General features: G+C 66.4%; 49 protein-coding genes, 3 tRNA genes and 3 pseudogenes (1 of these 55 only partly in view). 25 read left to right on the forward strand and 30 right to left on the reverse strand.

The annotated features are described in order from the left end of the window. The first annotated feature begins 150 nt into the window (after positions 1–150). Both AC07NN_RS09205 and AC07NN_RS09210 read left to right on the forward strand, forming a co-directional pair. Positions 151–227 (forward strand) — tRNA-Asp (locus AC07NN_RS09205). A gap of 62 nt (positions 228–289) precedes the next feature. Further along, positions 290–1,303, forward strand: a complete 1,014-nt coding sequence (locus AC07NN_RS09210; protein ID WP_494640062.1) for an LLM class flavin-dependent oxidoreductase — start codon at positions 290–292, stop codon at positions 1,301–1,303. Here the strand turns inward: AC07NN_RS09210 and AC07NN_RS09215 are convergent. The 7 genes from AC07NN_RS09215 to clpX all read right to left on the reverse strand — a co-directional run bounded on the left by AC07NN_RS09215 (position 1,300) and on the right by clpX (position 8,459). Beyond that, positions 1,300–2,475 carry a glycosyltransferase family 4 protein gene (locus tag AC07NN_RS09215; protein ID WP_494640063.1) on the reverse strand — a complete coding sequence of 392 codons (1,176 nt, stop codon included), beginning with the start codon at positions 2,473–2,475 and terminating at the stop codon, positions 1,300–1,302. The genes AC07NN_RS09210 and AC07NN_RS09215 overlap by 4 nt on opposite strands. A 98-nt stretch (positions 2,476–2,573) precedes the next feature. Next, entirely contained in the window at positions 2,574–2,726 is a 153-nt protein-coding gene (locus AC07NN_RS09220; protein WP_494639810.1) for a type II toxin-antitoxin system antitoxin, read from the reverse strand. 61 nt (positions 2,727–2,787) lie between these two features. Then, complete coding sequence (locus AC07NN_RS09225) at positions 2,788–3,660, reverse strand: SPFH domain-containing protein (RefSeq protein ID WP_494639812.1); 873 nt, start codon at positions 3,658–3,660, stop codon at positions 2,788–2,790. A gap of 130 nt (positions 3,661–3,790) precedes the next feature. Further along, positions 3,791–3,865 (reverse strand) — tRNA-Val (locus tag AC07NN_RS09230). 110 nt (positions 3,866–3,975) lie between these two features. Beyond that, a complete protein-coding gene (locus AC07NN_RS09235; protein ID WP_494639814.1) occupies positions 3,976–4,254 on the reverse strand; it encodes an HU family DNA-binding protein in 279 nt (92 codons plus the stop codon). 143 nt (positions 4,255–4,397) lie between these two features. Further along, positions 4,398–6,797: an endopeptidase La gene (gene lon / locus AC07NN_RS09240; protein WP_494639816.1), complete on the reverse strand. Its 2,400-nt coding sequence runs from the start codon at positions 6,795–6,797 to the stop codon at positions 4,398–4,400. Positions 6,798–7,196: 399 nt separating this feature from the next. Beyond that, complete coding sequence (gene clpX, locus AC07NN_RS09245; protein ID WP_062099914.1) at positions 7,197–8,459, reverse strand: ATP-dependent Clp protease ATP-binding subunit ClpX; 1,263 nt, start codon at positions 8,457–8,459, stop codon at positions 7,197–7,199. 335 nt (positions 8,460–8,794) lie between these two features. Here clpX and AC07NN_RS09250 point away from each other — a divergent pair, with 335 nt between their 5' ends. After that, positions 8,795–9,469, forward strand: coding sequence for an HAD-IB family hydrolase (locus AC07NN_RS09250; RefSeq protein WP_494639818.1), 675 nt, complete (start codon positions 8,795–8,797; stop codon positions 9,467–9,469). An 82-nt stretch (positions 9,470–9,551) separates the two neighbouring features. Here AC07NN_RS09250 and AC07NN_RS09255 read toward each other — a convergent pair whose 3' ends face one another. From AC07NN_RS09255 to AC07NN_RS09280, 6 genes are all read right to left on the reverse strand, one after another. After that, a complete protein-coding gene (locus AC07NN_RS09255) occupies positions 9,552–10,181 on the reverse strand; it encodes an ATP-dependent Clp protease proteolytic subunit (protein WP_494639820.1) in 630 nt (209 codons plus the stop codon). A 196-nt stretch (positions 10,182–10,377) separates the two neighbouring features. Then, a complete protein-coding gene (gene tig / locus AC07NN_RS09260; protein ID WP_494639822.1) occupies positions 10,378–11,736 on the reverse strand; it encodes a trigger factor in 1,359 nt (452 codons plus the stop codon). 184 nt (positions 11,737–11,920) lie between these two features. Then, positions 11,921–12,005, reverse strand: a tRNA-Leu gene (locus AC07NN_RS09265). Between the two features lie 44 nt (positions 12,006–12,049). After that, positions 12,050–13,501: an NAD(P)H-hydrate dehydratase gene (locus AC07NN_RS09270; RefSeq protein ID WP_494639824.1), complete on the reverse strand. Its 1,452-nt coding sequence runs from the start codon at positions 13,499–13,501 to the stop codon at positions 12,050–12,052. A gap of 10 nt (positions 13,502–13,511) precedes the next feature. Next, positions 13,512–14,081: a histidine phosphatase family protein gene (locus tag AC07NN_RS09275; RefSeq protein ID WP_494639828.1), complete on the reverse strand. Its 570-nt coding sequence runs from the start codon at positions 14,079–14,081 to the stop codon at positions 13,512–13,514. A 5-nt stretch (positions 14,082–14,086) separates the two neighbouring features. Next, positions 14,087–15,637, reverse strand: a complete 1,551-nt coding sequence (locus AC07NN_RS09280) for an acetyl-CoA acetyltransferase (protein WP_494639830.1) — start codon at positions 15,635–15,637, stop codon at positions 14,087–14,089. A 235-nt stretch (positions 15,638–15,872) separates the two neighbouring features. Between AC07NN_RS09280 and AC07NN_RS09285 the strand changes: the two genes are divergently transcribed. The 3 genes from AC07NN_RS09285 (at position 15,873) to AC07NN_RS09295 (ending at position 20,151) form a co-directional block, all read left to right on the forward strand. Then, on the forward strand, positions 15,873–16,211 hold the full coding sequence (locus tag AC07NN_RS09285) for a P-II family nitrogen regulator (protein WP_047405922.1): 339 nt from the start codon (positions 15,873–15,875) through the stop codon (positions 16,209–16,211). A gap of 47 nt (positions 16,212–16,258) precedes the next feature. Beyond that, positions 16,259–17,668 (forward strand): type I glutamate--ammonia ligase, encoded by a 1,410-nt coding sequence (gene glnA / locus AC07NN_RS09290; RefSeq protein ID WP_494639832.1) that lies wholly within the window; start codon positions 16,259–16,261, stop codon positions 17,666–17,668. A gap of 302 nt (positions 17,669–17,970) precedes the next feature. Beyond that, entirely contained in the window at positions 17,971–20,151 is a 2,181-nt protein-coding gene (locus tag AC07NN_RS09295) for a TonB-dependent receptor (protein WP_494639834.1), read from the forward strand. 62 nt (positions 20,152–20,213) lie between these two features. Here the strand turns inward: AC07NN_RS09295 and AC07NN_RS09300 are convergent, their stop codons facing one another. Together AC07NN_RS09300 and AC07NN_RS09305 are read right to left on the reverse strand one after the other, a co-directional pair. Then, complete coding sequence (locus tag AC07NN_RS09300; RefSeq protein ID WP_494639836.1) at positions 20,214–20,606, reverse strand: putative quinol monooxygenase; 393 nt, start codon at positions 20,604–20,606, stop codon at positions 20,214–20,216. 57 nt (positions 20,607–20,663) lie between these two features. Next, on the reverse strand, positions 20,664–21,020 hold the full coding sequence (locus tag AC07NN_RS09305) for a Kazal-type serine protease inhibitor family protein (RefSeq protein WP_494639838.1): 357 nt from the start codon (positions 21,018–21,020) through the stop codon (positions 20,664–20,666). 162 nt (positions 21,021–21,182) lie between these two features. On the opposite strand from AC07NN_RS09305, the gene AC07NN_RS09310 reads away from it, so the two are divergent. The 3 genes from AC07NN_RS09310 (at position 21,183) to parE (ending at position 26,233) form a co-directional block, all read left to right on the forward strand. Beyond that, positions 21,183–22,667 carry an amidohydrolase gene (locus AC07NN_RS09310; protein WP_494639840.1) on the forward strand — a complete coding sequence of 495 codons (1,485 nt, stop codon included), beginning with the start codon at positions 21,183–21,185 and terminating at the stop codon, positions 22,665–22,667. After that, on the forward strand, positions 22,667–24,019 hold the full coding sequence (locus tag AC07NN_RS09315; protein ID WP_494639842.1) for an amidohydrolase family protein: 1,353 nt from the start codon (positions 22,667–22,669) through the stop codon (positions 24,017–24,019). Before AC07NN_RS09310 ends, AC07NN_RS09315 begins: the two co-directional genes overlap by 1 nt. A gap of 105 nt (positions 24,020–24,124) precedes the next feature. Beyond that, a complete protein-coding gene (gene parE, locus AC07NN_RS09320; RefSeq protein ID WP_494640066.1) occupies positions 24,125–26,233 on the forward strand; it encodes a DNA topoisomerase IV subunit B in 2,109 nt (702 codons plus the stop codon). A gap of 7 nt (positions 26,234–26,240) precedes the next feature. Here parE and AC07NN_RS09325 read toward each other — a convergent pair. Both AC07NN_RS09325 and AC07NN_RS09330 read right to left on the reverse strand, forming a co-directional pair. Then, positions 26,241–26,361, reverse strand: a pseudogene (locus tag AC07NN_RS09325) (NlpC/P60 family protein); the annotation flags it as partial. Between the two features lie 644 nt (positions 26,362–27,005). Then, complete coding sequence (locus tag AC07NN_RS09330; RefSeq protein ID WP_494639844.1) at positions 27,006–27,746, reverse strand: EcsC family protein; 741 nt, start codon at positions 27,744–27,746, stop codon at positions 27,006–27,008. Positions 27,747–27,878: 132 nt separating this feature from the next. On the opposite strand from AC07NN_RS09330, the gene AC07NN_RS09335 reads away from it, so the two are divergent. From AC07NN_RS09335 to AC07NN_RS09355, 5 genes are all read left to right on the forward strand, one after another. Continuing rightward, positions 27,879–29,108, forward strand: coding sequence for an AAA family ATPase (locus tag AC07NN_RS09335; protein ID WP_494639846.1), 1,230 nt, complete (start codon positions 27,879–27,881; stop codon positions 29,106–29,108). Next, entirely contained in the window at positions 29,109–29,711 is a 603-nt protein-coding gene (locus AC07NN_RS09340; protein WP_494639847.1) for a DUF4276 family protein, read from the forward strand. 114 nt (positions 29,712–29,825) lie between these two features. Further along, positions 29,826–30,521 (forward strand): DnaA regulatory inactivator HdaA, encoded by a 696-nt coding sequence (gene hdaA, locus AC07NN_RS09345; protein ID WP_494639849.1) that lies wholly within the window; start codon positions 29,826–29,828, stop codon positions 30,519–30,521. A gap of 362 nt (positions 30,522–30,883) precedes the next feature. Then, a complete protein-coding gene (locus AC07NN_RS09350; protein ID WP_494639851.1) occupies positions 30,884–33,109 on the forward strand; it encodes an RNA degradosome polyphosphate kinase in 2,226 nt (741 codons plus the stop codon). After that, a complete protein-coding gene (locus AC07NN_RS09355; protein WP_494639853.1) occupies positions 33,106–33,492 on the forward strand; it encodes a hypothetical protein in 387 nt (128 codons plus the stop codon). The genes AC07NN_RS09350 and AC07NN_RS09355 overlap by 4 nt, the downstream gene beginning before the upstream one ends. On the opposite strand, the pseudogene AC07NN_RS09360 reads toward AC07NN_RS09355, so the two are convergent. Then, positions 33,482–33,582, reverse strand: a pseudogene (locus AC07NN_RS09360) (hypothetical protein); the annotation flags it as partial. The gene AC07NN_RS09355 and the pseudogene AC07NN_RS09360 sit on opposite strands and share 11 nt — an antisense overlap. A gap of 12 nt (positions 33,583–33,594) precedes the next feature. Beyond that, the gene (locus tag AC07NN_RS09365) at positions 33,595–34,578 is read right to left on the reverse strand and encodes a phosphotransferase (RefSeq protein ID WP_494639855.1); all 984 of its coding nucleotides are present in this window, start codon (positions 34,576–34,578) and stop codon (positions 33,595–33,597) included. A 180-nt stretch (positions 34,579–34,758) separates the two neighbouring features. On the opposite strand from AC07NN_RS09365, the gene AC07NN_RS09370 reads away from it, so the two are divergent. The 3 genes from AC07NN_RS09370 (at position 34,759) to AC07NN_RS09380 (ending at position 37,351) form a co-directional block, all read left to right on the forward strand. Continuing rightward, positions 34,759–36,261, forward strand: coding sequence for a Ppx/GppA phosphatase family protein (locus AC07NN_RS09370; RefSeq protein WP_494639857.1), 1,503 nt, complete (start codon positions 34,759–34,761; stop codon positions 36,259–36,261). Between the two features lie 156 nt (positions 36,262–36,417). Then, positions 36,418–36,687 (forward strand): hypothetical protein, encoded by a 270-nt coding sequence (locus AC07NN_RS09375; protein ID WP_494639858.1) that lies wholly within the window; start codon positions 36,418–36,420, stop codon positions 36,685–36,687. 223 nt (positions 36,688–36,910) lie between these two features. Then, on the forward strand, positions 36,911–37,351 hold the full coding sequence (locus tag AC07NN_RS09380) for a hypothetical protein (protein WP_494639860.1): 441 nt from the start codon (positions 36,911–36,913) through the stop codon (positions 37,349–37,351). Here the strand turns inward: AC07NN_RS09380 and AC07NN_RS09385 are convergent. Next, positions 37,348–38,991 carry a response regulator gene (locus AC07NN_RS09385; RefSeq protein WP_494639862.1) on the reverse strand — a complete coding sequence of 548 codons (1,644 nt, stop codon included), beginning with the start codon at positions 38,989–38,991 and terminating at the stop codon, positions 37,348–37,350. The genes AC07NN_RS09380 and AC07NN_RS09385 overlap by 4 nt on opposite strands. A gap of 182 nt (positions 38,992–39,173) precedes the next feature. After that, positions 39,174–40,343 (reverse strand): ribonuclease D, encoded by a 1,170-nt coding sequence (gene rnd / locus AC07NN_RS09390; protein ID WP_494639864.1) that lies wholly within the window; start codon positions 40,341–40,343, stop codon positions 39,174–39,176. Between the two features lie 125 nt (positions 40,344–40,468). On the opposite strand from rnd, the gene purM reads away from it, so the two are divergent. The 4 genes and pseudogenes from purM (at position 40,469) to AC07NN_RS09410 (ending at position 42,909) form a co-directional block, all read left to right on the forward strand. Further along, the gene (gene purM / locus AC07NN_RS09395) at positions 40,469–41,494 is read left to right on the forward strand and encodes a phosphoribosylformylglycinamidine cyclo-ligase (protein WP_494639866.1); all 1,026 of its coding nucleotides are present in this window, start codon (positions 40,469–40,471) and stop codon (positions 41,492–41,494) included. A 3-nt stretch (positions 41,495–41,497) separates the two neighbouring features. Continuing rightward, positions 41,498–41,595 (forward strand): annotated as a pseudogene (locus tag AC07NN_RS09400) (hypothetical protein); the annotation flags it as partial. A gap of 18 nt (positions 41,596–41,613) precedes the next feature. After that, positions 41,614–42,207, forward strand: coding sequence for a phosphoribosylglycinamide formyltransferase (gene purN, locus AC07NN_RS09405; protein ID WP_494639868.1), 594 nt, complete (start codon positions 41,614–41,616; stop codon positions 42,205–42,207). Between the two features lie 81 nt (positions 42,208–42,288). Next, positions 42,289–42,909 carry a DedA family protein gene (locus AC07NN_RS09410; protein ID WP_494639870.1) on the forward strand — a complete coding sequence of 207 codons (621 nt, stop codon included), beginning with the start codon at positions 42,289–42,291 and terminating at the stop codon, positions 42,907–42,909. On the opposite strand, the gene AC07NN_RS09415 is transcribed toward AC07NN_RS09410, so the two are convergent. The 3 genes from AC07NN_RS09415 to ndk form a co-directional block, all read right to left on the reverse strand. Further along, entirely contained in the window at positions 42,906–44,474 is a 1,569-nt protein-coding gene (locus tag AC07NN_RS09415) for a tetratricopeptide repeat protein (protein WP_494639872.1), read from the reverse strand. The two genes, AC07NN_RS09410 and AC07NN_RS09415, sit on opposite strands and share 4 nt — an antisense overlap. 107 nt (positions 44,475–44,581) lie before the next feature. Continuing rightward, entirely contained in the window at positions 44,582–45,061 is a 480-nt protein-coding gene (locus AC07NN_RS09420; RefSeq protein WP_494639874.1) for a hypothetical protein, read from the reverse strand. A gap of 106 nt (positions 45,062–45,167) precedes the next feature. Next, positions 45,168–45,587 (reverse strand): nucleoside-diphosphate kinase, encoded by a 420-nt coding sequence (ndk, locus tag AC07NN_RS09425; RefSeq protein ID WP_494639876.1) that lies wholly within the window; start codon positions 45,585–45,587, stop codon positions 45,168–45,170. Positions 45,588–45,683: 96 nt separating this feature from the next. Here ndk and AC07NN_RS09430 point away from each other — a divergent pair, with 96 nt between their 5' ends. Both AC07NN_RS09430 and AC07NN_RS09435 read left to right on the forward strand, forming a co-directional pair. Then, positions 45,684–47,549 carry an ABC-F family ATP-binding cassette domain-containing protein gene (locus AC07NN_RS09430; RefSeq protein WP_494639878.1) on the forward strand — a complete coding sequence of 622 codons (1,866 nt, stop codon included), beginning with the start codon at positions 45,684–45,686 and terminating at the stop codon, positions 47,547–47,549. Between the two features lie 91 nt (positions 47,550–47,640). Next, on the forward strand, positions 47,641–48,039 hold the full coding sequence (locus tag AC07NN_RS09435) for a hypothetical protein (protein WP_494639880.1): 399 nt from the start codon (positions 47,641–47,643) through the stop codon (positions 48,037–48,039). On the opposite strand, the gene AC07NN_RS09440 is transcribed toward AC07NN_RS09435, so the two are convergent. Beyond that, entirely contained in the window at positions 48,036–48,944 is a 909-nt protein-coding gene (locus AC07NN_RS09440; RefSeq protein WP_494639882.1) for a LysR family transcriptional regulator, read from the reverse strand. The genes AC07NN_RS09435 and AC07NN_RS09440 overlap by 4 nt on opposite strands. A 134-nt stretch (positions 48,945–49,078) precedes the next feature. On the opposite strand from AC07NN_RS09440, the gene AC07NN_RS09445 reads away from it, so the two are divergent. Continuing rightward, positions 49,079–49,828: an SDR family oxidoreductase gene (locus tag AC07NN_RS09445; RefSeq protein WP_494639885.1), complete on the forward strand. Its 750-nt coding sequence runs from the start codon at positions 49,079–49,081 to the stop codon at positions 49,826–49,828. 120 nt (positions 49,829–49,948) lie between these two features. On the opposite strand, the gene AC07NN_RS09450 is transcribed toward AC07NN_RS09445, so the two are convergent. From AC07NN_RS09450 to AC07NN_RS09470, 5 genes are all read right to left on the reverse strand, one after another. Beyond that, positions 49,949–51,637: a cellulase family glycosylhydrolase gene (locus AC07NN_RS09450; protein ID WP_494639887.1), complete on the reverse strand. Its 1,689-nt coding sequence runs from the start codon at positions 51,635–51,637 to the stop codon at positions 49,949–49,951. Between the two features lie 87 nt (positions 51,638–51,724). Continuing rightward, entirely contained in the window at positions 51,725–54,190 is a 2,466-nt protein-coding gene (locus AC07NN_RS09455; protein ID WP_494639889.1) for an MASE1 domain-containing protein, read from the reverse strand. Positions 54,191–54,280: 90 nt separating this feature from the next. Next, on the reverse strand, positions 54,281–54,634 hold the full coding sequence (locus tag AC07NN_RS09460) for a peptidase inhibitor I78 (protein WP_494639891.1): 354 nt from the start codon (positions 54,632–54,634) through the stop codon (positions 54,281–54,283). Beyond that, complete coding sequence (locus AC07NN_RS09465; RefSeq protein ID WP_494639893.1) at positions 54,631–55,092, reverse strand: DNA polymerase III subunit chi; 462 nt, start codon at positions 55,090–55,092, stop codon at positions 54,631–54,633. The genes AC07NN_RS09460 and AC07NN_RS09465 overlap by 4 nt, the downstream gene beginning before the upstream one ends. Positions 55,093–55,096: 4 nt before the next feature. Further along, positions 55,097–56,578 carry a leucyl aminopeptidase gene (locus AC07NN_RS09470; RefSeq protein ID WP_494639895.1) on the reverse strand — a complete coding sequence of 494 codons (1,482 nt, stop codon included), beginning with the start codon at positions 56,576–56,578 and terminating at the stop codon, positions 55,097–55,099. Positions 56,579–56,803: 225 nt separating this feature from the next. Between AC07NN_RS09470 and lptF the strand changes: the two genes are divergently transcribed. Next, on the forward strand, positions 56,804–57,052 hold the beginning of the coding sequence (gene lptF / locus AC07NN_RS09475; protein ID WP_494639897.1) for an LPS export ABC transporter permease LptF. The gene runs 891 nt beyond the window's last position; only the first 249 of its 1,140 coding nucleotides appear in the window; it begins with the start codon at positions 56,804–56,806; its stop codon lies off the right edge, out of view.

Below are 57,052 nucleotides of genomic sequence, written 5' to 3' on the forward strand. Positions count from 1 at the left end.
CGGATGTAGCTCAGTTGGTTAGAGCGCCGGCCTGTCACGCCGGAGGTCGCGGGTTCGAGTCCCGTCATTCGCGCCACCCTTCTTTATGATAGGGTTGGAAGGCGCCCTCCCCTCGGTTTACGGACGACCGTCACGCTCCGGCGTAACGATGCGGATGTAGCTCAGTTGGTTAGAGCGCCGGCCTGTCACGCCGGAGGTCGCGGGTTCGAGTCCCGTCATTCGCGCCACCGTCCAGTGGTTTCCCCTCAAATCGAGAATAGCAGTCGCAACACCTTGTGTTGCTGTCTCGCTGCGCCATGTAGCGGACATGACCCGTCCTGCTTACCCGCCCTTCTCCGTCCTCGACCTCGCGCCCGTTCCGCAAGGCACGCCCGTGGGCCAGGCTCTCAACAACAGCCTGGATCTCGCGCGCCACGCCGAATCTCTCGGCTTCCATCGCTACTGGCTGGCCGAGCACCACAACATGCCGGGAATCGCCAGCGCCGCGACGGCCGTGGTGATCGGCCATGTGGCTGGCGGGACGTCCTCGATTCGGGTCGGTTCGGGCGGCGTGATGCTGCCCAATCACGCGCCCCTGATGATCGCCGAGCAGTTCGGGACGCTCAACGCCCTCTATCCGGGCCGCATCGACCTGGGCCTCGGTCGCGCGCCGGGCACGGATCAGGCCACGATGCGGGCCCTGCGCCGCTACGCCGGGGCGGTTGATTCGTTTGCCCAGGACGTCGTCGAGCTGCAGCACTGGTTCAAGCCGGCTGATCCGGACCAGAGCGTCCGCGCCGTGCCGGGCGAAGGCCAGAACGTGCCGATCTGGATGCTGGGCTCCTCGACCTGGGGCGCGCAGCTGGCCGCGGCGCTGGGCCTGCCCTACGCCTTCGCGGCGCACTTCGCCCCCGACGCCCTGCTGGACGCCCTCCTCCTCTATCGCCGGCACTTCAAGCCGTCCGAAACCTTGGACAAGCCGTACGCCATGGTCTGCATCGGCGTCTGCGCGGCGGATACCGACGAGGAGGCCATGCGCCTCTCCACCTCGACTCAGCAGCAGTTCCTGGCCCTGCGTCGCGGCCGTCCGGGCCTGCTGCCGCCGCCGGTCGACGATATTCGCGAACATGCCTCGCCGGCCGAGCTGGCGGGTCTGGACCACACCTTCCAGTATTCGGCGATCGGCTCGCCCGAGACCGTGAAGCGCAAGATCGACCGGATCCTGGAGATGACCCAGGCCGACGAGCTGATTGCAGCCTCGCAGATCTACGATCACACAGCCCGCAAGCGCAGCTACGAGATCTTGGCCGGCCTCAGAGCCTAGTGGTCGCGGAGTTGGGTCAGCGCGCCGAACGCGCGACGCCCGGTCAGTCCGCCATAGATGGCGCAGAGCTGGCTGAAGACGGCGTCCCAGCCGTGGCGCTCGACAGCGCGGCGCCGAGCAGCGGCCGAAACCAGCGCGAGGTCACGCGCGAACAGCGCCTCGATGGCCTCGGCGAAGGCCGCCGGTTCCGAGGCCGTGGCCAGTTGGCCGACTTCGTCATCGACGGATTCGGCCACGCCGCCGGCGGCGACGCCGACCACGGGCAGGCCACAGGCCATGGCCTCCAGGACGACCAGGCCGAACGGCTCGTTGTCGTTGGCGTGGACGAAGGCGTCGCAGCTGGCCAGCACGCCGGCCAGTTCAGCAGGATCGCGGACATAGTCCAGGCACAGCGCCCGGTCACTGACGGGCGCTCCGCCGCCCGCGCCGACGAACAGCAGCTTGTAGGGCGCGCCGAGCCGCTCGACCGCGCTGACCAGCACGTCCAGCTTCTTCTCCCGCGCGGGACGGCCGGCAAAGACCAGCAGCCGCTCGTCCGGCGAGACGCCCAGTCGGCGGCGCAGACCATCTCGATCGGCGCGCGACGGGTGGAAGAGCTCGGTATCGACGCCTAGCGGCAGGCCGATGGCGTTGTGGACGCCGGCCTCGACCAGACGGCTGGCGATGAAGCGGCTGGGCGCCACGGCCTGGTCGAACTGGCGATAGATCGCGGCCCAGCGTTTCTGAACCGGCTTCTCGGCCCACTCACCGATGTGCAGCGCGGCCAGCTTGCCAAGATCGGTGTGACAGAAGCCGACGACCGGCACGCCAAGGGCGTCGCCCGCCCTCAGGGCGGCGAGACCCGGCGTATAGGGATCGCCGGCCTCGATGATGTCGGGGCGCTGACGGATCAGGCGGTCCATCCAGGCTGCCTTGACGACGGGCCAGCGATAGCCTGCCCCGAACGGCAGCGGCGCCGCGTAAATGGAGACCCTCCCCTGCCCGTCGTAGGAATCGCGCGCGCCCGGCACCACCAGGGTGTGGCGGACCTCCGGGCGGTTGGCGGCGAGCCAGGCGCGCTTCGAGGACAGGTAACGACGAACCCCGCCCGAGCGCGGGGCGTAAAGCATGGTGGTGTCGACGAGACGGGTGACCTCGTCAGCCGGCGGATTGATCTCGACAAAACCGCGCAGGCCGGATGGCCGGGTCGATCTCGTGTCCGTCACGCCGATTCCTCATCGTTACAGCAGGCCCCCCATACGGCCCTTGAACGATAAAGCTTTTGCGACAGCTAGGGTTCCTCGCCGTTCCCGGACGATTTTAACCCAACGCCCCGTCGCGCCAGGGCCTCGCGCAGCAGGATTTCGACCTGAGCATTGACGCTTCGCAACTCGGCGCCGGCCAGCCGCTCGACAGCGGCAAGCACATCGGGGCGGACGCGCATCAGGAACGCGCGCCGTCCGCCTCGGTCGCCCTTTGGCGCTTCACTGGGATTCCCGGCCACGTCAGCCGTACAGCGTGCCGGTGTTGACGACAGGCTGAGCCTCGCGGTCGGCGCACAGCACCACAAGCAGGTTGGAGACCATCGCGGCCCGACGGTCGTCGTCCAGCTCGACCACGCCACGCTCGCTGAGCTGGCTCAGCGCGCTCTCGACCATGTCGACGGCGCCGGCCACGATCGTGCGGCGCGCGGCCAGCACGGCCTCGGCCTGCTGGCGCTTCAGCATCGAGCCGGCGATCTCTGGCGCATAGGCCAGGTGCATCAGATGGGCCTCGTCGATGGCGACGCCGGCCACGGCGCAACGCAGTTGCAGATCCTTCTGCAGGCGGTCGCCGACCTCCTCGGCATGAGCACGCAAGGTCGGTTCGCCCTCCTCGGCATGGTCGTAAGCGTAGTGCGAGGCGACCTCGCGCAGACCTGTTTCAATCTGGATGTGCACGAACTTGGCGTAGTCATCGACGTCGAACAGGGCTTGGGCCGAGTCCTGCACCCGCCAGACGATGTTGGCGGCGATCTCGATCGGGTTGCCGCGCTTGTCGTTCACCTTCAGCGTCTCGCTGGTCACGTTGCGGACGCGCAGGCTGATCTTCTTGCGGCCGTACCAGAACAGGATCCAGCGCAGGCCGGTCTTGCGATCGGTGCCGACATAGGTGCCGAACAGAGTGACCACGAAGGCTTCGTTGGGCTGAAGCGAATAGAAACCGCACGAGACCAGCAGGAACAGCAGGATCAGCGCGACGCCGATCAGGGGGATGTCCTGCGAGAACGCCCAGATCCCGCCGCCCAGCAGGAACGGCAGGGCCAGCAGCGGCAGGCCGCCGCCCATCCCGCCATGGGGACGTTCGGTGGTGCGATTGATCGTGTGGGTCTCGGACATGGCGCTCCTCCAGCGGTGCGATCAGAGTGATATCACTTTGATCGCAACTCGCAAGGTAGAGTTTGTGCATACGCCATCACGCTCCGGTGACGGTTCCGGAGCCCCTGCGATCAAACGGGAGGAGGAAGGATGGTGGGCAGTGAGGGGATCGAACCCCCGACCCTCTCGGTGTAAACGAGACGCTCTACCGCTGAGCTAACTGCCCTCTTGGGTCGGCGTGTCTAGCCGCACACGGCCGCTGCGCAAAGCGCAAAACGAAAAGGCGGACCGTCAGCCCCCTGACGCCCCGCCTTAGCTTAAGCTGAAAAAACTGATTTAGCCGTTGAGCGAAGACTTCAGGCCTTCGCCGACCTGGAAACGCGCGGTCTTCGATGCGGGACGGTTCACCGTCTCGCCGGTGCGCGGATTTCGGGCGGTGCCGGCGGCGCGGGTCACGGCCTTGAAGGTGCCGAAGCCGACCAGGCGAACGTCCTTGCCCGACTTAAGGGAGTCGGTGACGGCGTCGATGAAGGCTTCCAGAGCGTCCTTGGCCTGGTTCTTGTTGATGCCCGCCTTCTCGGCGATCGCCGTAACGAGTTCGGCTTTTGTGGTCATGTTTTTCTCCCAGCCTGAGCGGCGCCGCTTTTTCGCTTACGGGGCTTCGCTCGGCGGGGATTATGGCGGTTGAAAATGCCCCGTCAAACGCGAGTGGCGCGGGAATCTCCCGCGCCACATAAGTTATCGACGATTACTTGCGTCTAGTGGGTCAGGACGGCGTCGCTGTCACCCTCCTCTTTCTTCGCAGATGCAGCAATCGGCTCGTCGGCCTCGTTCCACTCGACCGGCGTCAGCGGGCCCGTGAGGCCGTGCTTGAGCACCTCGTCCATGGTCGAGACCGGGATGATCTCCAGGCCGTCCTTGACGCTCTGGGGCACATCCGCGAGGTCCTTCTCGTTCTCCTGCGGGATCAGCACAGTCTTCACGCCGGAGCGCAGAGCCGCCAGCAGCTTCTCCTTCAGGCCGCCGATGGCGGTGACCCGGCCGCGCAGGGTGATCTCGCCGGTCATGGCGATATCCTTGCGGATCGGGATGCCGGTCAGCACCGAGACGATGGCCAGACCCATGGCCGCGCCGGCGGACGGACCGTCCTTGGGCGTGGCGCCGTCCGGCACGTGGATGTGGACGTCGGTCTTCTCGAACACCGGCGGCTTGATGCCGAACTGCACCGAGCGCGAGCGGACGTAGCTGTTGGCCGCCGAGATCGACTCCTTCATCACGTCCTTGAGATTGCCGGTGATCGACATGCGACCCTTGCCCGGCATCTTCACGGCTTCGATGGTCAGGATATCGCCGCCGAACTCCGTCCAGGCCAGGCCGGTGACGATGCCGACCTGGTCGACTTCGTCGGTCTCGCCGTAACGGTACTTCTGGACGCCGGCGTACTTGGCCAGACGCGCATCGTCGATGGTGATCGTGGTCAGCTTCTCGCGCGCCAGGTCACGGACCGTCTTGCGGGCCAGGCCGCCTAGTTCCCGCTCCAGCGACCGCACGCCGGCTTCCCGGGTGTAGTAGCGGATCAGGTCGCGGATCGCCTTGTCCGGTACGATGAACTCGGCCGGCTTCAGGCCGTGGTCCTTCGACAGCTTCGGCAGGATGTGCCGCTTGGCGATCTCCAGCTTCTCATCCTCGGTGTAGCCGGGGATGCGGATGATCTCCATGCGGTCCAGCAGCGGCTGGGGCATGTTCAGGCTGTTGGCCGTCGTGACGAACATCACCTGCGACAGGTCGTAGTCGACCTCCAGGTAGTGGTCGCCGAAGGTCGAGTTCTGCGACGGATCGAGCACTTCCAGCAGCGCCGAGGCGGGGTCGCCGCGGTAGTCGCTGCCCATCTTGTCGATCTCGTCCAGCAGGACGAAGGCGTTCGTGGTCTTGGCCTTCTTCATCGACTGGATGACCTTGCCAGGCATCGAACCGATGTAGGTGCGGCGGTGACCGCGAATCTCGGCCTCGTCGCGCACGCCGCCGAGGCTCATGCGCACGAACTCGCGGCCGGTCGCCTTGGCCAGCGACTTGCCCAGCGAGGTCTTGCCGACGCCCGGAGGGCCGACGAGGCACAGGATCGGACCCTTCAGCGAATTGGTCCGGGCCTGAACGGCCAAGTACTCGAGGATCCGTTCCTTGACCTTCTCCAGACCGTAGTGGTCGGCGTCGAGGATTGTCTCGCTCTCGACCATGTCGATCTTCTTGGTCTTGGCCTTGCCCCACGGGATCGACAGCAGCCAGTCCAGATAGTTCCGGACCACGGTGCTCTCGGCCGACATCGGGCTCATGTTGCGCAGCTTCTTCAGCTCGCCCTCGGCCTTGGTGCGGGCTTCCTTGGAAAGCTTCGTCTTCTTGATGCGCTTTTCGAGATCGATGAGCTCGTCACGCGAGTCGTCCGGGTCGCCCAGCTCGCGCTGGATCGCCTTCATCTGTTCGTTCAGATAGTACTCGCGCTGGGTCTTCTCCATCTGGCGCTTCACGCGCGAGCGGATCTTCTTTTCGACCTGCAGGACCGAGATCTCGCCTTCCATCAGGGCGAAGACCTTCTCCAGGCGCTTCACGACGTCGAAGATTTCCAGCAGGTGCTGCTTGTCGCCGATCTTCACCGACAGGTGGGCGGCGATGCTGTCGGCCAGCTTGCCCGGCTCGGCGATCTGCGGGATCGACGCCAGGGCCTCCGGCGGCACCTTCTTGTTCAGCTTCACATAGTTTTCGAATTGCTCGACGACCGCGCGCGACAGCGCCTCGGCCTCGGGACCGGCGCCTTCGTCTTCGCTGACTTCACCGATCTGGGCTTCGTAGAACGATTCCTGGTCAGTGAACGACACGACGGCCGCGCGGCCCCTGCCCTCGACCAACACCTTCACGGTGCCGTCAGGCAGCTTCAGCAGTTGCAGCACGGTGGCCAGCACGCCGACGTCGAAGATGTCGCCCGGCGCCGGATCATCGTCGGCCGAGTTCTTCTGCGTCACCAGCAGGATCTGCTTGTCGCCGCGCATCACTTCCTCGAGGGCGCGCACGGATTTGTCGCGGCCTACGAAGAGCGGGACCACCATGTGCGGGAAAACAACGATGTCCCGCAGCGGCAAGACAGGAAGCGTACGTAGTTCGGACATGTTCTCAATACTCCCGGCCTGAAGCGCCACGCGGACGCTTGGCCATGCGGGCCGCCGTAACTTCAGACGATGCGCCTGAGTCGAACGGCCCGTCCGCCCGGGACTGGGCGAATGGTCGTTATTTATGTGGACGTTTTACAACACGGTTCAAGCGTACTCGCCCGACAGCGGCGACAGGTCGCGCGTCACCGGCCAAGCTGAAGGAGACATGCCCTTCAACGCCCAGCCTGGAGGCAAGTTCGACTAAACTCCCGTCCCAGCGCGACTTTTGCTCGCTCAAGCTGGGCGTGGCGCCGAAGCCGCACCGGTGGTCCAACGGGTTTACGAAACCGGGTTATCCACGAAAAAGGCGCGCCCTTGTTCAAAAGGCGCGCCTCAATTTCGTGGCGAAGCTGCGGTTTAGGCCGAAGCCGCCCCGCCCTTCTTCTCGGCGTAGATCAGCAGCGGCTGGGCCCGGCCTTCGACGACCTCGGCATTGACCACCACTTCCTCGACGCCCTCGTAGTTGGGCAGCTCGAACATGGTCTCCAGCAGGATGCCTTCCATGATCGACCGCAGGCCGCGGGCGCCGGTCTTGCGGGCGATGGCCTTCTTGGCGACGCCCGAAAGCGCGTCCTCGGTGAAGGTCAGGCCGATGTTCTCCATCTCGAACAGGCGCTGGTACTGCTTGACGAAGGCGTTCTTCGGCTCGGTCAGGATCTTGATCAGGGCGGTCTCGTCGAGATCCTCCAGGGTCGCGACCACCGGCAGACGACCGATGAATTCTGGGATCAGGCCGAAGCGCTGCAGATCGTCGGGCTCGACGTTCCGCAGGATCTCGCCCGTGCGTCGCTCTTCCGGATCGGTGACCTTGGCGCCGAAGCCGATCGACTTGGCCGCGCCGCGCGCCGAGATGATCTTCTCGAGCCCGGCGAACGCGCCGCCGCAGATGAACAGGATGTTCGTCGTGTCGACCTGCAGGAACTCCTGCTGCGGATGCTTGCGCCCGCCTTGCGGCGGCACGGAGGCGACGGTGCCTTCCATGATCTTCAGCAGGGCCTGCTGCACGCCTTCGCCCGACACGTCGCGGGTGATCGACGGATTGTCGGACTTGCGGCTGATCTTGTCGATTTCGTCGATGTAGACGATGCCGCGCTGAGCGCGCTCGACGTTGTAGTCGGCGGCTTGCAGCAACTTCAGCACGATGTTCTCGACGTCTTCGCCAACGTAACCGGCTTCAGTCAGCGTCGTGGCGTCGGCCATCGTGAAGGGCACGTCGATGATTCGGGCCAGCGTCTGGGCCAGCAGCGTCTTACCCGTACCAGTCGGACCGACCAGCAGGATGTTCGACTTGGCCAGTTCGACGTCGTTGTTCTTCGACGCGTGGTTCAGGCGCTTGTAGTGGTTGTGGACAGCAACCGCGAGGACCTTCTTGGCGTGACCTTGACCAATCACGTAGTCGTCCAGGACTTCGCAGATCTCGCGCGGCGTCGGGACGCCGTCCTTGGACTTCACGAAGGCGATCTTGTGCTCTTCGCGAATGATATCCATGCAGAGCTCGACGCATTCATCGCAAATGAACACCGTCGGTCCCGCGATGAGCTTGCGCACCTCGTGTTGGCTCTTTCCGCAGAAAGAACAGTACAGGGTGCTCTTGGTGTCGCCGCTCGCGGCTTTCGTCATGATCAGTTCTCACGCTATGGCGACTAACGGCTTACGCCGTCGACGCCCCTCCGAGCGCATCGCCGCCACCGAAGCAAGCAGGATATACGCCGGGAGTTGTCTAATCCTTGACATTCCCCGATCCGCGCCTGGTTCACAACCCTTTGCAGCTTGTTTCAAGCTCCAAACGCCCGAACCGGCCGGAACGTGTCATGGCCTCGTCATCTAAATTGGGCGATTGGCGCTCGGGCGCAAGCGTTAGGCGCCTTAGGCCTTACGGCGACCGGTGGAAGACCGTATTACCAAGTAAGGAATCGTAGGGTCGAGCGCGACGAGCGCGCTCAGTGGGAAGGTCGATGGCGAAGCGTACGTTGATGTCAAAAGGCTTGAGCGCCTCGCGCCCGATGACCGGCGACATGGGCGACGAGCCCGCCCTGGTCGCCTTCGATTTCGACGGCACCCTAACCGTCAAGGACAGCTTCAACGCGTTCCTGAAATGGCGCGCGGGTCCCGGTCGCTGGACGCGCGGCGTGCTGCGCCTGACCCCGTCCCTGATCGCCTACGTGTTCGATCGTAACCGTGGAAAACTCAAGGCCGCCGCGGTTCGCGAGTTCATGAAGGGCGCCACGGTCGAGCAGATCGAGAACGACGCCAGGACCTTCGCCCAGACCTTCGCCCCGTCGCTGCTGCGTCCCGACGCGGTCGCGGTCTGGCGCTCGTGGCGGGCCAAGGGCGCCAAGCTGGTGATTGTCACTGCCTCTCCCGAGATCACCGTCGCGCCGTTCGCCCGGGGCTTGGGCGCCGACATGCTGATCGGCACGCGCCTGATCACCAACGAGGACGGTCGCATTCTGGGCGGTCTCGACGGGAACAACTGCCGGGCCAAGGAAAAGGTGCTTCGGCTGCGCGAGGTGTTCGGCCCCGACATGCACCTGACGGCGGCCTATGGCGACACCTCGGGCGACACCGAAATGCTCGCGATCGCCGACGAGAAGGGCTACCGCGTCTTCCGGGGCAAGCCGCTGCACTGAGCGGATTTGCCGCAGGGTTCGAGACAAGGAAAAAGCCGCCGATCCGGAGATCGGCGGCTTTCTTGTTTTCCGTGCCGAAAGCTTACTCGGCGATGTCCGGGCCATCGCGGCTTTCGTTGATGTGGTCGATCAGACCCCAGGCCTTGGCTTCCTCGGCGCTCATGAAGTGGTCGCGGTCCAGCGTGCGCTCGACCTCTTCATAGGTGCGGCCGCAGTGCTTGACGTAGATTTCGTTCAGGCGACGCTTGGTCTTGATGATGTCCTCGGCGTGGCGCTCGATATCCGAGGCCTGGCCGCGGAAGCCGCCCGAGGGCTGGTGCACCATGATGCGCGAGTTCGGCAGGCTGATGCGCTGACCGGCGGCGCCGGCGCACAGCAGCAGGCTGCCCATCGAGGCGGCCATACCCATGCACACCGTCGAGACCGGGCTCTTGATGTATTGCATGGTGTCGTAGATCGCGAGACCGGCCGTCACCACGCCGCCCGGCGAGTTGATGTACATGGCGATCTCTTTCTTGGGGTTCTCCGACTCCAGGAACAGCAGCTGGGCGCAGATCAGGCTGGCCATGCCATCTTCGACGGGACCCGTCAGGAAGATGATCCGCTCCTTGAGCAGGCGCGAGAAGATGTCGAACGCGCGCTCACCGCGGCTGGTCTGCTCGACCACCATCGGAACCAGGTTCATGGCCGTCGCCATCGGATCGTACATCATTGGGGTTCGCCCTTTGTCGTGTGTCTCTGGCCTTCGCGGATCGGAGCGGCTCGAAAACGAATCAGCCCCCGCGCGCCGTCGCTATCGCATATCGCGTGGCGCTTAACAGGTTGCAAGGAGCCGGCGGTTTCGTTGCGATACGAAAAAGGCGCGGCCCTCGCGGACCGCGCCTTGATCGTTTCAGCCTCGGCTGGCCTTAGCCGCCGTAGCCTTCCGGCAGATCGTCGTCTTCCAGGAGCTCTTCCTTCGAGACTTCCTTTTCGTCGACCTTGGCCTTGCCGAAGATCAGGTCGACGACCTTGTCTTCGTAGATCGGCGCGCGCAGGGCGGCCTGCAGGTCGCTGCGCTGACGGTACATGTCGAACACCTGCTGGGCTTGCGCGCCGTACTGGCGAGCTTCGCGCATGATGGCGTCGGTCAGTTCCTGGTCGGTGACGACCACGTCGTTCTTGCGGCCGATTTCCGCCAGGACCAGGCCCAGACGCACGCGGCGCTCAGCGATCTTGCGATACTCGTCCTTCAGCGTGTCTTCCGACTTCTCGGCGTCTTCCGGCGGCAGGCCGCCACGGGCCTTGTCGGCCTCGACCTGTTGCCAGATGCCGGCGAACTCGGCGTCGACCATGCGCGGCGGCAGCGGGAAGTCGTGCTTGGTGTCCAGCACGTCCAGCAGGGCGCGCTTCAGCTTGAAGCGCGAGCTGTTGTCGTAGCGGCTGGCCAGGTTCGACTTCAGCAGCTCGGTCAAGGCGGCCAGATCCGACAGACCCAGGCGCTTGGCCAGCTCGTCGTCCGCCTTGCCGTCGACCGGGGCGCGGACTTCGGTGACCTTGGTGGCGAACTCGGCGGCCTTACCGGCCAGATCCTTGGCTTGGTACTCTTCCGGGAAGGTGACCTTCACGACGATCTCGTCGCCCGGCTTGGCGCCGACCAGTTGCTCTTCGAAGCCCGGGATGAATTGGCCCGAACCCAGGACCAGCTCAGCGCCTTCGGCCTTGCCGCCGGCGAACTCGACACCGTCGACGGTGCCGACGAAGTCGATCAGCAGTTGGTCGCCGTCCTTGGCCTTCAGGCTCTTGCCCGTGCGCGGCTCGTAGGTGCGGGCCTGCTTGGCCAGTTCGTCCAGCGACTCTTGAACTTCTTCGTCCGAGATCTTGTAGACCGGCTTGGTCAGTTCGATCGTGGTCGGGTCGATAGGCTCGAACTCCGGCATCACTTCGACGGCCAGTTCGAAGGCCAGGTCTTCGCCGCCGGCGATGACCTTTTCCATGTCCGAGGTCGGGTTCAGCTCGGGCTGACCGGCCGGACGCAGCTTGTTCTCCTCGAGGACCTTCGTGGTCGTCTCGTTCAGAGCCTGCTCGATGACTTCGCCCATCAGGCCCTTGCCATACAGGCGGCGAACGTGGGCCGTCGGCACCTTGCCCGGACGGAAACCCTTCACGTTCATCTGCGGGGCGACTTCGGCGATCCGCGCTTCCAGACGCGTAGCCAGTTCACTCGCGGGAACCGTAACGCCAAAAACGCGGCTGAGGCCTTCGCCCGACTTTTCAACGATCTGCATCGACATTCTTATTTCTCGGGTCCGGGGCGCCGGGCGCCCGAGCTCCGCCCTGGGGTCCAAAAGATCGACGCCGCCCGCGAGAGCCGGGGGCGGCGAAAGAGCGCCCTTATGTCACGACGTGCGCGAGCATCCAAGAGCACCGGCGATAAAACTCACGCGGGCCTTGAGGGCCCGATGAGAATGGTGGTGCGGATGAGAGGACTCGAACCTCCACGCCTCTCGGCGCCAGAACCTAAATCTGGTGCGTCTACCAGTTTCGCCACATCCGCGTGGGTCCGGCATTACGGACTTGAACTCCGGTGCGCAAGCCCGCTCAGCGCTTGGCGTACAGTTCGGCGAGCACCGCGGGCGCCAGGTCCGGCAAGTCCTCGGCGATCAGGCCTGGTCCATGGCGCGCGCCGCACTCGGCATGGATCCAGGCGCCGGCGCAGGCCGCCTCGAAGCTCTCCATGCCCTGGGCGACCAAGCCGCCGATGAAGCCTGCCAGCACGTCCCCCGAGCCCGCCGTGGCCAGCCAGGGCGTTCCGTTCAGCAACACCGCGGCGCGGCCATCCGGCGCGGCGACCACGGTGTCGGGACCTTTCAACAGCACGACCGCCCCTGCCCGCCTGGCCGCCTCGCGGGCAGCCGTGATGCGTTCGGGCGACCTGGCGAGCAGACCGGGGAAGATGCGCTCGAACTCGCCGGGATGCGGGGTCAAGACGTCGTCGCGGTCGAGGCAGGCGAACAGCGCCTCCGGATCGTGCCGGAAGCTGGAGAGGGCGTCGGCGTCGACGACCAGGGCCGCGCCGGTGCTGGCCAGGGCCTGGAGGTTGCGGGCGGTCGTCTCCCCCACGCCTGCGGCCGGGCCGATGATCACCGCGTCGGCCTCTTCGGCGGCGATGGCCAGGTCGGCCTCGGCCCCGAACGGCGCCAGCATGATCGCCTCGAGGTGAGCGGCGTTTGTCGCCAGAGCGCCCGGCGGCGACAGCACGGTCACCACGCCCGCGCCGATCCGCAAGGCTCCACGCGCCGAGAGCCTCGCCGCCCCGGTGCTCCACATCTCGCCGCTGATCACCTTCAGCCGACCACGCGTGTGCTTGTGGGCGTCCAGCGCCGGCCACGGAAACCGCCTACCCCACAGTTCGGGATCGTTCTCGAACAGGTCCGGCTCGCCGACCGAGAGCAAGCCGATGTCGGCCACGATGATCTCGCCGCACGCCTTGCGGCCCTCGATCAGCACGTGGGCCGGTTTGCGGCGGTGGAAGGTCACCGTCAGGTCGGCGCGGAACGCTGTATCGCCAAGCGGGCGGCCGGTGTCGCCATGGATCCCGGAGGGCGTGTCGACCGCGACCATGGTCAGCGCCCGATCCTGGCTCGCGCGCGCCAGACCCGCCACCGCGCCCTCGAGCGGACGCGCCAGACCGGCGCCGAACAACGCGTCTATATAGAGAGCGTCCTGAGTCGGCTCGGCCGACAGCGAGCGAACCTCGCCCTTCCAGCGCGACGCGGCCCAGCGGCAGGCGTCCGAAGACGGTGGATAGGCGGCCTCGACAACGACCTGCCAGCCATGCCGGCGCAGATGTCGCGCGGCGACATAGCCGTCACCGCCATTATCGCCAGGCCCACACCAGATCACGACCGGTCGGCGGCCATAGCGAGCGCGGACCGCTTGAGCCACCGCCTCACCGGCTCGCTCCATCAGGACCGGTGTAGACGTTCCCCTCGCCACGGCGGCGCGGTCGGCGGCCGACATCTGGACGACGGTCAGGATTTCTCGAACCACGCGGCGTTCCTCAAAGCACTTGGCTTTGAGCTTCGCGTCCTTTCTCCACCAGGATCAAGCGGTCGCCGTCGATGTCGAAGACCGTGCGCGAGCAGTGATCGGGGCGGAAGGCCATCACCTCGGCCTGCTTCGTCGCCACCGAGACCGCGCCGTTCAGCGCGACGAAGTGGCTGAACACCGCCGCGCCGGCATGCTCCCGCAAGGCGGCGGCCACACCCTGGGTCCAGTCGACATAGTTCAGGTCGCCCTCGATCTCGTCCCAGCGGCCGCCGAAGGCCTGGCGCAACCAGCCCGGCCGATCCTCGGCTAACAGCGCCGCCGGGGTCGGGATTTCGCCGACGCGGGGATCGATCACGATGTCCACGCCCAACGCATCCGCCAGCGGCTCGGCCGTCTCCCGGCAGCGTCGCAGCGGCGAGGACACCACCCGGCTCGGTCTCTGTTCCTTGGGCAGCGCCAAGACCTCCTTGGCGATCGCCAGGGCTTGCAGAAGGCCCGTGCCGTCCAGGCCCGGATCTTCGTCCGCATCGCCCCAAGTGGACGCCGGGCGACCGTGGCGGATGACATGCACTCTACTCATGACGCTCAATCCGGAATGAAGAGGTTTCGAACGCCGTCGGGGTGCGGGCCGACCGAGCCGGTCCGCCCGACACCCTCGCGGCTTTCGAGATCGCGCAGCACTTCGGGATCGTCCGGTGTCTGGGCGACGAAGCGACGGCCCTGGTCGTCACGACCGATGACGATTCCCATCCGCACGCCCTCGCGGCCGTGGACGACGGTGTAGGTCTCGATGGTCGCCCGCCCCTCCGGCTTCTCGACGATCTCGGGATGCGGCAGGGCGTCGATCTGGGCCTGGATCACCGACGGCGACTGGCGCTCCCATTTCCCCTCGAACGGCTTGGTCGAATAGATGCCGACCGACTGCTTGGTCAGGAACCAGCCATTGGCGGTCGAGAGACCATAGGCGCCCGGCCGCTCTCGGAGTTTGGCCACCATCTCGGCGATGGCGTGCAGGGCGTAGTTGTTCCCTGGCCCACCGAAATACGGCAACCCGCCAGTGATCGTCAGGCCGCGCGGATCGTCCAGCGCCAGCCCGATCTCCTCGGCCCCGACCCGCACGGCCGATGGGAAGCAGGAATAGAGGTCGATGACGCCGAGGTCCTCGACGCCTATCCCCGCCATCTCCAAGGCCCGCTCGCCGGTGAGGCGCATGGCGGGGCTGGAGTGGTAGTCCTGGCGTTCCAGCGGGTACCAGAGGTCCGACGCGTCGGCGCAGCCGTGCAGGAAGACCCATTTATCCTCGGGCACGCCCAGTTCGCGCGCCTTGCGGACGCTGGTGATCAGGACGGCGGCCGACTGGTCCACCTCCATGATGGCGTTCAGGTACTTCGGGTACGGATAGCCGACCATCCGATTACGATCGGTCACCGTGACCAGTTCCTCGGCCGATCGCTCGACCGGGAACCAGGCGTACGGATTGGCGGCGGCGACCTGGGTGAAGGGCGCGAAGAACGCGCCCAACTGCTTCTGGTGATCCTCGAGTGAGCGACCATCCCGCGCCCGCAGGGCGTTCTCGAACAACGGATAGGTGTTCACCGGATAGCCAAGGCCGTGCGCGCCCTCCTGCCGGGTCACGCCCGGACGCGGGTCGCCGATCCGCTGCGGCGTGCTGGTGATGTCGTCGCCCCAGCCCTCGAAGCCCAGGCCGCCCTTCATCCGCTTCATCAGCGAGCCGAGGAACTCGGCGCCGGTCACCAGGGCCAGTTCCGACTCACCCTGAGCGATCCGTTCGCAGACGACGTTGACCGCCTGCTGGGGACTGTTGCCGCCCGTCTCGGTGTAGATGCTCCAATGCGGTGCAGCCGACACCGCCCGCGCCAGGGAGGCCGGCGGGTTCGCAAGGCGCGGCAAAGGCAGCTTCGACAACCCTCCCGGCGCGTCGATGCTGAACGCCACGACCACCAAAGCGTCGAGATCGGCAAGAACCGACCCTTGCAGTCCGGCATCGAGAACCGCACGTTCCGCCGCAACTTTCAGCAATTCGAGCGGAGATGGTGAATTCGCCGCATCGCCTCGATACGTGAATTGGCCCGCGCCGATCAAAACCGGTGTGTCGTCGCGCACTTCCACCCCCATTCAAACGTTCGTTGGGCGTGATCGTAGGCGCCAAACGGCGCGTCGCAAGGCCATTTGACCGTCATTCTGGAAATGCACATTCTGGCGGCGCCAGGCGCCCAGAAATTGATCACATGCCTGGAAGTCAATCGTTCGGTCAGATTTGTCGCGGGCCTTCGCTTGCGACGCTCAAGGCGGCGTGATGGTTGCGCCTCAGTGAAGGCGGTTCGCCGCCACGGGCCCGAAAGTGGAACCGATGAAGAAGATCGAAGCCGTCATCAAGCCGTTCAAGCTGGATGAGGTGAAGGAGGCCCTGCAGGACATGGGCGTCCAGGGCATGACCGTGCTCGAAGCCAAGGGCTATGGCCGTCAGAAGGGCCACACCGAGCTGTATCGCGGCGCTGAGTACGTCGTGGACTTCCTCCCCAAGATCAAGGTGGAGGTGGTTGTCGAGGACAGCCAGCTGGAACCCGCGCTGGAAGCCATCACCCGCGCCGCCCGGACGGGCCGCATCGGCGACGGCAAGATTTTCGTCTCGGAGATCACGGAAGTGATCCGCATCCGAACCGGAGAAAACGGCCCGGCCGCCGTCTAGAGGCCGGATCGTCTAACACTAAAGATAGCCTACAAAGGGGATACGGAATGACTACCGCCAAGGATATCCTGAACCTGATCAAGGAAAAGGACGTCAAGTACGTCGACGTCCGCTTTACCGACGTGCGCGGTAAGCTGCAGCACGTCACGTTCGACATCGACCTGGTTGACGATGACTTCCTGAATGACGGCACGATGTTCGACGGTTCGTCGATCGCCGGCTGGAAGGCCATCAACGAGTCGGACATGAAGCTGCGTCCTGACCTGTCGAGCGCGATCATCGATCCGTTCTATCAGCAGACCACGCTGGCCCTGTTCTGCGACGTCGTGAACCCGGACGACGGCACCCCCTACAACCGCGACCCGCGCTCGATCGCCAAGGCCGCGCTGAACTTCGTCAAGTCGGCCGGCATCGGCGACACCGTCTACTTCGGCCCGGAAGCCGAGTTCTTCATCTTCGACGACGTGCGCTGGTCGACCGCTCCGCACGACACCGGCTACTCGTTCGACTCGACCGAACTGCCGGTCAACTCGAGCAAGGCCTATCCGGAAGGCAACATGGGCCATCGCCCGGGCCCCAAGGGCGGCTACTTCCCGGTCAACCCGGTCGACTCGGCTCAAGACCTGCGCGGCGAAATGCTGGCCGTCATGGGCGAGCTGGGCATGAAGCCGGAAAAGCACCACCACGAGGTGGCCCCGGCCCAGCACGAACTCGGCCTGAAGTTCGACACCATGGTCGTGATGGCCGACCGGATGCAGCTCTACAAGTACGTCATCCACAACGTCGCCGCCGCCTACGGCAAGACGGCCACCTTCATGGCCAAGCCGATGTTCGCCGACAACGGTTCGGGCATGCACGTTCACCAGTCGATCTGGGAAAACGGCAAGCCGCTGTTCGCCGGTGACAAGTACGCCGGCCTGTCGCAGGAATGCCTGTGGTACATCGGCGGCATCATCAAGCACGCCAAGGCCATCAACGCGTTCTCGAACTCGACGACGAACTCGTACAAGCGTCTGGTGCCCGGCTACGAAGCCCCGGTGAAGCTGGCCTACAGCTCGCGTAACCGTTCGGCCTCGATCCGCATCCCGCACGTCGATAGCCCGAAGGCCAAGCGTCTGGAAGCCCGCTTCCCCGATCCGATGGGTAACCCGTACCTGACGTTCGTCGCCCTGCTGATGGCCGGCCTGGACGGCATCATCAACAAGATCGATCCGGGCGCTCCGGCCGACAAGAACCTCTATGACCTGCCGCCCCGCGAGCAGAAGAAGATCCCGGAAGTCTGCGGCTCGCTGCGCGAAGCCCTGGAAAGCCTGGACAAGGACCGCGCCTTCCTGAAGGCCGGCGGCGTCATGGACGACGATTTCATCGACAGCTACATCGAGCTGAAGATGGAAGAAGTGATGCGTCTGCAACTGCACCCGCACCCGGTCGAGTTCGAGATGTACTACAAGTGCTAATCGCTTAAGCGGCTAGACAATGACGAGGGCCGGAGAGCGATCTCCGGCCCTCTTTCGTTGCACCGCACAAGAACAGTGGCGGCGATGACTGGGAATGACTTATTACTTACGGGCAGCGACTGAACAAAATTGTCGCAACTTCGCAACATAAGCGACGCAATCGCGCGAATTGAGCAAAAACCGCGTGGTCCGCGATATCCCCGAGGGCGAGACTTGGCCTATCGCAGCGCAAACGGAATCGCCGCCAACGCCTCTGCTCAATCTGGCGACGCGGCGTCTCAAGATCATCACAGGATCTCTCCATGCCCCATGCCAACCGCACCCTTCGTCGCGCCCTGACGGTCTCCTGCGGCCTGACCGCCCTCGCCTCGGCCCTGGCTATCGCCCCGGCGGCCTTTGCCCAGGACACCAAGGTCGGCGAAGTGATCATCACGGCGCAGAAGCGCAGTGAAAACCTGCAAGACGTCCCGGTCTCGGTCGCCGCCATCGGCGGTGAGCGCCTGCAAGCCACCTTCGCCGCCGGCGACGACATCCTGGCCCTGTCGGCCAAGGCGCCCGGCCTCTACGCCGAGTCCTCGAACGGCCGCGTCGCCCCACGCTTCTACATCCGCGGCCTGGGTAACGCCGACTTCGACCTGGCCGCTTCGCAGCCCGTGTCGATCATCCAGGACGAAGTCGTCCTCGAGAACGTCGTGCTGAAGAGCTCGCCGCTCTATGACCTCGACCACGTCGAAGTCCTGCGCGGCCCGCAAGGCACCCTGTTCGGCCGCAACACCACGGCCGGCATCGTCAAGTTCGACACCATCAAGCCGTCGGAAGTCGAGAAGGGTCGCGCCTCGGCCTCGTACGGCAGCTTCAACACCTTCACGTTCGACGCCGGCATGGGCGGCCCGCTGGTGGAAGGCAAGGTCGCGGCTCGCGCCTCGGTCCTGTTCCAGCATCGCAACGACTGGATCGACAACAGCTTCACCAATAAGAAGAACGCCCTGGGCGGCTTCAGCGAGCGCGCGGCGCGCCTGCAGCTGCTGTTCACGCCGACCGAGAAGCTGGAAGCGCTGCTCAACGTCCACGGCCGCGACCTCAGCGGCACGGCGGCCGTCTTCCGCGCCAACGTGCTGACCAAGGGCTCGAACGCGCTCAATGGCAACTACGATCGCGATACGGTCGCCTACAGCAACACCGCCAACAATCCGCAGAAGTACAAGGGCTACGGCGCATCGGCCAATGTCAGCTACGACTTGGGCGTCGCCAAGCTGACCTCGATCACCGCCTATGAGAACACCCACGGCTACAGCCTGGGCGACATCGACGGCGGCAACCCGACCGGCCCGGGCTTCATCCCGTTCCAGTCGGACACCCAGGACGGCATCAAGAACCTGTTCCAGTGGACGCAGGAAGTCCGCCTGGCCAGCAACACCGACGGTCCTCTGACCTGGCAGGTCGGCGGCTTCTACTTCGACACGAAGTACGACATCCAGACGAACCCGTTCTTCATGCCGGCCACCACGCTGCGCCAGAAGAACAAGGCCTGGGCCGTGTTCGGCCAGGCCTCGTACAAGGTCAGCGACCAGCTGACCCTGACGGGCGGCCTGCGCTACACCGACGACGACAAGGACATGAACGTCGTGTCGGGCCCGAACAAGGCGCCCTCGGTGTCGGTGTCGGACTCGCAGGTCAGCTGGGACCTGTCGGCGTTCTACGCCGTCAGCGAGGGCGTCAGCGTCTACGCCAAGGTCGCTTCGGGCTTCCGTGGTCCGTCGATCCAGGGCCGCGACATCGCCTTCGGCTCGCCGGCCTCGGCCGCGAAGTCGGAAACGATCATGTCGTACGAACTGGGCCTGAAGAGCGAGCTGATGGACCGCCGCGTCCGTCTGAACGGCGCGGTCTTCGCCTACACCATCGATGACCCGCAGTTCAGCGCGGTTGGCGGCGGCAGCAACTCCAACCGCCTGATCAACGCCAAGAAGGGCGAGGCCTACGGTCTGGAACTGGACAGCGAGTTCGTGATCACCCCCGAGTTCGTCGTCACGGCCGGCTACAGCTACGCCCACACGAAGATCAAGGACAGCGCGCTGGCCGTCGCCGCCTGCGCGGCCTGCACGGTCACCGACAAGCTGAACGCCACCGGCCAGGCCCTCGTGAACGGCAACCCGTTCCCGAACGCGCCGAAGTACACTTTCGACTTCACGGCCCGCTACGCCTATCCGATCGGCGCCGGCGAGCTGTTCGCCTTTACCGACTGGAAGGTCCAGGGCTACACGAACCTGTTCCTGTACCAGTCGAAGGAGTTCTACTCGAAGAACGACTTCGAAGGCGGCCTGAAGCTGGGCTACGCCCATAAGGAAGGCGGCTGGGAAGTCGCGGCCTTTGCTCGCAACATCACCAACGAGAGCAACATCAAGGGCGCGATCGACTTCAACAACCTGACCGCCTTCGTCAACGAACCGCGCGTCATCGGCGTCTCGATCGACGCCCACTTCTAAGGCCGGAAGGCCTGGATAGACGGGAAAGGCCGTGGAGCGATCCGCGGCCTTTTTCTTTGGTTCTAGACCTTCAGGCCGTGGCCGCTGACCGGGATGGTCTCGAAGTGCTGCGGAAAGCCGGCGATGATCGGCCGGGCCTTGGCGATGGCCGCTTGCACGGCCGGCAGCTTCAGCGAGGCTGCGTGCGCCTCCTTGTCGGTCCAGACCTCGGTGATCCAGATCGCGTCGGCATTGGCGGGGTCCTTGGCGATGACGTAGCTGAGGCAGCCGGGCATATCATCCGTCCCCTCCCCCAGGATCGCCAGCAGGTCGTCGCGCTTGCCCGGCGCGGCCAGCATCTGTCCGATCAGTCCGTACATGGGTGTCTTCTCCTGGGCGCTGGCGGCGGGTGCGAAGGCGGCGATGGCCAAGCCGCTCGCCAGGACGTCGCGCCGCGCGATCATGGTGTCGGTCATGGGGAGATCCCTTCGAGACGCACCTTGGCAGGAGGCGCGTCCGATCGTGTCAGCAGCCTAGCCAGCCTTGCATTCGCCCTGGGCCGCGACGCTGGCGCCCGCCCCCGACGCCTGGCAGGCATTGCCATAGGTCTTGCCGTCGCAGCCGCAGACCGGCTGATAGATCATCGGGCAGACCTGCGGCTTCTTCTTGCAGACCCCGGCAGCATCAGCGATGCGCTTGCAGGTCCTGGCCTCCATCTGGCAAGTCAGTCCGGCCTCGCACTGGAAGCCGGCGAAGCCGCCGCACATGCCGCCCTCGGCCACCGGCTGGCGCGGCGACGACGGCGGAGGCGTCTGCCCAGGCGCACTCGATCCCGGCGCACTGCACGTGGTCAGCAGGATGGCGGCGAGACAGGCGAGCAGGCGGCGCATGAACGACCTCCGATAGACAAGCTGACCTTCTGAACGCACGAGCCGCGCTCGCGGCGCCGCGCAACGAAATTGCGGACAAATGCGTCGAAGCCGCGCCGTTTAACTTGATAACGCGGTTCTTTTCGTCTGTCCTTCCGGCCTCTTCGAGAGTCGGGGTTTTTCATGATCAGATGGCGTAACGCGGCGACCGCCGTGAGCCTGCTCGCGCTGGGGCTTTCGGCCTGCGCGACGACCGGGACTTCCAGTCCCGCCAAGACGGCCGCCGCGCCGGCCCAGAAGGACGGCAAGCCCGCCGAAAAGGCCGAGGTGAAGCCGCTGCCCAAGGGTCTGGACGGCCAAGCTTCGTCGGGCTTCCCGTCGACCTACGCGCCGCTGCCCTCGCGCGCCACGGCCTTCGTCGGCGCCACGGTGCTGACAGCCACCGGCCAACAGATCGAGAACGGCGTGGTCTTCGTCTCGGAAGGCAAGATCACCTCGGTCGGCGGTCCCGAGACTCCGATCCCGGCCGACATCGCCGTGATCGACGCCAAGGGCAAGTGGATCACCCCCGGCATCATCGACGCCCACAGCCACCTGGGCGTCTATCCCTCGCCGGGCGTCTCGGCGCGCTCGGACGGCAACGAGGCCACCGACCCGAACACCGCCCAGGTCTGGTCCGAGCACTCGGTCTGGCCGCAGGATCCGGGCTTCAACCGGGCCCGCGCCGGTGGGATCACGACGCTTCAGATCCTTCCCGGTTCGGCCAACCTGTTCGGCGGCCGCTCGGTGACGCTGAAGAACGTGCCCTCGCTAACCATGCAAGGCATGAAGTTCCCGAACGCTCCCTACGGCCTGAAGATGGCCTGCGGCGAGAACCCCAAGCGCGTCTACGGCGGCAAGGGCCGCTCGCCCTCAACGGCGATGGGCAACGTCTTCGGCTACCGCAAGGCCTGGATCGACGCGGCCGACTACGCCCGTCGCTGGGACGACTTCCGCGCCAAGCAGCAAAAGGGCGAGAAGGCCGATGCGCCCAAGCGCGACCTGCAGCTGGAGACCCTGGCCGGCGTCCTGAAGGGCGACATCCTGGTGCAGAACCACTGCTATCGGGCCGACGAAGAAGCCGTGATGATCGATATCGCCAAGGAGTTTGGCTACAAGATCACGATGTTCCACCACGCGGTGGAGAGCTACAAGATCGCGCCCCTGCTGGCCAAGGAAGGCATCTGTTCGGCCACCTGGGCCTCGTGGACCGGGTTCAAGATGGAAAGCCTGGACGGCATCGACGCCAACGCCGCCATCCTGTGGAAGAACGGCGCCTGCGTCGTCATCCACTCCGACGACCCGATCATGACCCAGCGCTTGAACCAGGAAGCCGCCATCGCCATGACGGCCGGCAACAAGCTGGGCTACGGCATCACCCGGGCCGAGGCGATCAAGTGGATCACCGCCAACCCGGCCAAGGCCATGGGCATCGGCGACAAGACCGGCACCCTCGAGCCCGGCAAGGCCGCCGACCTGGTGGTCTGGAGCCGCGACCCATTCAGCGTCTACGCCCAGGCCGAGAAGGTCTTCATCGACGGCGCGCTGATCTATGACCGCCAGGACAAGCGCTTCCAGCCCAAGTCCGATTTCGAGCTCGGCCAACCCGGCCAGGGAGCGTTCAACTGATGATCCGGTCTCTGCTTCTCGCCAGCGCCGCCTGCGCGCTGGCCTTCCCCGCCGCGGCCGACACGATCGCCATCGTCAACGCCCGCATCGAGCCCGTCTCCAGCGCCGCGATCCCGAACGGGACGCTGGTGATCAAGGACGGCAAGATCGCCGCCGTCGGCGCCGGCGTCGCCGTCCCGGCCGGCGCTCGTGTCGTCGACGCCAAGGGTGGGGTCGTCACGCCCGGCCTGATCGCCCCGTCCTCGAACCTCGGCGCGTCCGAGGTCAGCGGCGTCCGCGAAACCCGTGACGACGGCACCGGCAGCCATCTCAGCGCCGCTTTCGACATCAGCTACGGCGTCAACCCGGCCTCGACCTTCATCCCGTTCGCTCGGGACGGCGGCATCACCAGCTCGGCCGTTGTGCCGGTGCTGTCCGGAACCGGTGGCGGCGCTCACGAGCATGCCGACGACGGCGTGGTCGAGGAGATGACCGCCGGCGCCGCCGGTGACGGTGACCCGCCGCTGTTCGGCGGCCAGGCGGCGTTCATCCGCCTGAAATCCGGCGCGACCGACATCGTCGAGGCCTCCAAGCTGGCCGTCACCGTCTCGCTGGGCGAGAGCGGCGCACGGGCGGCCGGCGGCTCTCGCGGCGCGGACCTGATCCTGATCCGCTCGGCCCTGGAGGACGCCCGCGCCTTCGCCAGCCGCCGCGCGGCCTTCGAGCAGGGCGCCACGCGGGACTTCGGCCTCTCGCGCCTAGACCTGGCGGCCCTGATCCCGGTCGTGCAGGGCAAGACGCCCCTGCTGATCCGCGTCTCCCGCGCCGCCGACATCCGCCAGGCCCTGAAGCTGGCGGCCGAGGAGAAGATCAAGGTCATCCTCGAAGGCGTCGAGGAAGGCTGGCTGGTCGCCGCGGAGATCGCCAAGGCCGGCGTGCCGGTCATCGTCGATCCGCAGGCCGACCTGCCCGACAGCTTCGAGGCCCTGGGCTCGCGCCTGGACAACGCCGCTCGCTTGAATGCCGCCGGGGTTTCGGTGGCGATCAATGGAGCGCGGGACTTCAACAACCTGCGCCAGGAGCGCCTCAACGCCGGCCTCGCGGTCGCCAACGGCCTGCCTTACGCGGCCGGCCTGGCCGCCGTGACCCTGACCCCGGCCAAGATCTGGGGCCAGGACGGCAAGATCGGCTCGCTGGACGTGGGCAAGATCGCCGACGTCGTGGTCTGGAACGGCGATCCGCTGGAGACGACCAGCTGGCCGCTGAACGTCTTCGTCGGCGGCGTCGAGCAGCCGAAGGACAGCCGCCAGAACCAGCTGCGGGACCGCTACGCGGCCACCGACGGCAGCGGTTACCCGCCGGCCTACCGCTAAGTTACCCGGTCCGCCCCCAGCCAAGCTGGGGGCGGATTTCTCTTTTCAGGGGAAGCCGGTGAGCCCATACGAGGCCCCCGCGTTCGAATCGCCTAAGACTCCCTCCTGATGTCCTCCGATAAGACCCCTTCCCTGTTCGACGACGACGCCCTGGCGCCCGTCCCCGCCGCGCCGTTCCAGGCCAGCGTGGAGCCGCACGTCGAACCGACGCCGCGTCCGATCCCGCCGCCCCCGCCGTCCAAGGCCGCCCCGCCCCCGGCGCCGGCCAAGGTCAGCGCGCCCGGCGAGTACTCGGCCGCCGACATCGAGGTGCTGGAAGGGCTGGAGCCCGTCCGCAAGCGCCCCGGCATGTACATCGGCGGCACCGACGAGAGGGCGCTGCACCATCTGTTCGCCGAAGTGCTCGACAACTCGATGGACGAGGCCGTGGCCGGCTTCGCCAAGACCATCGAGGTCAAGCTCGACGCCGACGGCTATCTGTCCGTGAAGGACGACGGTCGCGGCATGCCCGTGGACCCGCACCCGAAGTACCCCGGCAAGTCGGCGTTGGAGGTCATCATGACCGTCCTGCACGCCGGCGGTAAGTTCACCGGCAAGGCCTATGAGACCTCCGGCGGCCTGCACGGCGTCGGCGCCAGCGTCGTCAACGCCCTGTCCGAGCGCGTCGAGGTCACCGTCTGGCGCGACGGCTTCGAGCACCTGCAGGTCTTCTCGCGTGGCAAGCCGCTGGGTCCGATCGCGCAGGTCGCCCCGTCCCGCAAGAAGGGCACCATGGTGCGCTTCAAGCCCGACGACGAGATCTTCGGCGAGGGCGTCGGCTTCAAGCCGGCGCGCCTGTACCGCATGGCCCGCTCCAAGGCCTATCTGTTCCGCGGCGTGCAGATCAAATGGGCCTGCGATCCCTCGCGCATCCATGACCAGACCCCGGCCGAGGCGGTCTTCCACTTCCCCAACGGCCTGGCCGACTTCCTGGCCGAGCGGACCAAGGGCCTGACCACGATCACCCCCGAGAGCTTCTCGGGCCGCATCGAGCGCCAGGGCGAGGCCGGCGCCGTCGAGTGGGCCGTGACCTGGACGCCCCAGGGCTTCGGCGAGCACGACGGCTTCATGCAGTCGTACTGCAACACCGTCCCGACCCCCGAAGGCGGCACCCACGAGAGCGGCTTCCGCGCCGCCCTGACCCGGGGCCTCAAGGCATACGCCGAGCTGAAGGGCGAGAAGCGCGGGACGATCATCACCGCCGACGACGTCGTCGCCCAGGCCGGCGCCCTGATCTCGGTGTTCATCAAGAACCCGGAATTCCAGGGCCAGACCAAGGAAAAGCTCTCCACCTCCGAGGCCCAGCGCTTCGTGGAAGCCTCGTTGCGCGACCCGTTCGACCTGTGGCTCTCCTCCAGCCCGAAGACCGCCCAGGCCCTGCTGGAATTCGTCATCGAGCGGGCCGAGGAACGCCTCAAGCGCCGCAAGGACAAGGAAGTCACCCGGGCTTCCGCGACCCGCAAGCTGCGCCTGCCCGGCAAGCTGGCCGACTGCGCCGGCGGCGCGGTCGACGGCGCGGAGCTCTTCATCGTCGAAGGCGACTCGGCCGGCGGCTCCGCCAAGCAGGCCCGCGACCGCAAGTACCAGGCCATCCTGCCCCTGCGCGGCAAGATCCTGAACGTGGCCTCGGCCAGCGGCGAGAAGTTCACCGCCAACAAGGAACTGTCGGACCTGATGCTGGCCCTGGGGGCCCAGGGCGGGAACAAGTATCGCGAGGAAGACCTCCGCTACGACCGCATCATCATCATGACCGACGCCGACGTCGACGGCGCCCACATCGCGTCCCTGCTGATCACTTTCTTCTACCGGACCATGCCGGACGTGATCCGCCAGGGGCACCTGTACCTGGCCCTGCCGCCGCTCTATCGCATCGCCCACGGCGGCAAGAGCGAGTACGCCCGCGACGACGCCCACAAGGACGAGCTGCTGGCCACGGTGTTCAAGGGCAAGAAGCCCGAGATCGGCCGCTTCAAGGGCCTGGGCGAGATGATGGCCTCCCAGCTGAAGGAGACCACCATGGACCCGAAGAAGCGCACCCTGGCCCGCGTGACCCTGCCGCGCCACGAGGAGACCGTGGAAGAGCTGGTCGAGACCCTGATGGGCCGCAAGCCCGAGCTGCGGTTCCGGTTCATCCAGGAGAACGCCGAGTTCGCGACGGCGGATCTGGATTTGTAGGTCGAAAATCCTCCCCCCAGCGGGGGAGGTGTCGGCGCAGCCGACGGTGGGGGAAGAAGCCGGGCCAGGACAAGTTCCCCCTCCGGCGCTTCGCGCCACCTCCCCCGCTAGGGGGAGGATCTGGACACAGCTCCGCCACCTCACGCGGTCTCCCGCTGAAGGTCTGGAAAGGGACGCGGAGCGCCGGGCTGCGCCCGGAGTGTGTGAAGCAAATACCGTTTCGACGAAGCCAGACGCTCCGCGCAGCCGTTATCCGGTGAGCCCTCGACGCGCGGGGTTTTAACCCGCTTCCGAAAGAGGCCCCCGACGGGCGGGCCAGGGCGACGACCCCGGTCCCGGAATGCATGGGCGATTTCAGCCCATGCCTGCCGCGTTCGCCGAACCCTCGCCGCTAGCGCTTTGCCCCATGTTTCAGGGAACCCGCTTCTGGATCCGTCGCGAAGGCGAGCCTCTCTAAAGAGACCCGGCGAGCGCTTCCCGCTCGACCACCCCTGACAGCCGTCTCGATCGCCGGCCGGACGTCCCTTTCAAGCCATCAGGTGAGAAGAGGATACGGCAGGTTTTGTGGCGGGGGATAAGGCGCGGCGAACGCTCGTCTAACGCTCACCCTCTCCCCTGGGGAGAGGGCGGGGCCCATGCGCAGCATGGGAGGGTGAGGGACCAAGCCACTCACCGACAAAATCACGAAAAGTCAGGGGCTTGCGCGGACTCAGGACCGGCTTCGCCCATCCCCTCACCCTCCCGCGCCTACGGCGCGGGCCCCGCCCTCTCCCTACGGGAGAGGGTTCCCAACGCCCGTCCCCGTCGACGAATTGCCCCCCTGCTCCGCCCGCATCCGGTAGGCCATCACCGCCGTGTGCCCCAGTTTCTCCACCAGCCGCCAGTTGACGATCGCCCCCAGCGGCGCGCCGACCACGGGGATGAACTGGGCCAGTTTCGCCAGATCGATGTGGTCGCGGTACTGCTGCTGGAAGGCGCGCCAGTCGAAGTCGTCCAGATGCTGGGGATGCGGCCGCGCCTCCCAGTCCTCCAGGGCCGCGAACACCCCGGCCCGGTGCTGGCTGTCCGAAAAGGCCAGCTCGAAGACATGCAGGATGAACAGGCGCTCGGGCAGCTCGGTCCCGTCGTGGCCGAAGATCGCGGCGATCTCGAACAGCAGCTTGATCTTGAAGCTCATCAGCAGCGGGAAGTCGGCCGCCGCCAGCAGGAAGCCCCCGGCCCCGGTGATCCCGCCCTCGGCCGCCGCCGCCTTCTTCCAGCCGTCGATGGCCTTGGCCGCCCGCGCGCGGCGCTCGTCCGGGGTCAGGCCGTGAAGCGGTGACCCCGTCGCGAAGTCCGAGCCGACCAGCAGCGCCCGCGTCATCCCCTCGATGGCCGTGGTGATGGCGGCGTGGACCTTCTCGGGGATGATCCGGTTGATCCGCTGCTGGGTGGCGCGGGCGAGGTTGTTCAGCGGGCCTGGGGGCTTGGTGAGGTCAGCGCGCCAGGTGAGGAGGTCGGGGGAGAGGGGCAATTTGGACGATCACCGGTTGCAAGCGCACTCAATATGCATACGCTCTTCACTTCCGCACTTTAGGGCAGGGAGTTTCTGCTCTTAGCCTGCGTAATCGTCAATCGAATATATTGTGATTATCTGGAAAATACAATGATAACGCAAGCAACAATTTCACACTACAAAAGTCTCGCTGAGGCGAAATTAAGCTTTGGACCGCTAAATGTAATTGTTGGCTCAAATGGAGTTGGGAAAAGCAATATAGTTGACGCAATGTATTTTGTTAGAGATTGCATTGAAGAGGATATCGATACCGCTGTATTGAAAAGACACGGAATCGAAAGCATAAGACAGTGGTCAAAAACAAAACCATATCACATATCGATTGAAATTGAGTGCAAAAGAAATAGCGGATCGGGAAAATACAAACTTGTCCTCTCCTCCGCTAGAGGAACTTATCGAGTCGTTGAAGAATACGGAGAATGGTCCGGGGATCACCCCTTCGAAGAGGCTGACGACGAAGATAATGCAGAGGGAGAAATTAGCGACCCACCCCAAGTAACTGCTTGGTTTCATCGAAACGAAGACAGCATAATTCACCTTTATGCCCCAAATAATGAAAATCTCCTTCGTGGAAGGGATTCGATTTCTATTCCAGCAACGGAGCTCTTTATAACTACCATTGCTGGTCCTGTATTTTCAATGTTCAATTTAGTACTACAACCTCTCGCAATGGAGCTGAAATCGTTCATAGCCTATAGTATATACCCAAACACATTGAGAGAGCCTCGCGCGGTATCGCGGCAAGAGCGCTTATTGCCGGACGGATCAAATCTCGCGTCGATTTTGCGAAATATTAACTCTCATCACAGAAGAAACAAAGAGTTACTTATAGGTTCGATGCGCGTGATAATGCCATCGATCACCGACATTACAGTCAAATCAGCTGGAGGTTATTACGTTCCAGTTATAAGGGTAAAAGAACCGTCCGGCGAAATACATGAGTTTAACATGTCGCAAATATCAGACGGAACATTGAGAGCTCTTGGAATATTGACGGCATTTTACCAACCAAGCGCCCCAAATATTATTGCGATAGAAGAGCCTGAACAAATGATCCATCCAGGCATACTTCCAATAATAACTGAAGCTGCGGAAGAGTTTAGCCAGCCGACTCAAGATGGAATAAACAGAAGGCAGGTATTTATAACAACTCATAGCCCACCACTTCTTGATCTAGTGCCTCCAGATTCTATAATTTGGACTTCTTTTCAAAATGGCGTTACCTCATCCGGGCCAATTAGCGACCGCCAGCTTGAACTGATCAAACGGCAGCTATTTTCTGCCGGAGAAATTCTTACATCTGAAGGATTCTTTATTTAAATGAAGGTCGCTCTCATCGTCGAAGGGCCAGGCGACGTGGCGGCCATGCCGTGCTTGGTGGCAAAAACTGCAGAAGCCTTCGGAAGCGTTATATTTGCGCCAAACCCTATAAAGGCCGGCTGCATACAGCGACTGCTCAAAGCTGGAGAAATCGAGCGCTTTGTAGAGATGGCCGCCAGCCGCACCGACGTGGAAGCTATAATAATTGCAGTCGATCTCGACGATGGCTGTCCCGTTGAGGCAAGAAGCCAACTTCAGGCAAGAGTTGATGCAATTGCGGGTAAAATTGAACAGCCCATTGAAATCGTTCTACTGGTGAGAGAATACGAAAGCATATTTCTACACTGCATCGAACATCTAAAAGTATCATCTCCAGAATTTGGATGGAACGATGACGCACATGTTGACAACCCATACGCAAAACGAGATGCAAAGGGCGTAATAAACTCACTAATGACAAAACACTACAAGGAAATGACAGACCAATTGGTCTTAACTCAAAAAATGGATATAAAGGACGCCTACAAGAAGAGCCGATCACTTCGCCGACTGGCGAAGGCCGTGACGCAGTGTGACTATGAACTTCTGGAATCGGCGCTTTAGCCATCCACACCCCTCACAGCCCTATCCCCACTATCCCCAGCCCCGCCGCCTCGCCCTCCCCGGCCGACGCGCCTATATGCTTGACCACGAGTTCACCACGCCGGGCCCTTGGGATTGTCGACCCAGTTCAGACTGCCGCTGACCGCCGCGCCGACCTATGGCCGGGACGACTTCGCCGTCTCCCCCGCCAATGGCGAGGCCATGGCGCGGCTGGACGCCTGGCCGGCCTGGCCTGAGGGGCGACTGGCCCTGGTCGGACCATCCGGCAGCGGCAAGACCCACCTGGGCCGCGCCTGGGCCCGCGCCCACGACGCGATCGTCATCGAGGCGGCCGATCCTGACGCGCCGCCGGTCGACCTGTCGGCCCTGCGCGGCAAGCCGGTGCTGGTGGAAGACGCCGACCGGAGATCGGACAGCGGTCCGCTCAACGATGAGGCGCTGTTCCACATCCTCAACATGGCCGGGGTCGACGGCGGGACCGTGCTGCTGACCGGCCGCGTCGCGCCGCTGGCCTGGGAGACCTCGGTCCCCGACCTGCGCTCGCGGCTGAACGCCCTGTCGGCGGCCCTGATCGACGAGCCCGACGACGTGGTGCTGGAGGCGGTGCTGCGGCGGGCCTTCGCGCAGCGGCTGCTGAAGCCCGATCCGGACCTCTATCCCTACCTCGTCTCGCGCCTGCCCCGCTCGGCAGCCGAGGCCATCGCGGCGGCGGATCTGCTGGACGAGGCGGCGGCGGATCGGAAGCGGGAGCTGAACAAGGCCCTGGCGCGGGAGGTGCTGGGGGATTTCGAGGGGGATGAGTCCGCATAAGCCCCGCTCATCCCCGCGAAAGCGGGGACCCAAGCGGCGGTTGAGGACTTTCGCTTCGCTATCCAAACCCGCCTTCCTAGGCCTTGCGCCCAGGACCCATCGTTCCGGGACAACTGAACAGCCGGGTGTTCGCCCACATTGGCGGCGCCTCGTTCGGATACTCCATGCCCAGCCGCGCCATGGGTCCTAGGCACAAGGCCTAGGAAGGCGGGGTTTGTTGGCCAGCTCGGCTTGGGTCCCCGCTTTCGCGGGGATGAGCGGTGAAGAGAACACAGTTCGAATAACAGGCGCCACGCCCTTGTCTTCGTCCCGTCACTTGTCTCGTTCACCATGGCGGAACACACTCCGCCTATAGTGAAGCCATGACCAACGCCGCGACCATGCCGATAGCCGCCAAAGTTCCGCAGACGGATAGTCCCACGGGTCTCGTGCTCGACGCCGAGCTGATGGCCTCGCCGGAGCGGTTCTTCAATCGCGAGCTCTCGTGGCTGGCCTTCAACCAGCGGGTGCTGGAGGAGAGCGGCAATCCGCGTCACCCGCTGCTGGAGCGCCTGCGGTTCCTGTCGATCAGCGCCAACAACCTCGACGAATTCTACATGGTCCGCGTGGCCGGCCTGAAGGGCCAGGTGCGCGAGGGCGTGCGGGTGGTCAGCCAGGACGGCCTGACGCCCGGCGAGCAGCTGACGCGCCTGAACGCCTCGGCCTTCGAGCTGATGAGCGAGCAGCAGCGCATCTGGCGCCAGGTCCGCACCGAGCTGTGGGACGAGGGGCTGAAGCTGCTCGACGCCAAGGACATCGAGGGCGAGGACCGCAAGCTGGCCGAGGACATCTTCCTCAACCAGATCTTCCCGGTGATGACGCCGCTGGCCATCGACCCGGCCCACCCGTTCCCGTTCATCCCGAACCTGGGCTTCTGCCTGGCGCTGAAGCTGCGCAGGATCGCCGACGACAAGCACCTCTACGCCCTGGCGCCGATCCCCTCGCAGGTCCGCCGGTTCTGGGAGCTTTCCTCGGTCGTCCAGCGCGGCAAGAAGCGCCAGCGCAAGATCGTGGCGCTGGAAAGCTTCATCATCCTGTTCCTGGACCACCTGTTCCCCGGCTACGAGGTCGAGGGGCGCGGCCTGTTCCGCCTGATCCGCGACAGTGACCTCGAGATCGAGGAAGAGGCCGAAGACCTGGTGCGCGAGTTCGAGGCGCGGCTGAAGAAGCGCCGCCTGGGCCGCGTGGTGCGGGTCAAGATCCAGACCACCATGCCGCCGGACCTGCGCGAGTTCATCATCGAGGGCCTGCGCGCCGAGCCGGAAGACGTGGTGCTGGTCGACGGCAAGCTGGGCCTGGCCCAGATGTCGGAGCTGATCCCGCCGGACCGTCCGGACCTGAAGTTCCCGCCCTTCAACGCCCGCTTCCCCGAGCGCATCCGCGACCACGGCGGCGACTGCTTCGCGGCGATCCGCGAGAAGGACATCCTCGTTCACCACCCCTTCGAGAGCTTCGATGTGGTGGTGCAGTTCGTGCGCCAGGCCGCGCGCGATCCGAACGTGCTGGCGATCAAGCAGACGCTGTACCGCACCTCCAAGGACAGCCCGATCGTGGCGGCCCTGATCGAGGCGGCCGACAACGGCAAGAACGTCACGGCCCTGGTCGAGATCAAGGCGCGCTTCGACGAGGAAAATAACCTCAAGTGGGCGCGCGACCTGGAGCGGGCGGGCGTGCACGTGGTGTTCGGCTTCGTCGACTGGAAGACCCACGCCAAGCTGTCGGTGGTGGTGCGCCGCGAGGCCGACAGCACCCTGCGCACCTACTGCCACTTCGGCACCGGCAACTATCACCCGCAGACGGCGCGGGTTTACACCGACCTGTCCTTGTTCACCTGCGACCCGGCCCTGGGGCGCGACGGCGGCAAGCTGTTCAACTTCATCACCGGCTACGCCCAGCCCGGGCGGCTGGAGAAGCTGTCCTTCTCGCCCCAGACGCTGAAGCCCGACCTGCTGAAGATGATCGAGACCGAGGCCGAGGCGGCGCGCGCCGGCAAGCCGGCGGGCATCTGGGCCAAGATGAACTCGGTCGTGGACCCGCAGGTGATCGACGCCCTCTACGCGGCCAGCCAGGCGGGCGTGCAGATCGACCTGGTCGTGCGCGGCATCTGCTGCCTGCGTCCAGGCATTGCGGGCCTGTCGGAGAACATCCGGGTCAAGAGCATCGTCGGTCGCTTCCTGGAGCACTCGCGGATCCTGGCTTTCGCCAATGGTGGGCCGATGCCTTCTGCCCAGACGCGGCTCTTCATCAGCTCGGCCGACTGGATGCCGCGCAACCTGGATCGCCGCGTCGAAAGCCTGGTCCCGGTCGAGAACCCGACCGTGCACCAGCAGGTGCTGGACCAGATCATGGTCGCCAACCTCAACGACGAGGCCCAGAGCTGGAAGCTGGACAGCGAGGGCGACTACGCCCGCGACCCGGCCTGGAACAGCAAGGGCGCCTTCTCGGCCCACGACTACTTCATGACCAATCCCAGCCTGTCGGGCCGGGGCCATGGGGCGCGGGACCTGCCGCGGGCCTTCGACCACGTGGGACCGAAGCGCAAGGGGTGAGGCGCGCCCTCGCCCTCCTGCCGCTCGTGCTGCTGACGGCCTGCGGGCCGACGGGCGAGCGGCGGGCCGATATCTGCGCCGTCCAGGCCCTGCCCTCGCGTCCCGGCGTCGACCGCTTCGGCGTCCCGCCCGGCGTCGAGCGCAAGGCCCAGCTGGAGGGCGAGGCCTACGGGCCTGGTGTCGCGGGCGGCTACCACATCCGCTGGTGGGGCCTGTGCGGCAAGCGGGCCGACACGACCGACATGATCCTGATGGGTCCCGCCCCCTGGGCGCTGACCAAGGGCGGCAAGCGGGCCGACGGCCGGCAAGTGACCTACGGCACCTGCTATCACCGGCGCGAGAGCGATGGCTGGCGGACGGTGGCCTGCCGGATCAATCCTTAGGCCGGGCGTGATCCTCGTCCTTCGACAGGCTCAGGATGAGGATCATTGCGGACGCAGTAGAAACCTCACCCTGAGCCTGTCGAAGGGCGAGGTTTCGGGCCCTCAGCGTGCGACGACTGCGGCTCGGGAAAAGGCCGGGCTCTCGATATTGGCTGTCGCCACCCGCAGCCGCGCCAAGCCGTAGGCCAGCCGCCCTTCCGGCGTGTCCAGCAGCGGCTCGCCCAGGACAAGGCCCTGATGGATCGCGCCTAGCTCAGGGCCATCCAGCGTATCCGTCCTCGCCTGCCCGGCGACGCCGACGATGAAGATCGCCGCGTGGAAGACGTGGCTGACCTGCCGGAACAGATATAGCCGCGCCCGCTCGTCCGGCGTCGCCTCGCGGCCGAAATAGGTGCGCAGCAGCAGGGTCTCGGCGTCCGGATCGGCGGCGAAGGTGTTGGCGATGGCGGCGAGGTCGACATAGCGGTCGGCCAGGAACGCCGCCTCCCAGTCGATCAGCCAGACTCGCCGGCCGTCGTGGAGCAGGTTGCGGGGATTGAGGTCGTTGTGGCTGGCCACCGGCTGCGGCGTCAGGCGCTTGCAGGCCGCGTACAGTCGAGACCACGCATCGAAGACGCCGACCGGGACCACGTCGCTCCTCACGGCCTGGTCCACCAGCGCTGCCAGCCCGTCCAGATAGTCGACCAGCGGCGGGAAGCCCTCGATGGCATGCAGCGCCCGCACCGCCTGGGCCAACTCCACGACGAGGTTCGCGCGTGGGCCGGCATGGCCCATGACCGGCGAGCCGCCCTCGACATAGTCGGTGATCGCCACCCCGTCGTCCGGATCGGCGTAACGGACGCGCGGCGCCAGGCAGGCCTCGGCGGCCAGCTTCAGGCAGGCATAGCTGCGATGCGGGTCGCGCAGGCCGTCGCGTTCCGGCGCCTCGACCTTCAGCAAGTACGCGATGCCGCCGACGCGGATGCGCCACAGGCCAGCGCCGGAAAGGCCGCCGGACAGCGGCGTCCAGCTGTCGAGGACATCGGTCCCGAAGGCGGCGTTCAGGGCCTTGCGGACGGCGGGCGGCGGGTTGGGCGGAGCGGACATCGGCGGGACCTCGTGGACAGGCGCCCTTATTTACCCGGATAGAATATGAGTCAATATTATCCGGGCAATAATACCGAATTCCGTTCAAGGCGTTTTCCGACAAGCCTTTCCGCGCGTTGTTCCCCTAGGAAAATCCACTGCGGCGCTTCCACCGCCGTCCGAATGCGGTAAACCACGCCCATGCCCTTCCCGGCGCCGCGCGACGCGGCCGTGATCGATATCGGTTCCAACTCGGTCCGCCTGGTGGTGTACCGGCTGGAAGGCCGCGCCATCTGGACCGTCTTCAACGAGAAGGTCCTGGCGGGCCTGGGCCGCGACCTGGCCAAGACCGGCCGCCTGGCGCCCGACGGCGTCGTCCAGACCCTGCAGGCCCTGAAGCGCTTCCGCGCGGTGCTGGAAGCGGTCAATCCGGCCGAGACCTTCGTGGTCGCCACCGCCGCCGCGCGCGAGGCCAAGGATGGCGCCGACTTCATCGCCCGCGTACGCGCGGAGACAGGCTTCACCGTCCGTGTCCTGTCCGGTGAGGAAGAGGCCCACTACGCCGCCGTCGGCGTCCTAGCGGGGGCGCCTGACGCCACGGGCGTGGTCGGCGACCTGGGCGGCGCAAGCCTGGAGCTGATCCACCTGTCGGCCACCGGCGCCGGCAAGGGCGTCACCCTGCCCTTGGGTCCGTTCAGCCTGGCCGGCACGAGCAACGGTCCCAATGGCGGTTTCGACGCTGACCGCGTCCGACGCCTGGCCCGCGAGCGCCTGTCCGCCGTCGCCGCCGACTTCCGCACCGACACGTTCCACGCCGTGGGCGGCGCCTGGCGCAACCTCGCCCTGCTGCACATGCGCCTGTCCGGCTACCCGCTGCACGTGGTGCACCAGTACGAGATCCCGGCCGGGGAGGCGCTCGAGGCGGCCCGCCTGGTCAGCCACCAGTCCAAGAGCTCGCTGGAACGCATCGAGGGCATGAGCAAGAAGCGCTCGGAGACCTTGCCCTACGCCGCCGTGGTGCTGGAGGTTCTGATCGAGCAGCTGGCGCTCAAGCGCATCGAGATCTCGGCCTATGGCGTACGCGAAGGCCTGCTGTTCGAGGCCATGCCGCCGCGCGTGCGCGGCCTGGATCCGCTGATCGAGGGCTTCATGGCCCTGGGCGCGCGCCAGGGCGTGGCCGAGGACCTGGGCCCGGCCCTGGACACCTGGATCACGCCCGCCTTCGGCACCCTGCCGCCACTGTTTGGCGATCGCGACGCTACCCTGGTATCGGCCGCCTGCTGCCTGGCCGATGTCGGCGCGCGCCTGCACCCGGACCATCGCGCCGACCTGGTCTTCGAACAGGTGCTGCGCGCGCCCATCGCGGGCCAGAGCCACGCCGAGCGCTGCTTCCTGGCGGTGGCCGCCCATGCTCGCCACGCCACCAACTTCCACCCACCGGAACTGGCCACGCTGGAGCGGTTGCTGAACCCCGCCCAGCTGAAGCGAGCCCGAGCCCTGGGCGCCACGATCCGCCTGGCCTGCGACCTGTCCGGGCGCAGCCCTAGCCTGCTGGCGCGCTCGCGCCTGACGCTGGACAAGGCCCACCTGACCCTGACTGCCGAGCCCGGCTTCGCCGATCTGCTCTTGGGCGAACAGACAAACAAGCGCGCCAATACTGCAGCGCAACACCTGAACCTGAAGCCAAAGATTATCACGGCGTAAATTCAGGTATTCGAAACCCATACAACGTGCTTAACCGGCCCTGAATTTCCTCAATACGGGGAAATTGACAAGTTGTCGCAGCATAGCGTCGCTCGTCGAGCATGGTTTGTTAGCTTTGCTTCCGTAGCGTGACCTCAACGACATAAAAGGAGGTCAGTGATGTTGAAGCGTAAGTTCGACTATCTGGACGCAATCGCCCCGGCTGCAGAAGTCCGCAAGCGTCCCGACCTGCGTATCGCCAATGACACGGAAGCGCCCGTCACCAGCAGCGCTCGCACCCTGCAATCCGAGATCGGCCGCGTCTTCGCCCAAGAGAGCAAGTGGTCGGTCCGCCGGACGGTGGCTATCGGCGTAGTGTTCCATCTGGGCGTCTTCTGCGCCCTGGGCCTGGCCGCCGGCGGCGCCCTGACCCAGTTCGCGCACTAGTCTTCCTTCTTCCCGGGCCTTGCGCCTAGGACCCAGGCAACCGCCGCCACCGCGTCCGTCGGCTCCCTCCCAAAGGCCGGCGATGGTGGCGACGAGGGTCCCGCCAGATCTGGTCTGGGCCCTAGGCCCAGGGCCCGGGAGATCGGATCGCGGACGCGTCGCTTGCAAGCACGCCAGCTCGCGCCGAAGCTGTGAGCCAAAGTTGCTCAACAGTGAGGCGTCCATGTTCCGCGCATTGCTTTCCTGCACGTTCGCCCTGGCGGCGTTCCTGTGCGCGGGAGAGGCCCAGGCCTGCAGGGTCTATCGATCGCCGGAAGATCGCGTCACCTCTGCCTATGACGCCGTGATCCTGGCGCGCATCGAGAGCGCCGTTCAGGAAGCGTATATTGGAGATACGGGCCAGGCCTGGCGCGCCACCGCGCGGCGCACTGGCGCCATTCAGGGCCGCGCCATCGAGCAGCAGATCTTCCAGCTTGGTCGCAGCGGGCAAAGCACGATGTGCGACGATGGCCAACCCATCGCCAATCCGGGCGAGACCTGGGTCCTCTACCTCTTGAGAGACTGGCAGGGCGCCTACGGGGTCGCCTACTCGTACCCGCTGGAAAAGGCGCGCAAGATCGATCGCCGCCTCCAGGTCGCTCCGCCCGGGCCTGCCCCCTTCTAGCCGAAGAGCGCCGCATAGAGATCGCGCGGGTTCACCGGCTTCTCCACCCATCCCGTCATGCCGGCCTCGCGGCAGGCCGCGACCTCCTCCGGCGACACCGCGCCCGTGACGGCGATCACGGGGGTCGCGCGGTTGGCGCGGCTCTCGCGCAGGCGACGCGTCGCCTCCAGCCCGTCCATGCCGGGCATGCGCACGTCCATCAGGATGGCGTCGAACACGTGCCGCTCGGCCAGGGTCAGGGCGGCCTGGGCGTCCTCCGCCGTCTCGACCCTCGCCCCGAAGGCTTCCAGCATCTGGCGCAGGGCCCGACGGTTGATGTCGTGGTCGTCGACCACCAGGATCAGCGGGGCATCGCCATCCAGGGCCGGCAAATCGGCCTCGCCGGCGGTCGTGGCGACCGGCTCGACGCCTTCCGGCGCGGGCACGCGCAGGGTGAAGCGCGCGCCGCCGCCGTCCGCATTGGCCGCCGTCAGCTCGCCGCCCATCAGGCGGGCCAGGTCACGGCTGATCGCCAGGCCAAGGCCCGTCCCGCCGAAGGCCCGCGCCGTCTCGACGCCAAGCTGCTCATAAGGGTTGAACAGGCGGTCGATCTGGTCGTCCGAGAGACCTGGGCCGGTGTCGCGCACGTCGATGACCAGCGCGCGAGGGCTGTGCGTTTCGGTGCGGACATCAACCGTGACCCCGCCCTCGGCCGTGAACTTGATGGCGTTGCTGAGCAGGTTGTTCAGCACCTGGCGCAGCCGCATCGGATCGCCCCGCACCCATTGCGGCAAGGCCTCGGCGCCGTTCAGGGTCAGGGCGACGCCCTTGGCCTCGGCCGCGTTGCGCCAGAAGCCCACCGCGTCGCCGACCAGGGCGCGCAGGTCGTGATCGACCACCTCGACGCCCATGCGGCCGGCTTCCATCTTGGAAAGATCCAGAAGGTCGTTGAGCAGGGTGCGCATCATGACCCCGGCGTCGGTGACCAGGGCGGCGGCGGAGGCGTCGCGCTCCATGGCCGCCGCGCCGTTGAGGATGGCGTTGATCGGCGTCCGCAGCTCATGGCTGACCATGGCGACGAAGGCCGACTTGGCCGCGGTCTGGGCCTCGGCCGCCCGCCGCGCGGCGCGCTCGGCTTCCAGGGCCCTCTGCGACCACAGGAACATTGTGCCCAGGGTCAGGCAGAACAGGCCCACCCCGACCAGGAAGAAGGGCATGACGGGATCGCTCCGGTCGCCCCCGACCAGCGGCGTCACGAACAGATAGGACACGTGGGGAACCACAGACACCAGGAAGGCGCTCAGGCAGCCCTTGGCGCCCATCAGCGACGTGAAGATCGATCCCGACAGCAGCAGGACGGCCGCCGCCGCGCCCATGGGCGTATCCATGGCCCACAGCGGGATCGCCAGCCAGCCGAAGACGATCGCCATGGCCAGGTCGGCGCCGAGATTCAGCGCGACGGCGGCCCGCGGCTCGGGGGTCTTGAGGAAATGGCTCAGCGCCAGCAATTCGACGACCTGGGCGACGACATAGGCGCCGGACCAGACGAACAGGAACTCCAGCCCCGGCTTCAGGAGCGCCAGGCCGCACAGGGCCAGGGTGATGAAGACCCGGAGGGGAATCTGCCGCCTGCGAGACACCGCGGCGGGGCGGTACGCCACCGCCAGAGACTCCCAGAATACACCCAACGCGACCCCCGTACTCGGCGCGCTCCACTCATGAGAGCGTTGACGCGCCGCGACCTTCTACGCCAGCAAACCTTTGCACGGCGTCGAAAAGGACCCGATTTGGGTAACAAAAGCGCGACGAACCTTAAGGTTGCGTCGCGCTGAAACGAAGATTTCTACTCGCCTTTAGGCGCGCGCCGGACCTCGACCACGCGGACCTTTGCGCCGTCCAGCACCAGGGCCAGTTCGCCGCGCTTGATCTTCAGGGCGTCGGCCCCGAAGGCGTCGCGGCGCCAGCCGGCCAGGGCCGGCGTGGTGGCGTTGTCGTCGGCGGCGATCTTCTCCAGGTCCGAGACCGTGGCGATCAGCTTGGAGGCGACACCGGCCTCTTCCGCGCGCGCCTTCAAGAGGACCTTGAGCAGCTCGACCACGGCGCCGGCGTTTTGCGGCGGCGGCGGACCGGGCTTGTCGACGACCGGGGCGTAGCCTTCCGGATCGGCCAGGGCGGCCTTGATCGCGGCCAGCAGGTCGGGACCGAACTTGCTGCCGCCGAAGCCCTTGGGCACGCCGCGCAGGTTGTTCAGGGCGTCTAGGCTGGTCGGCGCCTGGGTCGCCAGCTCGTCGATGGCCTCGTCCTTCAGGATGCGGCCGCGCGGCTGGTCGCGGTTCTGGGCGGTGCGCTCGCGCCAGGCGGCGACGGCCTTGAACACGGCGAGATACTTGGGAGCCGTCTTGCGCGGACGCAGGCGGCGCCAGGCCTTTTCCGGATCGACGTCGTAGGCGGCCGGGTCCGAGATGGCGGTCATCTCTTCCTCGACCCAGGCCAGGCGGCCCGAAGTTTCCAGGCGCTCGCGCAGGATCGGGAACAGGGCGGCCAGGTGGGTGACATCGGCCAGGGCGTAGGTCAGCTGGGCGTCGGTCAGCGGCCGGCGGGCCCAGTCGGTGAACCGGCTGGACTTGTCGAGCTCGATGCGCAGCATCTGGCGGACCAGGGCGTCATAGGCGATCTGCTCGCCGAACCCCGCCGCCATGCCGGCGACCTGGGTGTCGAACAGCGGACGCGGCATGGCCTTCAGATTGTTGAAGATCTCGACGTCCTGGCGAGCGGCGTGGAACACCTTCAGGATGCTCGTGTCACGCATCACGGCCAGCAGCGGTTCGAGGTCGATGCCATCGGCCAGCGGGTCGATGACGGCTTCGTGCGTGGGCGACGCGACCTGGATCAGGCACAGCTTGGGCCAGTAGGTCGTCTCGCGCATGAACTCGGTGTCCACGGCGACGAAAGGCTCGCCCGCAAGCGCATTACAAAACGCCGCCAGCTCGGCGGTAGTGGTGATCGGCTTCATCCGCTGCTAATAGCCTCGCGCACCCCCGAGTCTGCAAGCGTCAAGACGCGCCTAGCGCCACCGGGGAGCAAATTTTCCGCGTGTTCGGAGGGTCTTACCGCCTTCCGATAGATCAGAGCGAGCGAATGAGCGACCTGCCGAACGGCCTGACCTACGCCCAAGCCGGCGTCGATATCGATGCGGGCAACGCCCTGGTCGACGCGATCAAGCCCCTGGCCAAGGCCACCCGCCGTCCCGGCGCGGAAGCCAGCCTGGGTGGTTTCGGCGCGCTGTTCGACCTGAAAGCCGCCGGCTATGAGGACGCCCTGCTGGTCACCACGACCGACGGCGTCGGCACCAAGCTGCGGATCGCCATCGACGCGGGCATGCACGCCACGGTCGGCATCGACCTGGTGGCCATGTGCGTCAACGACTTGCTGGCCCAGGGCGCCGAGCCGCTGATGTTCCTGGACTACTTCGCCACCGGCAAGCTGGACATCGAGGTCGCCAAGAGCGTCGTCGCCGGCATCGCCGACGGCTGCAAGCTGGCCGGCGCGGCCCTGGTCGGCGGCGAGACGGCCGAAATGCCGGGCATGTACAGCGACGGCGAGTACGACCTGGCCGGCTTCTCGGTCGGCGCGGTCGAGCGCGATGGCGTCCTGCCCAAGCTGGACCAGCAACGCGCCGGCGACATCATCATCGGCCTGGGCTCGTCGGGTCCGCACTCGAACGGCTATTCGCTGGTGCGCCGCGTGGTCGAGCGCTCGGGCCTGGCCTGGGACGCCCCCTGCCCGTTCGAGGACGGTAAGACCCTGGCCGAGGCCCTGATGGCCCCGACCCGCATCTATGTGAAGTCGCTGCTGCCGCTGCTGCAGTCGGGTCGCGTCAAGGGCGGCGCGCACATCACCGGCGGCGGCCTGATCGAGAACCCGCCGCGCGCCATCGCCGAAGGCCTGGCCGCCGAGTTCGACTGGAACAGCTGGGCCCAACCGCCCGTGTTCGAATGGCTGGCCCAGGTGGGCGGCATTTCGGAGCACGAGATGCGCCGGACGTTCAACTGCGGCGTCGGCTTCATCGTCATCGTCGCGCAAGCGGACGCCGAGCCGGTGCTGGCGGCCCTGCTGAACGCCGGCGAGGACGCCTTCATCTGCGGCCAGCTGGTCAAGGCGTAGTCACTGCGTGAAATCCTCGTCCTTCGACAAGCTCAGGATGAGGATTTCAGTTCGAGCTTCCCAGTAGCCCTCATCCTGAGCCTGTCGAAGGACGAGGGCGGCCCCACGGAACTATCCGCGTGACCCAGAAGACCAAAGTCGCCGTCCTGATCTCCGGGCGCGGCTCGAACATGGAAGCGCTTGTCGCGGCAGCCCAGGCGCCCGATTGCCCGTTCGAGATCGCCCTGGTCCTGGCCAACAAGCCGGACGCCGGCGGCCTGGCCACGGCGACGGCCGAGGGCATCGAAGCTCTGTGCGTCGACCAGAAGCCGTTCGGCAAGGACCGTGAGGCCCACGAGCGCGCCATCGACGCGGCCCTGCGCGAGCGCGGGATCGAGGTCATCGCCCTGGCCGGCTACATGAGGATCCTGACGCCCTTCCTGGTCGACGCCTGGGAAGGCCGGATGCTGAACATCCACCCGTCCCTGCTGCCCGCCTATCCGGGCCTGGACACCCACGCCCGCGCCATCGCGGCCGGCGACGCTGAGGCCGGCTGCACCGTCCACCTGGTTACGGCCGGCGTCGACGAGGGTCCGATCCTGGGCCAAGCCCGCGTGCCGATCCTGCCGGGCGACGACGACCACACCCTGTCGGCCCGCGTGCTGGAGCAGGAGCACAAGCTCTACGCCGCCACCCTGGCCGCCTTCGTGACCGGGCGCCTCGCGACGGCCTGAGGCGGCGTGTCGCAGCCCGTAACGGCCGGTAAAGCCTAACGGGTCAGAAGTTCGTCATTATGTGGCGTCATGATGCCCTTCATGGACGCCTGGATCGCCGATCTCTTCCGAGTCGCCGCCGACAACGCCGGCATCGCCGGTGCGGTCCTGTTCGCCTTCACCCTGCTGGAAGCGCTGCTGGTCGTGGGCCTGCTGGTCCCCATCCTGGGCGTGATGCTGGCCGCCGGCGCCCTGGTGGCCCAGGGCGTGCTGCATCCGGTTGAAGCGGTCCTGTGGTGCAGCGCCGGCGCCGCGGCGGGTGACGCCCTCTCCTACCTGATGGGTCGAGGCCTAGGCGGTCGCCGGGCCACGCGCCTGCTGTTCGCCGGCAAGCGCCGCCTGCTGGCCCGCGCCAAGCTGCTGACCCGTCGTCATGGCCTGCTGGCCATCGCCGCCGCCCGCTATCTGGGTCCGGCCCGCCCGTTCATTCCGATCCTGGCCGGCATGTCCCGCTCGCGCCCCTGGAGCTTCCAGATCGCCAACGTCCTGTCGGCGCCGATCTGGGTGATCTCGCTGCTGGCCCCGGGCTATCTGGCCGCCCGGAACCTGCAGATGTTCGGCACGGACCCGGCCCTGGCCGGCGGACTGGCCCTGGCCGTCATTCTAGCCGTCGGCCTCGGCGTCCTGTGGCTGAAGCGCGCGCCGCGCGTCCGCACGGCCTAGGGCTTCGCCGGCTCTTCCTGAGCCATGAAATCCAGCAACTGCTTGGCCTGTTCGGTCGCGATACCGCCATTGGGATCGCCCGCCAGCGGCTTGAGCAACTGGAATACCGTCTCCCTCTCGCCCGCGCGCAGGAAGGCGACCGCCGCCACGATCCGGATCTTGGCCACCTCGGGCGCCAGGCTCACGGCGCGGCGCAGCAGGCCCAGCCGCTCGGGCGATGGCGGCTCGCCCTCCACGACCATGGTCTGGGCCAGCAGGAACAGCGTCTGGTAGTCGTTCGGCTCGGCCTTGTCGGCCTGTATCAGGTAGCTTCGGGCCGAGGACAGCAGCGCCGGCAGGTTCCGCCGATCCGCCGCCGCCCGGTAGAGCTTGCTGGTCCCCATCAGGCGTAGCGCCTCCAGGTTACTGCCGTCCTCGGCGAGCAATCCGGTCAGGAGCCGCTCGCCCTCGTCGCGGTCGCCAATGGTGATCTCGGCTCGCGCCAGGGCCTGGCGGGTGAAGCGATCGCCCGGCCGACGCTTGGCGGCCTTGCGGAAATAGCCCAGCAGGTCCTCCCGATCCGCCGTAGCCGGCCCGGCCTTCAGTTGCTGCAGTTCGAGGATCAGGTCGTTGGCGCCGGCCGGCAGGCGGCGGATCGTGATCGTCGGAGGCGTGTCCGTGCGTGGGACCGAAGTAAGCACCGGCGTGGAGCGCAGGAAAGCCTCCAGCTCGTCCTTCAGGATGGCCGGCATCTTGTCCTGCGGCAGACCGAAGATCTGGGCCCAGGCGAGGCTCACATCGTGCTCGCCATCCTCCAGGCGCTTCAGATAGACCTCGAGCTTGGCCTTGCGACCAGGGTCGGACCAGAGATAGCGGACCAGCACCGCAGCCCGTTCATCGAAGCGCCGCCGGTTCGCGGCGTCTTCGCCGTAGCCGGTTTCGGCGATGACATTGGCCACGCCCCCCAGGCTGCTCCACACCCGCCTTCTGTCGAACAGCGCCGGCGTCTCGCCGATCACCACCCTGTCGGCCTGGATGTCGACGGCGCTATAGTAGATGGCCGCGCCCTTGATCAGCCACCGCGGATAGCGGAACGGGAAGTTCTCATTGAAGAAGTGTAGCGCGTAGGCGCCCAGCACGCTGTCGTCGCCGATGGTCCGGTCGATGGCGCCGAAGAACTGGAAATTGTCCCGCACCACGACCGCGAAGATGTCGTCGGGCTCGGCCACATTCATCGACAACGCGGTGACGGGCGCGCCCGGCAGGAAGCGCCGATAGGTCAAGTTCTCGGTCGCGCCGGGTTCGACCGGCCGGACCAGATAGATCGGATACTTGCGCGGCGGCGGCCCGCCCTGCCGGCCGTAGAGCGCGCGCAAGGTTCGATCCAGGACCTCCAGGTCACCCACGACCTTGCGCAGAACCTCGGCCCCCTCGTCGGAATAGACGATGACGTGCTCGCTCTCGGCCCGGAGCCACTGTCCGCGCGCTTGAGGCGAAACGACGACGTCGTCGACGGATTGGGCCCGGACGACGCCCGGCGCACTGATCAGAAGCCCCAGAGCCATCGCCCTGGCCGCGAAACGCATCGCAATCGCCAACCCCGCCCTCCCCGGCGCCGTATCAGTCCGCACCTTAGGTCGGCATTGCACGATTGGTGTGTCGCGGCCGCAAAACCCGCTCATGTGCTCGCGTGTCATCGCGCGGGGCCATGGTCCCTCACCGAAGCGACGGCGATGTAGGCGCCGTCGTAGGAGTGGCAGTAGCCGCCGACGAACACGATCCCATCGGGACCATCCAGGCTATGCAGCTCGGCGCGGGTCTCCTGGCAGTCGTAGACGCGACCGACCAGGGTCACCCGCCTCGGTCCGGTCATGAGCCGCCTGAACAGCCTGCGGTCGCGATTGAAGCCGAGGGTGCGCCCGTCCATCGACGGGTCGACGCCGTCGACCTCGCGATCCGCGTCCGGGAGATCGTCGAACAGCCAGTGCTTGGCCGCGACGGCCCTGATCTTCACGCAGCGCCCGCGCCAAGCGGCCTGGTTTGCCGCCACGGTTCGGACCGTGACCAGGCGAGCCGTGCTGACGGCGCAATTAATCTGGTCGCTCGAGGCCTCCGCGCGCGCGAAGCCCTGCGGAATCGACAGGAGAATGAGGGCCAGGATCAGCGCGCGCATGCACAACCTTAGGCGCCAGGAGCCGCGCGCCACAAGCCCGCGCGACGCAAACAAAAAGGCCGGAGCTTTCGCCCCGGCCTTCTCGTATCGACAAGGCTGGAAAGCCTTAGCCGACGATTTCTTCAGCGGTGAAGAACTGGGCGATTTCGATGCCCGCGTTTTCCAGGCTGTCCGAACCGTGGACCGAGTTTTCGCCGATCGACAGGGCGAACAGCTTGCGGATCGTGCCTTCATCGGCGTTTTCCGGGTTCGTGGCGCCCATGACTTCACGGTACTTCAGGACGGCGTTTTCGCCTTCCAGCACCTGCACGACGACCGGCTCGGCGGTCATCTGGCCGACGAGTTCGCCGTAGAACGGACGCTCGGCGTGCACTTCGTAGAACTTCTTGGCTTGGGCTTCGGTCAGCTTCACGCGACGCTGAGCGACTATGCGCAGGCCGGCGGCCTCGATCACGGCGTTGATGGAGCCCGTCAGGTTGCGACGCGTGGCGTCCGGCTTGATGATCGAGAAGGTGCGTTCGGTCACGACAGTGATCTCACAGAAAAGTTGTGAATTGGGAGGTTGCGGGCTTATAGCCGTGCGCCCCGCCTCCGCCAACCCCACCGCGTAACCTTCACAAAAATGCTTCAGATCAACGACCTTACCTTCAACGCGTGGGGCCGCCGGTTCTTCGACAAGGCCAGCGTGAGCCTGCCGCCCGGCGCCAAGGTCGGCCTGATCGGGCGCAACGGCGTGGGCAAGTCCACCCTGTTCAAGCTAATCCTGGGTCAGCTGCACGCCGGCGACGACGAGATCAGCCTGCCCAAGGCCGCCCGCATCGGTTCGGTGGACCAGGAGCACCCGGCCACGCCCTTCACCCTGCTGGAGACGGTGCTGGAGGCCGACGAGGAGCGTCATGGCCTGCTGACCCGGCTGGAGACGGCCGATCCCGAGGAGATGGGCGAGATCTGGGCGCGCCTGATCGAGATCGATTCCGACGCCGCCCCGGCCAAGGCTTCGGAAATCCTGGTGGGCCTGGGCTTCAGCCAGGACGACCTGGCGCGGCCGATGAGCGAGTTCTCCGGCGGCTGGAGGATGCGCGTGGCCCTGGCCGCGGCGCTGTTCGCCGAGCCGGACATGCTGCTGCTGGACGAACCGACCAACTATCTCGACCTGGAAGGCGCGCTGTGGCTGGAGGCGAGGCTCCAGAAGTACCCGCACACCGCCCTGATCGTCAGCCACGACCGCGAACTGCTGAACAACAGCTGCACCCACATGCTGCACCTGGCCGGCGGCAAGCTGGAGCTCTATGTCGGCGGCTACGACGACTTCGAGAAGCGCCGCGCCGAGAAGGCCCGCCTGCAGCTGTCGGCCAAGGCCAAGCAGGACGCCGAGCGCGCCCACCTGCAGGCCTTCGTCGACCGCTTCAAGGCCAAGGCCTCGAAGGCCGCGCAGGCGCAATCGCGCATGAAGCGCCTGGCCAAGATGGAGCCGGTGGCCACGACCATCGAGGAGCGCGTCGCGCCCTTCACCCTGCCCTCGCCGCCGCGTCCGCTGCCGCCGCCGCTGATCCGCCTGGAGAAGGCCAGCGTCGGCTATGAGGAAGGCCGCTCGATCCTCAAGCAACTGAACCTGCGCATGGACCTGGACGACCGCATCGGCCTCCTGGGCGTCAACGGCGCGGGCAAGTCGACCTTCGCCAAGATGATCGCCGGCGCCCTGGGCGTGCAGGCCGGCGAATTCCATCGCGACAAGAAGATGAAGGTCGGCTGGTTCCACCAGCACCAGATCGAGGCGATGGATCCGGAAGACACCCCGCTGGAGATCATCCGCCGGGCCATGCCGGAAGCCTCGGAAAGCTCTCGCCGCTCGAAGCTGGCCCAGTTCGGCCTGGACTTCGGCAAGCAGGAGACCACGGTCGCCAACCTGTCGGGCGGCGAACGCGCGCGCCTGCTGCTCAACATGGTGGCGATGGACGCGCCGCACATGCTGATCCTCGACGAACCGACCAACCACCTGGACATCGACAGCCGCCGGGCCCTGCTGGACGCGCTGAACGACTACATGGGCGCGGTGATCCTGATCACCCACGACCGCTCGCTGATGGAGCTGGTCGCCGACCGCCTGTGGCTGGCCGCCGATGGCACCGTGAAGCCCTTTGACGGCGACATGGACGACTACGCCAAGTTCGTGCTGGAGCGCGCCAAGCAGGCGGTGAAGCCGACCCAGGTGGCGCGCGAGCCGGCAGCCGCTGCTGAACCGCAGAAGAAGAAGGCCGCCGTCGAGCCGCTGCGCCGCAAGGTCGAGGCCGCCGAGCAGGTCATGAACCGCTGCACGCGCAACCTCGCCGAACTGGAAGCCCAGCTCGGGGACCCGGACCTCTATGTGAAGAACCCGGGCAAGGTCGCCGAGCTGACCAAGCGCCGGGAGAACGCCAAGGCCAAGCTGGACGAGGCCGAAGAGGCCTGGATGGCGCTGGCCGAAGAGCTGGCCGAGGCGGAGGCCTAGAGGGCCACCCTCTCCCTATGGAAGAGGGTAAATGCCTGTGAACCAAGAAGTTTAGCGCTTCCGCGACACCTATTGTCGCATGGTGCCCGTCATGAGCACCGCCCATCCGCGCAACCACGTCATCGCCAATCCGGAAGGATTGTCGGCCGACGTCGTGCTGGAAGCCTTCGCCGAGTGGGTCAACACCCGGATCGGCGAAGCCATGCGCATCGAGATGGATCTGGCCTTCCGCGACCGTCCGTTCGACGTCGAGGTCGGCCGCTCCCCGGCCCTGATCGGCTGGGAGCACAAGTTCATCCAGCCCGGCGCCGCCGGCCCCAAGGGCAAGATGTGGACGGTGTACCGCCTGCACGACCAGAACGGCCGCCCGGCTCACCTGCCCAACTCCGGCGACCTGATCGAGGATCTGACGCCGCTGATGGGCGAGTTGGGCTATCTGGGCGTGTTCGACGGTGAAGTCGCGATGTTCCCGGGCGTAGGCAAGCGTTAGGGCTGATCCCAGCTCGGCGTCCCCTTGAACGCCTCCGCCAGGAAATCCACCATCAGCCTGACCTTGGCCGACAGATGCCGGCGGCTGGGATAGACCGCCAGCACGTCGATGTCCGGCAGGCTCCAGTCCGGCAGTAATCGCACCAGCCGCCCGGCCCGCAGGTCGTCGCCAATCAGGAAGGTCGGCTGCCAGATCACGCCCTGCCCCGCCAAGGCCGCCGCCCGCGCGGTGTCGCCGTTGTTCGAGTACATCACCGGCCGCATGCGCACGGTGGCTTCGCGGCCGTCGTGGTGGGTCAGCCGCCAGTCCTCGGCCATGGCGGTGTAGCTGTAGGCCAGGCACCGGTGGGTCGCGAGATCGTCCGGGACCTCAGGCGTCCCGTGGGCCTTCAGATAGTCCGGCGAGGCGCAGACGATGTTGCGCGAGGTCGCCAGCTTGCGGGCCACGTGCGTTTGCGAGCCGCCGCGCGAAATCCGGATGGCCAAGTCATAGCCCTCCTCCACCAGGTCGACGACGCGGTCGGAGAGGCTGATCTCCAGCTCGACCAGCGGGTGGCGCGCCATGAACTTCGGCCACAGCGGCGCCAGATGCCGGACGCCGAAACTGAGCGGGGCGTTGATCCGCAACCGGCCGCGCGGTTCGGCCACATTGGCGGAGGCGGCGGCTTCGGCCTCCGCGAACTCGTCGAGGATCGCGCGCGCACGTTCGTACAAGGCCTCGCCCGCCTCGGTCAGCGATAGTCGCCGCGAGGTGCGGTTCAGCAGCCGCGCCCCGAGATGCGCCTCCAGCTCGTTGACGTAGCGCGTGACATTGGCCGGCGAGGTGTCGAGCGCATCGGCGGCCTTGGCGAAACCGCCCCGGCTGACGATGGTGGTGAACACCTCGAACGCGCGCAGCCGGTCCATGACGCCACATTCATTCAAGAAAGCTGAATAATAGATGCCATTTCATCCCATCGTTCAAGACGGCTTGGAGGCCTAAATCACCTCCCGTGACCGACGCGCGGTGCGCCGGCCCGTCAAACGGAAGGATCACCCCAATGTCCCGTCTCGCTCAAAAGACCATCCTGATCACCGGCGGCACCACCGGCATCGGCTTCGCCGCCGCCCGGCGCGCGCTCGAGGAAGGCGCCCAGGTCGTTATCACCGGCACGAACGCTCAGCGTCTCGAAGAAGCCAAGGCCGCCCTCGGCGCTGATGTGCTCACCATCCAGGCCGACGCCGGCGACGTGGCCGCTCAGGCCGTCATCGCCAAGGCTGTCGCCGATCGCTTCGGCAAGCTGGACGCCGTCTTCGTCAATGCCGGCGTCGCCCCGTTCGGCCCGCTGGAAAGCTGGACCGAGGAGACCTTCGACAAGGCCATCGGCGTCAACCTGAAGGGCCCGCTGTTCCTGATCCAGGCCCTGGCCCCGATCCTCAGCAACCCGGCCTCGATCGTGCTGAACGGCTCGATCAACGCCCATATCGGCATGCCGAACTCCAGCGTCTACGCCGCCAGCAAGGCCGGCCTGATCTCGCTGGCCCGCACCCTGTCGGGCGAGCTGATCAGCCGGGGGATCCGGGTCAACGTCATCAGCCCCGGGCCGGTGAGCACGCCGCTCTACGGAAAGCTCGGTTTGGACGCCGCCTCGCTGGACGCGATGTCGGCCGGCATCCTGGCCAACCTGCCCGTCGGCCGCTTCGGCGAGCCGCGCGAGATTGCTGACGCGGTGGTGTTCCTGGCCTCGGACGAGAGTCGCTTCACGGTCGGCAGCGAGCTGATCATCGATGGCGGGATGAGCACGCTCTGATCGCCCACCACCATAACCTCGTCATCCCGGGCGGCGTAGCCGGCCCGGGACCCAGGGGCAGCCGCACTGCAGCGGTCCCTGGGTCCCGGCTCTCCGCTTCGCTGCGGCCGGGATGACGCGCTATTTTGCAGCGGTAAGTTTGATGGCGGAGATTTGCGCCGCTCCCGACGACTTCACCACCAACGTATTGGTCCCCGGCAGCAGCGTTACAGCCGTCCCGCTCTTCACCGCCGGACCGCCATTGACCGCCACTACCATCGGCCCTGTCCCGACTACGCTCACCGCGTAGCGCCCGGCCGTCGCCGAGATCGTGTAACGCAGCCACTCGCCGGCGCTGAAATCGGTCACGACCAAGCCGCCCGCCTCACGCTTCAGGTCCACCCCGTCGTTGCGTCCCGTCCGCCCTCGGTTCCAGGGCGTGCGCTGGCCGCCGTTCGAGACGTGGTAGTTGGCCGCGTCCGCGTCGGCATAGGCCTCGCCGATGACGCCGAGGTCGTATTCCCAGGCCGGGATCGTCGCGCCCTTCGCGCCCACGACATGCTTCCTGAACGGCCGCACCGTCGCATCGTGCGGCTGGCGGAACATGGCGTCGATGACGTCCGGGTGCGCTTCATTGTTCTCGAAGCGGACGTCGTGCGAGGCGACCTTCATCAGCACCTGATAGGCCTTGTCGGCGCTGACCGGCGTCTTGGCCTCCCCCGTCAGGGTGGCGACGACGTCGTCATAGGCCGGGTCGACCTTGATCTCGAGCGGTTGATTGAAACCGATCTTCTTCAGCGGCCAGAAGGCCCAGCCGATCTCGTGCTTCTCCGCCAGGCGGATAGCGTCGGCGAACCAGACGTTGGAGTTCTCGCCGCTCTCACCCAGCCATAGCGGCAGGCCGGTCTCCTCGCGTAGCTTCAGGTGGGTCGCGATCGAGGCGTCGTCGTTGACGTTCCAGTACTTGTGGAAGCTGAGCGCCATGTTGGCGTCCCAGGGCTTGCCCATGCCCTTGTAATTGTTGCCCCAGCAGTTGCCCTCGAGGATGATCATGTGGCGCTGATCAACTTCGCGGATCGCTGTCGTGAGCTCCTGGTAGAACGACCACAGCAGGGCCTGCTTCTCGTCCTTGCAGCCGTTCTTGTTGCCGGATCCGTCGAAGTCCCAGTTGGGCTCGTTGATCAGGTCATAGGCCCCGATCATCGGCTCGTCCTTGTAGCGGGCGGCCAGCTTCTTCCAGAGGGCGACGGTCTTGCGGCGGGCCTCGGGGCTCTCCCACAACGAGGGCTTGGTCGGATCGCGGTCGGCGATCGGCAGGTCGTTGCCCTGGGCGTTGGGCGCGGCGTGCAGGTCGAGGATCAGGTAGATCCCGTTAGCCTTTGACCAGGCAAGCAAATCGTCGATCCGCTTGAAGCCATCTTCCTTCCAGGTGTCGACGCCCGGCTTGGGCTCCTGGTCCACGGCCAGGGTCAGCAGATCGTAGTGCATCGGCAGGCGCACGGAGTTGAAACCCCAGGCGGCCATGGCGTCGATGTCGGCCTTGGTGGTGTGGTTGTCGAGCCAGGCCTGGTGGATGGCCTTCTGGCGCTCGGGCCCCACGAGGCCCGCGATCTTGCCCTGGATGACGTGCTGCTGGCCAAGCTTGGACAGGCGCAGCATGTAGCCCTCCTGCAGCATCCAGCCGCCCAGGCCCATGCCGCGCAGGATCACGGGTTTGCCGCTCTCGTCGACGATGCGGGCGTCCTTGGCCTTCAGCCAGCCTTCGGCCTGGGCCGGGGCGATGGTGAGCAAGGCGAGCGTAGCGGCGCCAAGCGCGAGCCAGGATTTCATGCAGAGGCCTCCCATCAGAGGTCGCCTCTTGAACCGGGCGACGCGAACTGGTCAGGCCACTTTGATGCCGCGTTATGACAACGTTGTCTAGGCCGTGGCCGCGCGGGGTCCGCCAAGGGCTTCCACGATGGTGGCCAGCAGCGAGGCCACGGTCAGCGGCTTGGGCGTCGCGCCGTTGAAAACCGGGTCCAGCGGCCCCGAGCGGACGTCGGCCGAGAAGGCGATGATCTTGGCCTGGGCGCTGGGTCCCTGCTCGGCGCGGATGCGCTGGGCGGCCGAGACACCGTCCAGGCGCGGCATGCGCAGGTCCATCAGGATGGCGTCGAACGGCGCGGCGGCGGCGGCGGCGACGCCCTCCTCCCCGTCCACGGCCTCGGCGACCTCGAGCCCGACGGCTTCAAGGACCGAACGGACGAGCTCGCGATTGCCGGCGTTGTCGTCGACCACCAGCACGCGGCGCCCCGGCGGCGGCAGCGGGATGTCGTCCTCGCCGTCGGCGTCGTCGTGAACCGACGCGTGGCCGGCCGGCGCCGGGATCTCGAACCAGAAGCGCGCGCCCTGGCCCAACGTGCTCTCGACGCCGATCTCGCCGCCCATCAGTTCGACGAGGCCACGCGAGATGGCCAGGCCCAGGCCCGTGCCGCCGTGCTCGCGGTTCAGCGCCGCGTCGATCTGGGCGAAGCGGGCGAAGATCAGCGCCTGGTCGGCCTCGGCGACGCCGGGTCCAGTGTCGGTGACGCTCATGCGCAGACGGCCGGCCTCGACGTCGTAGTGCGTCTCCAGCAGGATTTCGCCGACCTCGGTGAACTTCACGGCGTTGCCGACCAGGTTCAGCAGCACCTGGCGCACGCGCTCGGGGTCCAGGTGCATCACCGGCGGCGCGCCGTCGTCGCCCTCGGCGCGCAGCACCAGATGCTTGGCGGCGGCGTCCGAGGACAACATTTCCATGACCTCGGCCACCAGGTCGGCGATCGCCACCGGCTGCGAGGTCAGTTCGATGCGCCCCTGCTCCAGGCGCGAGAAGTCGAGAATGTCGTTGATCGTCGCCAGCAGGGTCCGGCCGCCGGTGGTGATGCGATCGACATAGCGGCGGCCGCGCGCGCTGAGGTTGGCCTCGTCGCCCAGCAGGTTGGCGAAACCGATCACGGCGGTCAGCGGCGTGCGCAGCTCGTGGCTCATATTGGCCAGGAACTCGCCCTTCACCGCGGCGGCCGCCTCGGCCTCGGCGCGGGCGGCGCGGAGTTCCAGCTCCAGGGTCTTGCGAGCGGTGACGTCGCGGATGATGTCGGTAATGCCGCTGGCTTCGCCGGTGATCGGATCGCGGGCCAGGGTCGGCCGGGATTCCAGCCAGATCATCTGCCCATCCTTGCGGAAGGCGCGATATTCGACGGTTTCAGCCGGCGGCGTGGGCGCCCCCCTGGGGCAGTCCCGTTGGACCTCGACCACGCGCCGGATCGCGGGCCGGTCGTCAGGGTGCAGCGTCTTCAGATATTCGCCGCCCAGCATCTCGTCGGGCTCGAAGCCCATGATCGAGCGCACGGCGGGCGAGATGTAGGTCATCTGACCGTTCAGGTCGCTGTGGGCGATGATGTCCAGGGCGCTCTCGGCCAGCAGGCGGTAGCGGGCCTCGCTGTCCTCGGCTTTGGCCAGGATCGCGCGGCGTTGGCGCTGGAAAGCCGCGACCGGCAGGCTGACGAAGGTCGAGACGGCCAGGAACAGCTGCAAAATCGTCGACTGCGTGGCCGTACCCGACGTGATCAGGTGGATGGGGCCGAGACCGGCAACGGTCAGCACCAGGGCGATGGCCGCCACCAGGGTCGAGCAGACCGCCGCGCCGAGGACCTCCTGCCGCCAGGCGGCCAGCAGCATGGCCGGCGGCACCAGGAACAGCAGCGGGTACTTGGTCTGGGCGAAGACCGCGATCGTCATCAGGCAGCAGATCAGGATCGATAGTGCGCCGTCGCGCGTCATCGGTCGCTCGCGCAGATAGAGGCCGGCCTTGAAGAAGACCAGCAGGCACGGGCCGATGGTCAGCATGCCCAGGATGTCGTTCATCACCCAGGCGGTGACATTCGACAGCAGCTCCCCACCGCGCAGCATGGTGTGGATCGACGAGGCCATGGTCCCGACGATCATCGGGGCCACGAAGCCACCCAGCAGGACGAAGGCCATCATGTCGCGCGGGCGGCCCAGATCGATCGCCTCGCCCGTCATGCGGCGTACGAGATAGGCCGCCAGCAGCCCCTCAGAGACGTTCATGGACACGAGGATGACATTGACCAGCGGGCTGTCGCCCGCGTGGGCGCCGGCCGTCAGGGCGCCGACGACCGCGCCGGCAAGCAAGGCGGGCCAACGACGCGACGGCGAGGACAGCAGGCACGCGGCCAGGAAGCCGTTCGACAGCCAGATCGGCGTCACGTGATTGTAAGCACGGGGGATTTCGACGCAGAGATAGGCAAGAAACGCGAAGCCGAACGCTGCGCCTAATGCGGTCAGCAGCGTGACCGCGAAGTCGTTAACGGTCTTGGCTTCGATCGTCGGACTGTCGACCATGCTCTGAACCAGCCGTCAGGAATCTCCGGCGGATTTCGTTATTTCACCCGAAAGATGAAAAGGCCAGAAAAGCTTGGGCGAACGCTGTTGTCAGCCGCATTTGACTTCCTGGACAACACCCGTGTCGGCGTTGAACAGAATGTTCAGGCGATCGGGCCGGTAGTCCATGGTCACAGGGCAAGTCGTACAGGCCACGCGCCAGCGCGACGGATCGACCGGCGCCGGCAGGCTGGTGCGCGGCTTGCCGACGAAGGCTTGGGCGTCCTTCAGCCCGCACTGATCCCTGGAGGCCTCGGAAGAGGACGACACCGGCGGTTTGGACGGCAGGGCCAGGGCCGGAGGCGCGGTGGGCGTGGTCGGCGGCGGCGGCGGCGCGGGTTCGGGCGCGCTGGAGCATGACGCCATGAGCACACCCAGGACCAGGATCGACGCCAGACGCTTCATGCCTGTTTCTCCCAACCACGCTCGGCGCCCTGGCGCCAGTAGGACACCGGATGACCGGCCTTCTTGAAGACGGACCAGCGCCCGCGCGCCAGCGCCAGCGCCTGATCGTCCCTGCCGTCGAACAGCAGGATGCAGCGCGAAACCCCTGAAAGATCTCCAGGTTCTGCCCCGTCGATGAGGAACAGCGCGTCCCCGGCATTGGGGTTCCCGTCCTCGCCGGTCAGCAGCACCGGCTGGCGCTCGGCCATGGGCTCCGTCGCCAGGCCGTGGGGCAGGAAGCTGTCCTCGCGCCAGGTCCAGAGGTGCTGATCCAGCGCCTCCAGCCGACGCGGATCGCCGCCACGCACCAGCGCCTTCCAGCCCCGTCCGAGCGTCTTTTCCAGAAGCTCAGGCAGCACCGCCTCGAGCGGCGAGCGCTCAAGGTGGTAGAACCAGACCTCGCAGGGCGTGGCGGTCAACCGATCAGCCTTCGTAGGCGTCGGCGACCAGGCGGTTCAGAAGGCGCACGCCGTAACCGGCCGCGCCGTCCGGCACGGTCGGGTCGGTCGAGGGCTTGCGCCAGGCCGTCGAGGCGATGTCCAGGTGCGCCCACGGCAGGCCGTTGACGAACTTCTGCAGGAACAGGCCGGCGGTGATCGAACCGGCCGGGCGGCCGCCGATGTTCTTCATGTCGGCAATGGGGCTTTCGATCTGCTTCTCGTAGGCGGCCGGCAGCGGCAGGCGCCACAGCAGCTCGCGCTCGGCCTTGCCGGCGGCGAGAAGTTTCTCGGACAAGCCGTCGTTATTGCTGAACAAACCGCCGTAGTCATGACCCAGAGAAATGATGATCGCGCCAGTCAGGGTGGCCAGGTCGATCATGAACTGCGGCTTGAAGCGGTCCTGGCAGTACCAGAGGGCGTCGGCCAGCACGAGGCGGCCCTCGGCGTCGGTGTTGATGACCTCGATGGTCTGGCCCGACATCGACGTGACCACGTCGCCCGGACGCTGGGCGTTGCCGTCGGGCATGTTCTCGACGAGACCCAGGATGCCGATGGCGTTGACCTTGGCCTTACGGCCGGCCAGGGCGTGCATGAGGCCGGTCACGGCGGCCGCGCCGCCCATGTCCCACTTCATGTCTTCCATGCCGTCGGCCGGCTTGATCGAGATGCCGCCGGTGTCGAAGGTCACGCCCTTGCCGACGAAGGCGATCGGCTGGGCCGACTTATCGGCCGCGCCCGTCCACTTCATGATGACCAGCTGGCTCTCGCGGCGGCTGCCCTGCCCCACGCCCAGCAGGCTGCCCATGCCTAGCTCCGCCATCTGGGCCTCGCCCAGGATCTCGACCTCGAGACCCAGGCTTTCCAGGCTCTTGGCGCGGGCGGCGAATTCTTCCGGATGCAGGATGTTGGCCGGCTCCGAGACGAGGTCGCGGCTGAACAGGATGCCATCGGCCAGGGCCGACAGCGGCTCGAACGCCTTCTGGGCCTTCACCGGATCGGCGGCGGCGACCTTGACCACCTGGACCGAGGGCTTCTTCTCGGCCTTCTCGGTGGTGCGGTATTTGTCGAAGCGATAGGCGGCGAGGCGCGCACCGAACGCGGCGCGGGCCGCGCTCTCGGCGTCGGCGCCCAGCTTGAGGACCAGTTCGGTGACGCCCGAGGACTTCACGGCCTGGTAGGCCGAGGCGGCGGCGGTCTCGACCGCCTCCGGCTCGACGGCGCCGGAACCATCGACGCCGACCAGCACGATGCGGGCGGCTTCCAGACCGTGCGGCGCGACGACGTCCAGGGTCTGGCCCTTGGCGCCGGTGAAGCGACCGCCGGCGATGGCGCGAGCCAGGGCGCCGCCCGTGGCCTCGTTGGCCGCGCGGGCCTCCGGCGACAGGGCCGCGCCTTCATGGGCCAGGACCGCGAGAGCGGCCGTGGCGCCGGCCTGGGTGTCGACGGGGACGAACTCGATACGCATGCCGCGCTCCTGCATTTGGGCGACTCGAAAACGGCGCGTCACAAGGCGCTGCCGCTCATTCTTATCCTGGCGGCATAGTCCAATGCCGCGCCTTAGAAAAGGCTCCGTTCCGCCCCAGTCGGGACAGCCAAGTTAGGTCCCTGGTTGTGCCGACGGGAAGCCCCCGTGTAGAACGGCCCTTCTTCGGGGTTCGTCCCACGAATCCTCCACCCCGAACGTCCCTTCATGCGCCTTATCGAACGCTATCTTTTCCGCCAGTTGCTGGGTCCGACGCTACTGGCGACGGCGGCCCTGGTGGCGCTTGCCCTGCTGGCGCGCAGCCTGTCGGAGTTCGACGTGCTGGTGGAGCAGCGCCAGAGCGCGCTGGTGTTCCTGAAGATCATCATGCTGGCCCTGCCCCAGCTGCTGGGCATCATGATGCCGCTGGCCCTGTTCGTGGCCGCGCTGGTCGCCCTGAATCGCCTGCACACCGAA

The sequence above is a fragment of the Caulobacter sp. GW821-FHT09H08 genome (assembly GCF_059415885.1).

Excerpts from the sequence above, each read along its gene's own strand:
- AC07NN_RS09450 (WP_494639887.1), bottom strand. The coding sequence starts at position 51,637 with ATGAAATCCTGGCTCGCGCTTGGCGCCGCTACGCTCGCCTTGCTCACC.
- AC07NN_RS09310 (WP_494639840.1), top strand. The coding sequence starts at position 21,183 with ATGATCAGATGGCGTAACGCGGCGACCGCCGTGAGCCTGCTCGCGCTG.
- AC07NN_RS09455 (WP_494639889.1), bottom strand. The coding sequence starts at position 54,190 with ATGGTCGACAGTCCGACGATCGAAGCCAAGACCGTTAACGACTTCGCG.
- glnA (WP_494639832.1), top strand. The coding sequence starts at position 16,259 with ATGACTACCGCCAAGGATATCCTGAACCTGATCAAGGAAAAGGACGTC.
- AC07NN_RS09315 (WP_494639842.1), top strand. The coding sequence starts at position 22,667 with ATGATCCGGTCTCTGCTTCTCGCCAGCGCCGCCTGCGCGCTGGCCTTC.
- AC07NN_RS09420 (WP_494639874.1), bottom strand. The coding sequence starts at position 45,061 with ATGCGCGCGCTGATCCTGGCCCTCATTCTCCTGTCGATTCCGCAGGGC.
- AC07NN_RS09220 (WP_494639810.1), bottom strand. The coding sequence starts at position 2,726 with ATGCGCGTCCGCCCCGATGTGCTTGCCGCTGTCGAGCGGCTGGCCGGC.
- AC07NN_RS09380 (WP_494639860.1), top strand. The coding sequence starts at position 36,911 with ATGTTCCGCGCATTGCTTTCCTGCACGTTCGCCCTGGCGGCGTTCCTG.
- AC07NN_RS09470 (WP_494639895.1), bottom strand. The coding sequence starts at position 56,578 with ATGCGTATCGAGTTCGTCCCCGTCGACACCCAGGCCGGCGCCACGGCC.
- AC07NN_RS09300 (WP_494639836.1), bottom strand. The coding sequence starts at position 20,606 with ATGACCGACACCATGATCGCGCGGCGCGACGTCCTGGCGAGCGGCTTG.
- AC07NN_RS09280 (WP_494639830.1), bottom strand. The coding sequence starts at position 15,637 with ATGGGGGTGGAAGTGCGCGACGACACACCGGTTTTGATCGGCGCGGGC.
- AC07NN_RS09435 (WP_494639880.1), top strand. The coding sequence starts at position 47,641 with ATGAGCACCGCCCATCCGCGCAACCACGTCATCGCCAATCCGGAAGGA.
- AC07NN_RS09335 (WP_494639846.1), top strand. The coding sequence starts at position 27,879 with ATGATAACGCAAGCAACAATTTCACACTACAAAAGTCTCGCTGAGGCG.
- AC07NN_RS09440 (WP_494639882.1), bottom strand. The coding sequence starts at position 48,944 with ATGGACCGGCTGCGCGCGTTCGAGGTGTTCACCACCATCGTCAGCCGG.
- lon (WP_494639816.1), bottom strand. The coding sequence starts at position 6,797 with ATGTCCGAACTACGTACGCTTCCTGTCTTGCCGCTGCGGGACATCGTT.
- AC07NN_RS09285 (WP_047405922.1), top strand. The coding sequence starts at position 15,873 with ATGAAGAAGATCGAAGCCGTCATCAAGCCGTTCAAGCTGGATGAGGTG.
- AC07NN_RS09365 (WP_494639855.1), bottom strand. The coding sequence starts at position 34,578 with ATGTCCGCTCCGCCCAACCCGCCGCCCGCCGTCCGCAAGGCCCTGAAC.
- AC07NN_RS09340 (WP_494639847.1), top strand. The coding sequence starts at position 29,109 with ATGAAGGTCGCTCTCATCGTCGAAGGGCCAGGCGACGTGGCGGCCATG.
- AC07NN_RS09430 (WP_494639878.1), top strand. The coding sequence starts at position 45,684 with ATGCTTCAGATCAACGACCTTACCTTCAACGCGTGGGGCCGCCGGTTC.
- AC07NN_RS09410 (WP_494639870.1), top strand. The coding sequence starts at position 42,289 with ATGGACGCCTGGATCGCCGATCTCTTCCGAGTCGCCGCCGACAACGCC.
- AC07NN_RS09225 (WP_494639812.1), bottom strand. The coding sequence starts at position 3,660 with ATGTCCGAGACCCACACGATCAATCGCACCACCGAACGTCCCCATGGC.
- purM (WP_494639866.1), top strand. The coding sequence starts at position 40,469 with ATGAGCGACCTGCCGAACGGCCTGACCTACGCCCAAGCCGGCGTCGAT.
- AC07NN_RS09255 (WP_494639820.1), bottom strand. The coding sequence starts at position 10,181 with ATGATGTACGATCCGATGGCGACGGCCATGAACCTGGTTCCGATGGTG.
- AC07NN_RS09250 (WP_494639818.1), top strand. The coding sequence starts at position 8,795 with ATGGCGAAGCGTACGTTGATGTCAAAAGGCTTGAGCGCCTCGCGCCCG.
- AC07NN_RS09295 (WP_494639834.1), top strand. The coding sequence starts at position 17,971 with ATGCCCCATGCCAACCGCACCCTTCGTCGCGCCCTGACGGTCTCCTGC.
- rnd (WP_494639864.1), bottom strand. The coding sequence starts at position 40,343 with ATGAAGCCGATCACCACTACCGCCGAGCTGGCGGCGTTTTGTAATGCG.
- AC07NN_RS09460 (WP_494639891.1), bottom strand. The coding sequence starts at position 54,634 with ATGAAGCGTCTGGCGTCGATCCTGGTCCTGGGTGTGCTCATGGCGTCA.
- AC07NN_RS09305 (WP_494639838.1), bottom strand. The coding sequence starts at position 21,020 with ATGCGCCGCCTGCTCGCCTGTCTCGCCGCCATCCTGCTGACCACGTGC.
- AC07NN_RS09415 (WP_494639872.1), bottom strand. The coding sequence starts at position 44,474 with ATGCGTTTCGCGGCCAGGGCGATGGCTCTGGGGCTTCTGATCAGTGCG.
- clpX (WP_062099914.1), bottom strand. The coding sequence starts at position 8,459 with ATGACGAAAGCCGCGAGCGGCGACACCAAGAGCACCCTGTACTGTTCT.
- tig (WP_494639822.1), bottom strand. The coding sequence starts at position 11,736 with ATGCAGATCGTTGAAAAGTCGGGCGAAGGCCTCAGCCGCGTTTTTGGC.
- AC07NN_RS09370 (WP_494639857.1), top strand. The coding sequence starts at position 34,759 with ATGCCCTTCCCGGCGCCGCGCGACGCGGCCGTGATCGATATCGGTTCC.
- AC07NN_RS09235 (WP_494639814.1), bottom strand. The coding sequence starts at position 4,254 with ATGACCACAAAAGCCGAACTCGTTACGGCGATCGCCGAGAAGGCGGGC.
- AC07NN_RS09445 (WP_494639885.1), top strand. The coding sequence starts at position 49,079 with ATGTCCCGTCTCGCTCAAAAGACCATCCTGATCACCGGCGGCACCACC.
- AC07NN_RS09350 (WP_494639851.1), top strand. The coding sequence starts at position 30,884 with ATGACCAACGCCGCGACCATGCCGATAGCCGCCAAAGTTCCGCAGACG.
- AC07NN_RS09275 (WP_494639828.1), bottom strand. The coding sequence starts at position 14,081 with ATGAGTAGAGTGCATGTCATCCGCCACGGTCGCCCGGCGTCCACTTGG.